Here is a 57,671-nt window from a genome sequence, read left to right as displayed (position 1 = left end):
AGGGGCTTGATCCTGTTCGATTGGTGCTCGTTGGGGTAGGGTTCTCCCTAGCGTTGTCTGGCGTTATGATCGTGATCATTTCGTCCGCGGATCGTGCCAAGGTAGATTTTATTGCAAAATGGATCGCAGGGAATATATGGGGTACAGATTGGCCATTCATTTGGGCTTTACTGCCTTGGTTGATCTTACTAGTTCCCTTTACCCTGTACAAATCACAGCGACTCAACCTGCTCAGCCTAAGTGAAGTCTCTGCCATTGGTGTCGGGCTGAATCTCGAACGTGAACGTATCGTTCTGATTCTCACGGCAGTTGCAGCTTCCGCCTCCGCGGTTTCTGTCACAGGCGGGATCGCCTTCATCGGACTGATGGCTCCACATATTGCCAAATCGCTAGTCGGCCCGCGTAATCAGATGTTTATTCCCGTCGCTGTATTGCTGGGCGGCTGGTTACTTTTGATCGCGGACACCGTTGGCCGCAATCTCGTCGATCCTGACGGCATTCCGGCAGGTATCATGGTGTCGCTAATCGGCGTACCTTATTTCGCTTATTTATTGCTTAAGAAATAAGCAGTTCTATAAACAAAAAAGAGGACCTCGGCATAATTGCCGAGGTTCTCTTTACTGACCGTCTTTGTCCCCAGATTTCCACCGCTACGAGCGGTTCAATCAAGAAATCTGGGGACAACAACGGCAGGAAGTCCAATGATTCACCGCAGTGAATACTGAGCTTTTTGTTCGCAAATTTAGTTCAGCCTATATATCACCTAAATCTTCATATCCTTACCCGTATAATCTACAAACATGAAATGACCTTCTGGTGTAGTACGCTTCTCGATCAGGTCAAGGATCCCCTCGGCACTTTGATTTGGATTTGTCGGTGCCTCTGCCCCGCCCATATCGGTTTGCATCCACCCCGGATGCACGCTGAGCACTTGAATCCCACGTTCTTTTACATAGACATGCAGCTGCTGTGTGAACATATTGAGCGCCGCTTTGGAAATGCCATAAGGATAGTCGTTCGGATAAGCATTCGTGATACTTCCTGCTTCCGACGATATATTGATGATCGAGCATTCGGGTTCCGTAAGTAGCGGCAGGAAATGCTTAACCACTCGTATCGGTCCATACAGATTAATATCCATCGTTGTAAGCATATCTTGGAAATCCAACGCTTCAATCGATGTATCCCGAGCGTTGAGTACCGCCGCATTATTAATAATGGCACCGAGGGTCCGACCTTGTTCTTGTAGACTCGCAGCCAGTGCCGCGATTCCTGCCTCGTCCGTCACGTCCAGCGCAGCGATGGTTAGCTTCTCTCCATAGGTTTCAGCAAGCTTCGATAGCGCTGTTTGTTCCTGATCGGGCCGGCGAACCCCAGCAATAACTCCATAGCCCCGCTTCAGCGCTTCGGCCGCCAGTTCATAACCCAGTCCACGTCCAGCACCTGTAATGATAATATTCATAGTTATTCCTCCCCGTTATCCTTATCGTTCTCTAGCAGCTCCACAATTACTTTTAACTCCTTGAAAGTGTCCATATAAGCATAACGCCCCCCGGTATACTCACCCTTTTGCTGGAGTGGGAAGCCTTTGCCTTCTAGCAGCATTATCTTTTCTTTCATTCCTTCAACTACAAAAGCAATATGATGAGGCCCCTCACCATGTTCATTCAAGTAATCCCGCCACGTACTCGGCTCATGATCCGGTTCAATCAATTCCAGCTGTAAAGAGCCCATATCAAAAAAAGCTAGCTTAGCCCGCGCCTGCGTAGCCACGCCATTATGCCGGGTCTGCGCAATATCTTCTGTATCTGTAACGATAATTTCCGGCTTTTTGAGTCCAAAAAACTCCGCATATGCCGTACTTACCTTCTCCACATCATTCACCAATATTCCAATCTGCGTAACAAAATTACCAAGCAATCCTGACATGCGCATCAACCTCCTATTAGTCTGACAAGTCCACCATACCGATTCTTTGAAAGGGCTGTCAAGCCTGTGTTGAAATCATTCTGAGCAACGATAATTTCAAGTATGTTTGTTTCGCTTAATCACCAATCCGGTTATAGAATGAAAAGTTTACATTAACAAAAAGGGGTGAGGAACGATGGACCATAGAAAAAGATCACGCCTGATGCAGCAGTTTGTTTTTGTCGGGCCGACTTCCTTGTTTTTCTTTATGATTGTGCTGATTCCTTTCTTTTTAGGACTCTATTATTCTTTTACCAGTTGGAACGGAATTTCACGTGATGTGGAGTGGACCGGACTCCGGAATTATCTACATATCTTCACAAAGGACCCTTCCTTTCTTCATTCATTCTGGTTCACGGCGAAGTTCACTTTCTTCGGTCTGGTACTGACCAATCTGCTCGGCTTCGCACTCGCTTATGTGCTGACCCGCAAGCTATTCACGCGCAATGTCCTGAGAACGGTATTTTTTGTACCTCATGTTATCGGTGGACTTTTGCTCGGGTTCATTTGGCAGTTTATTTTTGTCAGAGGGTTCTCCTCGATTGGACAGGCTACGGGCTGGTCCTTCTTTAATCTTCCGTGGCTGGGCACCGGAGGGACAGCCTTCTGGGCGATTGTAATCGTATTTGTCTGGCAAAATGCAGGGTACCTAATGGTCATCTACATTTCTGCAATCAACAACGTTCCCAAAAGCCTGATTGAAGCCTCAAAAGTGGATGGTGCCGGACGCTTTCAGGCTTTACGCCATGTCACCATTCCGCTGGTTATGCCAGCTGTAACCGTTTGTCTGTTCCTTTCTATCTCTTGGTCGTTTAAGCTGTTCGACCTTAACCTGTCGCTGACCAAGGGTGGTCCCTTCAAAGCTACTGAATCTGTAGCGTTGAATATTTACAATGAGGCCTATACTATTAGCCGATTCGGGATGGGCTCCGCGAAAGCGATGATTTTCTTCGTCATTGTGGCCGTAATCTCCCTGCTACAGGTTAGAGCAACCAAGAAAAGAGAGGTGGAGCTGTAATGGAGACTACCGCCAAGAAATTCAATGTGCCATTGCTTCTCGTCGAAGTAATTGTGATCCTCCTGGGCCTTCTATTCCTAGTACCGTTTTACTTTCTTCTAGCTAACTCGGTTAAAAGCTATAGTGAGATTCTTTCGGATTCCGCTGCGCTGCCCTCTGTATTCCAGTGGAGCAACTACGCCGAAGCTTGGAAAGCTATCAATTTTCCTCGTGCCTTTATGAACTCTTTTATTATCACGGTGATTAGTAATATTCTGCTAGCGTTCCTCTGCTCTATGTGCGCTTACAAAATGGTCCGCAATAACAGCTTATATAACCGCATACTTTATATTGCTTTAGTGGCCGCTATGGTTATTCCGTTTCAGGCGATCATGATTCCGCTGGTGCAAGTTGTTAGCGGTCTGGGCGTCATGGATTCAACCGCAGGTTTGATTTTAGCGTATCTTGGATTTGGCGCCCCGATGACTGTGTTTCTATTCCATGGCTTCGTCAAATCGGTACCTCTTGATATTGAGGAGGCTTCGAGAGTAGACGGCAACAGTCCTTATGGTACCTTTTTCCGAATTGTGCTTCCGCTCATGCAGCCGATTATTGTCACTGTCATTATTCTGAATACCCTGTGGATCTGGAACGATTACCTGATGCCTTCGCTTATTCTGCAGGACCCGGTGCTTCGCACCATTCCCATCGCCACTTATAGCTTCTTCGGACAATATACGAAACAGTGGGATTTGGCACTTCCGGGACTTGTGCTCGGGATTACGCCCGTGGTCATCTTTTTCCTAGCGATGCAAAAATATATTATTGAAGGTATTGCCCAAGGCTCCGTAAAGGGCTAACGATACATGTTATTTTCAGCCAGAGAGGATGAATGAATATGAGAACCAAACGTGGAATTCTCCTCGCATGCTCCCTGCTGCTGGCTGCTCTGACAGCCGGCTGCGGACGTGGCAGTGACAATGCGAATGGAGTTAAAACCGTGCATATCTACCAGTTCAAGGTTGAAATATCTGAAGCGCTAGCTTCGCTTAAGACTGAGTTTGAGAAGGAACACCCCGATATTAAGCTGGAGGTGCAAAGCGTGGGTGGCGGGACCGATTATGGTGCCTCCCTACGCGCCAAGTTCTCATCTGGAGATGAACCGGATATCTTCACCATTGGTGGCAACAATGAACGTGATATGTGGATGGAATATCTGGAGGATTTAAGCGGTGAAGCTTGGGCCAAGGATGTAAAGCCCCTTGCAGCAGAACAAATGACTGCAGATGGCAAGCTCTATGGCATGCCCATGAATCTCGAAGGATACGGCTTCATCTATAATAAGGACCTGTTTAAGAAAGCAGGCATCACCGAGAAACCCTTAACTCTAACCGCTCTGCGCGAAGCCTCCGAGAAGTTAAATGCAGCAGGCATCACACCTTTTGCAAATGGATATCAGGAATGGTTCGTGCTCGGCAATCATAATGTGAACGTAGCTTTCGCCCAGCAGCCAGATCCCGAAGCATTTATCGCCGGGCTTACGGACGGCACCAAAACTTTCGCTGGAGACCCGGTTTTCTCCAAATGGATCGACCTGCTGGACCTTACTGTAGAGTACGGCAACAAAAATCCACTCTCCACCGACTATAATACCCAAGTCACGATGGTAGCGAGCGGAGAAGCCGCGATGATGCAGCAGGGTAACTGGACGCAAGGACAGATCGACGGCATCGATCCTAATCTAAATCTGGGTATCCTACCGATGCCCATTGACGATACCCCCGAAGACAACGACAAGCTGTATGTAGGCGTGCCAAGCAATTGGGTGATCAATAAAAACTCTCCCGTCAAGCAGGAAGCCAAGGTTTTCCTGGATTGGCTGGTCACCTCCGAGACCGGGAAAAAGTATATCACTAAGGAATTCCAGTTCATCCCTGCGCTCGACAGCATTAAGGGCACCGAAGAAGATCTTGGAGCGCTGGGCGCCGAGGTGCTGGCTTATACCGATAAGGATCAAGCGCTGACCTGGAACTGGACCCGTCTGCCGAACGGGATGCCGCAGGAATTATCCAGCAGCATCCAAGGCTATCTCGGTGGCAAGCTGAACAAGGAAGGTATGCTGAAGGAATTCCAAGTCAACTGGGATAATCTCAGTGTGCAGTGAGTTACCCGCTCTGTACACGATCGTAAAGAAAAAGCCGCGCAGCGATGCACGGCTTTTTCTTTACGATCGTATTCATTTGACTAGTTCGCACGCAGCATACTAATTTGTCTGGCAAGATACACTGGTGTATAGGGCATGTCATCTCGAAGCCAAGAAATAACCGTGCCAATCAGGGCTGCTGAACCGTACCAAACGGCAATGTCCTTCTGTATGGGCATCTTGGAATGCTCAGCAGCACCCTCCTTTTTCTCCTGGTGTGCAGAGATGATTTCCGCCATCAAGTTGAACAGACGGTCTGTAAAAATAGGGCTTCTTTTCGATGTGAGTATCACTTTATAGAATTTGGCATTTTCCGCAATATGCTTAAGCAGACTCTCTAATATCCTCAAATTCTCTTCTTCAACCGATTCGTGATCGTTGTCATCGTTGTTGACCACTTGTAAAATGTCCTCCACCATCTCATCCGCCATCTTTTCCAACATATCCGGGAGATCCCGATAATGCAGATAAAAAGTAACACGATTGATTTTAGCCCGCTCTGCAATACGGTTTACTGATATTTTCTCAATATCCATTTCCTCAAGCAATTCAATCACAGCATCTCTAAGCAATTGACGTGTACGAAGTACCCGGGGATCTGTACGTTGCGTTGTGTTATTCATCTTACTCTCTCCAATCTTTAACTTTCATATCGTAAACTACAATTTATAAAAAATTGTTGTTTTTTCATGAGAAAACACTACAAATTTAAAATGAATGTAAACTATTTTACATTTTTTCGCAAATCGTTGCTTGATTACATGAAAATTTCATTTATAATCTAATTCATGCATTGTAAACTATACAACACACTGTAAATTTAGTCCATGATCGACGATTTGAGAGGATGGAGTGGAGTGAGTACAAAGACAGAAGTATCAAGCAGTTCCGTAAAAAAGGGACCCATCTTATTCATTATGATTTTGGGCGCTTTTCTTGCGACACTGAATCAGACAGTAATGAGCGTTGCCGTTCCCGAGTTAATGCATGATTTTAATATCTCGGCTGCAACCGCTCAGTGGCTGACAACAGGCTATATGCTGGTTAATGGTGTTCTAATCCCAATTACAGCTTATTTGATGCAACGGTTTACGACACGAGAGCTTTTTCAAGCTTCCATGTTTATATTTTTAGCTGGAACGATCGTCTCAGCCATCGCGACAAACTTCCCTATTCTACTGACCGGGCGTATGATTCAGGCAGCTGGCGCTGGGATTATCATGCCACTGCTCACAAATGTCATCTTGACCCTGTTCCCTCCTGCAAAGAGAGGGGCTGCCATGGGGATGGTAGGCTTAGCCATTATTTTCGCACCTGCGATTGGACCTACTCTGGCCGGATATATTTTGGAGCATTATTCTTGGGAGACTATGTTCTATGGCATGATTCCTTTGACCGTCATTGTAATCATATGTGGATTTATTTATTTGAGAAATGTATCGGAGCGCATCTATCCTAAGCTGGATATTGTTGGTGTAGTTCTTTCTACTATCGGTTTTGGCACCTTGCTGTATGGCTTCAGCCGTGCTGCCAGCGCAGGCTGGTCAAGCGCAGAAGTACTGTTGTCTCTGGGTCTAGGTGTCCTTTCCCTTGGCTTGTTTACTTGGAAACAGCTAGCCTCCCAGAACCCGTTGCTTGATCTTCGAGCTTTCAAATACAGCATGTTTTCCTTAACGACTGTCATCAGTATCGCAGTCACTATCGTGATGTATGCAGATATGATGCTGCTGCCTTTGTATCTTCAAAATGCCCGTGGCTTTACAGCGATGGAATCCGGCTTACTGCTGCTTCCTGGTGCGCTCATTATGGGTTTATTGATGCCGGTAACCGGAAAGCTGTTCGACCGGTTCGGGGCAAAGTGGCTCGCTATTATCGGTCTACTGATTACAATTGCAACGACGCTAAGCTTTGTGAATTTAACGGACTCAACCAGTTACATGTATCTGGTATATATGTCAACTGGCCGCCGGATCGGTATGGCTCTGCTCCTTATGCCAATACAAACTTTAGGGCTAAATCAATTGCCCTCCAAGCTTAGTGCGCACGGTACAGCAATTTCGAACACCATTCGACAAGTGGCTGGCGCCGTAGGGACTTCCCTACTTGTCACTGTAATGACAAGCCGTACTACAACGCATATGAAGGATATGCTGGCCTCGGGCAGCACACAGAACGGAACACAAGAACATATGATTATGGAAGCTTCCATTCAAGGTATCAATGATTCCTATCTAGTTATTGTTGGTATCGGCATTCTTGGGCTGCTGCTCTCTTTCTTCATTAAACGTGTTGGGCAAGCGCCTGATCCGGAGCAAGAACCCGAAGTGAAGCTCAAAAAAATTATTGCTAAAGAAGCTTAATATATAGAAGCAATTAGCACTATTTAAACCAACTTGCAAAAGAGATCAGCGATGTTAATCATTGCTGATCTCTTTTTAGTCTGACAACTACCCTGCTTATAAGCTCTGGCGGTTCACTACCCTGTATCCTGAATTAACCTCCACTCGCTTCTAAAAAATTGCCCATTGCGCAATTTTGCCCTTTGGGCAATAATATAAAAATAGAAAATAGAGCACAGAATGTCCTCTGTACTTAAGAAAGGAGATCGCATAGAACTTGAACCCCAAACAGACGCTGCGCGACAAAAAAAAAGAAGCTACGGCCTATGCCTTAGCCAAATCTGCCTTCGAGCTTGCGCTTGAACTAGGGATGGACGGCTTCATCGTCGACGACGTTGTACAGAAGGCTGGCTACTCCCGGCGGACCTTTGCCAACTACTTCTCGTGCAAAGAAGAGGCGGTAGCAGCATATTTTATCAGCAACTCTTCAAGAGAAGATAAAAGCATGTTATTCGATAACCTGCCACCAGATGCAACACCGCTAGATGCCTTGTACAAATTGTTCAAGCTGCAGTTTACTTCCGAGTTTCTGTATCAATTGCGGCAGTTCGTATCGCTGGCTAATCAGTATCAGTCACTGGAGCCTTATATTCTCAGCGTATTCCGCCGCCTGCAGATTGCCGCACAGGAAGTGCTCGAACAGTTTACTCATGGACGTTATGCCGACGGGTATACACATCTTCTCGCAGGCGCCGTTTACGGAGCGTTCGTGCCGATTCTGGATGGACGTCTGAACGTCATGCTGCCAGGTGAAGCGCAGGATGAACACTCCGATGCCATATCGTTCGATCAATATCTAAATTCCATGTTTACTTATTTACGCAAAGGCTTTTAATTTAGAGATACAAAGGAGAAACCATAATATGTCTACATTTCTATACCGATTGGGCAAATCTGCATATACCAAGCCCTGGTATTTCCTTACCGTCTGGATTCTGATTCTCGGTGTTATAGGCGCCCTGCTTGGTGTCAATGGCATCCAGTCCAGCTCAGAAATGAAAATTGAGGGCACTGAATCGCAAAAAGTACTGGATATGCTGGTCAAGGAACTTCCAGCAGCTGCTGGCGGTCAGGCGAGTGTTGCCTTCACCGCGCCTGATGGAGAACGGCTAGATACGCCGGAGAGATCAGCACGGATTCTGAAGGCTATAAATGATGTCTACAGCATGGACTATATCATCAATCCTGCTGAACTGGCCGCGCAAGCCGCGGCGGCTACGGGTCAAGCTGCAGGAGCAGACCCATCAGCAGCTGCCAGTGGCCAAACTGCCACTGCAGACCCTTCGGCGGCTGCGAGTCAGACAGACGCTGCGGGTCAAGCTACTGCTTCGGTTCAGGCCGTTCCTTACGGGCCACTAATCGTTGATGGTGCTCCGGTTCCCGGCGTCATGCTGTCTGCCGACGGCAGCATCGCCCTGTTCCAATTCCAGTTCACTGTTCAGCAGACATCACTCCCCTCTTCTGTACCAGATAACGTGATTAAGGCTGTAACCGAAGTCGAGCAGGCAGGCTCCGGGATCACAGCCATTCCGAGTGATTCGCTCAAAAGCACACCGTCCATCGGATCTACGGAAGCGATCGGAGTAGCCGTCGCAGCAGTTGTGCTGTTTATTACACTCGGTTCGATTGTTGCAGCCGGACTGCCGCTGATCACCGCGCTTCTTGGCGTCGCGATTAGCGTCGGCGGTGCTTTTGCTCTTTCGAATATTGTGCACATGAATGACATTACACCCATTCTCGCAGTCATGATCGGTCTGGCTGTTGGTATCGACTACTCCTTATTTATCGTGAACCGGCAGCGGCGGTTAATTCTCGATGAGAATTTAAGTGCCAAGGAAGCAGCAAGCCGAGCTGTCGGCACCGCCGGCAGTGCAGTATTCTTCGCCGGACTGACCGTCATCATCGCCCTATGTGGCATGTTGGTCATCGGCATCGGCTTCTTGTCAACCATGGCTCTCGTTGCTGCTGTCAGCGTGCTGATCACTGTTCTGTTGGCGCTTACCCTGCTGCCTGCGCTGCTGGGTCTCGTCGGCGAACGGATCTGCACCGCCAAGGCACGTTCAAAGAACGTAGCTTCCGCGAACAAAGCCCGTCACGGGTTCTCACACCGCTGGGCGAACGCAACGGTAAAATACCGCTGGGCTATCATTGTTCTAGTGGTCTTGGTTCTTGGTACAGCGGCGATTCCAGTAACCAAAATGGAGCTAGGTATTCCGTCTGGCGCTTCGGCAAATCTGGACACTCCAGCACGCCAGAGCTATGACATCATCTCCAAGGGCTTCGGCGAAGGGTTCAACGGTCCGCTACTACTGGTGGCCCAACCAAACAACCCGTCCGACAAGATTTCCATGGAGACGCTTGGTAAGCTGGTTCAAGAGCTGCAAATGCATGATAACGTCACGCTGGTGTCCCCGATGGGTGTCAACGCGACCGGAGATATTGCTATTATCAGTCTAATCCCTAAAACCGGCCCTACAGATACAAAAACGAGAGATCTGGTACAGGATCTGCGCGATCCCGCTTCCAGCCTCGCATCATCAAATGATGTAACACTTGGTGTGACCGGCTTCACTGCGATCAACATCGATATGTCCTCCAAGCTATCCGATGCATTTCCCGTGTATATCGGCATCATCGTAATTCTATCCCTAATTATACTGCTGCTTGTTTTCCGGTCGGTCATCGTTCCGATCAAGGCGACGGTAGGCTTCATTCTCAGTGTGCTCGCTACTTTCGGTCTAACCACGGCCGTATACCAGTGGGGATGGCTGCACTCCCTGTTTGGTTTTGACACAGGAGGCCCACTGCTCAGCTTTATGCCAATTCTGGTCACCGGCATTCTGTACGGACTGGCGATGGATTATCAGGTATTCCTCGTCAGCTCCATGCGTGAGGCTTACGTCCATGGACGTCGTGGCAACGACAGTGTGGTTCACGGCTACGATCTCGCCAGCCGTGTCGTACTTGCCGCAGGCGTAATCATGGTTTCCGTCTTCGCTGGCTTCATCTTCGCACCTGATGCGATGATCAAGCAGATCGGATTCGCACTGGCCTTCGGCATCCTGATCGATGCTTTCATCATCCGCATGACGCTCGTTCCGGCAGTAATGGCCGTCTTCGGCGACAAAGCCTGGTGGCTTCCGAAATGGCTAGACCGTCTGCTTCCGAACCTCGACGTCGAGGGCGATAAGCTAATCGCCATGCTCAATGCCAAGGGAGAAGGTAAGAAATAAGAAGAGGACAGCCTTTGAATTGTCCTCCCCAAATTTTGAAGAGCATGACCCTGCGAACTACCTGCAGGGTCTGCTTTACTTTTTAAGGCATTGCAGTTCTCCTGTGTCAGAGAAATCTTCTCTATATTGATCGACGAACAAATCACCCTGTTGGGTGATTTGGCTTCTGTTAGTTTAAATTTGTAGCTTACGGAGCACACCTCGTTGCGCTTTCCACAGATTTTCGGTGGTTTGGCGAGAAAAACTCCAATGTAGAGGAGCATTTTGCTTAGGTAGAACGTGTTATAGGGAAATCCTCCCTATAAATTAGCTCACAGTCGTTATATGAGCAGATTATACGGAATTTCTCCCTATATATTGGTCAATTTCAATAAAACACACCGAGTTCAGCTGAATTATAGGGAGGATTTCCCTATAATCTCTCCACATAAGCTTTTAATGTAGAATTATAGGGAGGATTTCCCCATAATTCTATAGGTTTGACCCTGAAGCGAGGAACAAAAAGCAACTCCTATAAAGAAGCCAATAAACACGGGCTCCGGCACTGCTTTCGTGCACCCCTTGAACTCATTTCTGGCATAGCCCATATCCGTTGTGTCCTATACAAAACAAGAACAGCGATTCTCCATGGATGGGAGAATCGCTGTTTTCTGTCGTTACGTTTTTTTTGATATTTCTTGTAACCGCCTATAAAGACTTTCTCTCCAAGCTAGCCTACAGCTTCCAGATGCGGTACAAGATAACTGCTGCTTCAGCACGGGTAAGCGTGTCGTTAGGCGCAATTTTATCGTTCTTTCCGTTCACAACTCCGAATTTGACCAACAATAATGCGCTGTCTTTCGCATAGCTGGAGATGCTTGCTTCATCCAAATAAGCATTTAAAGTTCCACTCGCCTTGATTTGCTTACCGGATGCCGCTAGCGCACGCGCAGTCAGCACCATCATATCTTGGCGAGAGACTTCAATGTTTGGTCGGAACGTATCATCTTCAAAGCCTGTGGCAATTCCCAGTTCCTTCGCGATGACCAGTTCATCATAATAATAATCCGTCTTTTGGACATCGCTGAACAATGCTGCACTTTTGCCCGTCCCCTTCAGTTCAAGCGCTCTCACGAGAAGAGCAATGAAATCCGCTCGCTTCATAGAATCTGCAGGTGAGAAGCTATTCACGCTCGTTCCTTGGATGACATCGCGAGCAGCCATAACATCTATGGCTTTTTTTGCCCAAGATACGTTCTGCAGGTCTCCGAAGTTTTTCTTTACAAAGGTTACTGCATAAATGCTGAAGTGGGTCGTTTGAAATACAACCGTTTGGGTTGCAGCATCATATCGACCGTTCGGAACCGGTACTACGTTGCCCTTATCATCGATGTACCAAACAACGATTAAATCCGGATTACTTAGTTCCTCCGCTGTCGGTGTATACGGAATGGATACCGTGACAGGAGCGTTAGGGTTATTCCATGGAATGACTTTATCGCCTGATACTACGCTTAGATCAATAACCGGATGGCTGCCGATCAAATTGCGGGTAGCTGCACTCAGGCTGTCCGCTGAGACTTTACTTATGCGTATGGACACTTGCTCAGCATGGTCTGTTAAGTCGGGCAGCATATTGCTTGGAATTTGGATTGTAGCATTTTCCGTCTTAAGCAATAGTTCAAAGTTTTCTTTCCCCATCAAGCTTTGGGTTGGCAATTGTATATCATACACTTTCGCATCCGTTTGCTTTGGTACTTCGATCACGATTTGTTTCTTGCCGTTTGCCGCTGCTGTAGCTTGTTCAAGCGCCTTTTTCAAGTTGTCGCTGGAGATCGTGCCTATGGCACGCCCGTTATCGGATTTCACCTCCAGTGTAATCGTAACAACACCCTCTTTGTTTGTAATGGCTACAGGCTGTGGAGTTGTTACTACACTACCAGTGTTGCTACTACCAGTTGGTTCATTGGTTGGTGTTGGTGTTGGTGTTGGTGTTGGTGTTGGTGTTGGTGTTGGTGTTGGTGTTGGTGTTGGTGTTGGTGTTGGTGTTGGTGTTGGTGTTGGTGTTGGTGTTGGTGTTGGTGTTGGTGTTGGTGTTGGTGTTGGTGTTGGTGTTGGTGTTGGTGTTGGTGTTGGTGTTGGTGTTGGTGTTGGTTCCGTATCAGTTGACTTCCCCTTGAGGGTAAGTACACCGTAAACAGATGTGTCCATATATCCAGTACCGGTTGTATCGTTCCAAGCCGCAACACTTTGACGTGAGCCGTCTTTAGCATCATTGATCTGTACATCGAAACCAAGCTTTGTATCGTCATCTGGAGTTATCCCATGAAGCGGAATCTTCACTTCAACCGTGTAGTTTGTTCCGGAAATGTGAGTCGCCGACTCGAAACCAGCTGCGATGCTTGTTGGATTAAATGAAGTCTCGTTGTCAAAATTGACTCTGTACTGCCCATCATCCTCTTGATAGAACGTTGTTTTCCCATTGTTTTGGTCCACGAAGATTTCAACCGAATCCTGTTCATGTGCGTTCACACTGCTCTTATCAAGCTGCGTATCGCTAACCTGGATCAGGACATAAAGATTTTGATCATCCCAGAGTGCTTTTGCCACTCCGCTCGCTCCCTGCCAAGCTGTTTGATAACGGTTGATCGGCATTTCAGCGGTCTGGCTCCAGATCTCATCAACCGTTCCATCAATGACAGGTGCAGCGAATTTGGCGGTCGAATGATTGGCTTCAACCTTTTCAGGATCATGCTCTTCAATGAAGGTATCAGGATCGATAACGCCATAGTATGCTGGCTTGGCTTGCAAGTTCTTATCGAACAGTAGTGGATTGGATGAAGCTCTCCAGCTCGTGTTATCATCCATACCCCAGAAGGTAACGCGTTTGATATGCTCATCGTTAGCTCTGAAGATATTTAACAACTGCGCATACAGATAACCCTGCGCATTAGCGAGCTTCTCAGAAAGCTGATAGTTGCTTCCAGCCTGAATATCCAGCTCGGTAACGCTAACTTCGACACCCAAGGAAATAAACTTCTCCAATGACCGCTCCACATTTTCCGGGTTTGTATTGATGCTGTAATGTGCTTGCATGCCGACACCATCAATAAGCAATTTACCAGGGTGAGTGAGCGCATATTTATCATTAATTTCTTTGACCATACTGTAAATGGCCTGCGCTTTATTCTGATTATCTTCGTTATAATCATTGTAATAGAGTTTAATATTCCAATCAGGATTCGCGTCTAGAACTTCTCTTGCCGCCAGGAATGCCTGCTCTACGTAGTCTGCGCCGATAGCACTCTTCCATGGGGCGGATCGCAGTGCAGTTTTCCAATCCGTTGGGTTAGACGGGTTATCACTCATCGCCTCATTGACAACATCCCAGGAGATCACCTTATCGCCAAAATGCTCCATAACGGTTTTGATATGAGTCCTCATATTATCTAGAGCCTCATCCCGTCCCAAGGGGATCGTGTTGTTGTCTGCATCTGATGTTGTATTCATCCATGCTGGTGATTGCTGATGCCATACCAATACATGGCCATGCATCTGCATTCCCTCATGCAACACTTTATCTACAAGCTCATCCGCACCAGTGAACGTGAAGTTGCCCTTTGTAGGCTGCAATGCATCCGGCTTCATGGCATTACCTGCCGTAGCGACATTATGATGCATTTTCAGAAGTTCAAGTCTTACGCCTTCCAAATCCTCCGCAGATATTGCGTTTCCGATCAAAAAATGATCTTCATAAGCATCTTTAATCGGAATCAGATCCTTTTGAATACTAACCGGACCCGATCCTGTTTTTTCAAAGCTGATGTCGTCGATATAAAAGGATGCAGTACTGTTACTTGAGCTTTCCACATAAATGGTCAAATACTCGCTGCTTACATTGTTATAGCGGTATGTGCCTTCGAACTGAACCCAGCCATCGTTTGCGCTGATGGTTTTAGGTGCGAGTTGTACATAATTGGCGCTGCTTCCATTGCCAACCTGGGTAGACAGCTGAAGCTGGGAGCTTGCAGGCTGGATCAGCTTGACCCATAACGAAATTTTATATTCGTAGCCCTTGTCCACATATTTCTCCACACGTAATGAAGGCCCATGCCAGGTACTCGTTCTGCCCTCTACCTTTAAAGCATATGAACCGTTATCCGTATGATTCGCTTCATCGGTAATAGTAAGCGTCTCGCTACCTGCTCTGCCTTCAAAACCACCTGCTTTTTGATCCTCAAAAGTAACCGTGGTAAAAGGTAACGCTGGATCTCTAGGTGGTTCTGGTGTTGGTATTGGTGTCGGCTCTGCTGTCACCTTTTCTGTAACCAACACATCGCCGATATAGAACGGAACTGTTTTCCCTATCGCGTTCGATTGGACGCGAAGTTTCGTATCTTTACTCGTATCTACGATGAATTCTTTCGTCAAAGTGATCCCTTTGCCAGCTTCATAATCCCCACTTGCCAAAAGGGCATAACTGCCTATCGCTTGTATATAAGCTTGTGCACCGCTAGGTACAGTCACATCAGGATCAACGTACACTGTTGCGGTCACCGTGTAGGTTTTACCATTTTTCAGGCCTATGTCGCTAAATGTAAAATCAGCCGCGTCCCAATCATTTGTTCTATCGCTAACATATAAAGCGGCACCATCAGCATTACCAGCAAAAACCTTACCGGTGACAGCTGTTAGATTAGCACTACCTGATTGTGTAGCTAAACCCTTGCCACTCACAAAAGATTCGCGGTAAATTTCTTTATCCGTTTCTGTTACCGCTTTTTTTGCCGTGATGAGGACGTCCCCAATGTAAAACGGAACGGCTTTACCAATCTCGTCCGATAGAATACGTAGCGTCGTATCTTTACTCGTATCCACAGTGAATTCTTTAGTCAAGGTGATCGCTTTACCTGCTTCATAATTTACACTTGCCAAAAGACCATAGCTGTTTATGGTTTGGAGATAAGCTTGTGCGCCGCTAGGTACAGTCACATCAGCGTCAACATAAACGGATGCGGTCACCATGTAGGTTTTACCGTTTTCTAAGCCCATGTCGCTGAATTTGAAATCAACCGCGTCATAGTTATTTGTTCTGTTGCTTACATATAAAGCCGCTCCATCAGCATTGCCAGCAAATGCTTTATCGGTGACAGGCGTAAGACTAGCACTGCCTGATTGTGAAGCTAGACCCTTGCCACTCACAAAATTCTCGTGATATACCATTACTGAGTCTGATGGCACTGTCGCATCGGGTGCTGCAGCTTCCGTAATCGGAGCCAGCCAGCTAGACGGAATAAGCAAAGCAGCTGCAAGTAAGATCGAGATGACTTGTTTGAACATTCTACTCATTTGTTGCATTCCTCCTCCAGTGATTTTAAAATGAGATACCCTCCTGATACTTAGGCGTAGCCAATGTCTTTAACTTTAGAGATTCACCCCCCGTTTGTAACCGCTTACATATATGCTTACACCATTTTACAACTCCGACACAATTGACAACTATACTAATACTAAAGGTGTTACCCCCCATAATCATAGGAAAACACACGAAAGATCGAGGAATTCCCTATGTCTTCCCATGTATTAAGACTTCTTCATAGGTAATCCAATACTATTCATTAAAAAGATTTCACAATATGGACGATTACGAATGATCTTTTTTTAGATATGCGCATACTAAGCTCCATATTTTGAAACTTGCGCCAAGTTGAATCGTAAGTTTGAAGATAGGTCCTGAAGTCTACTGATTTGACGAACTGATATACCATACTTGTGTAGAACACGCAGTTATGTGCACTTATGCAGTAAATCGAAGCTTATGAGACCTAAAAAAAAGACACAGCACAGCGGAGAGGAGCTATCATTAGTGGAGTATTACCGCAAGAATGTAACAGACAGTTTACAGGAAGTGCAGAGTACAACTAACGGGCTTACGTCGGCAGAAGTCGACAAACGACTGGAACGTGATGGTTACAATGAATTAAAAGGAAAGAAAAAAGATCCCCTCTGGAAGCTTTTTCTTGAAAATTTCAAGGACCCTATGGTGGTTGTACTGCTTATTGCGGCCATTGTCCAGATTGTTATGGGTCAAGTTATGGAGTCGCTTATCATTTTCCTCGTGTTGATTCTCAATGCAGTTATAAGTGTCATCCAAACTCGTAAAGCGGAGAGTTCACTTGATGCCCTGCAGCAGATGTCGGCACCCGAGGCTAAAGTGTTGCGGGATGGAGCCTTAAAAACCGTCCCTGCCAGAGAGCTTGTTCGCGGTGACATCGTATTACTGGAGGCTGGAGATTTCGTACCTGCCGACGGCCGTATCATAGAATCGGGAAGCTTGAAGATCAATGAAGGCATGCTGACCGGAGAATCCGAAGCTGTAGAGAAGCATACGGATACCATCGCGAAGGAATCTCCACTCGGAGACCGTCGTAATATGGCGTTTAGCGGTTCTTTGGTTGTATATGGCCGTGGAACTCTTGTAGTAACAGGAACTGCACTGACAACCGAAATCGGCAAAATCGCTGAACTCATTGAGAGCGCCGAAGCCAAGCAGACGCCACTACAGCGTAAGCTCGAAACCTTTAGCAAACAGCTGGGTGTAGCGATTATCGTGCTGTCCGTTTTGATCTTTGCCATCCAAGCCGGACGTGTTTGGCTGTCGAATGATACAGTGGATACCACGGAAGCCATTCTGAATGCCCTAATGTTTGCAGTCGCTGTGGCAGTCGCCGCTATTCCTGAAGCTCTATCCTCGATCGTAACGATTGTCTTATCCGTAGGTACGAATAAAATGGCTAAGCAACATGCGATTATTCGTAAGCTGCCAGCCGTCGAAGCACTTGGATCAACCAGTGTCATCTGTACGGACAAAACCGGTACTCTGACCCAAAATAAAATGACAGTTGTAGATTACTTTTTACCGGAAGGTGATCGTGATCAATTCAATCAAGAGCCCGAAGAATGGTCTGAGGAAGCCCGGCGCCTCCTACACATTGCCGTGCTTTGTAACGACTCTAACATTAATGAAGATGGTAAAGAACTAGGCGATCCAACTGAGGTGGCACTTATTGCCTTCAGTAACAGCATGAATAAAGATTACAAGGAAATACGCGATAATTTCCCTCGTGAAGCCGAACTTCCTTTTGACTCGGATCGCAAGCTAATGACGACCTTACACACTTTTAACGGACAAAAAGCAATGATTACTAAAGGCGGACCAGATGTACTCTTTAGTCTTTGTACGCATGTACTACTAAGTGGACAAGAAGTGCCGATGACACCGGAAGTTCTTGATCGTTTCATTGAAGCCAATGAGGAATTCTCCAGCAGAGCACTACGTGTACTTGCCTATGCCTACAAAACTGTACCAAATACAGTCACTGAAGTGGGGCTTGAGGATGAACAAAATCTGGTGCTCGTAGGCTTGACAGCTATGATTGATCCCCCTCGGGAAGCTGTCTATGGCGCGATCGCAGAATCCAAGAAGGCTGGAATTCGGACCATCATGATTACTGGTGATCATAAGACAACCGCACAAGCGATCGGACGCGATATCGGTCTTATGACCGAAAAAGAAATTGCCGTAACCGGTCAAGAGCTTGATGCCATGTCCGATGAAGAATTGGATAATAAGCTTGAGCAGATTGGTGTGTACGCCCGAGTCTCCCCGGAGAATAAGATCAGAATTGTCCGGGCGTGGCAACGAAAAGGCAAAATCACAGCCATGACCGGTGATGGCGTAAATGACGCGCCTGCCTTGAAGCAAGCAGATATCGGTGTTGCTATGGGTAGTGGAACCGATGTTGCTAAAGATGCGGCTGCCATGATTTTGACGGATGATAATTTTGTATCCATTGTGAATGCTGTGTCTGTAGGCAGAACGGTATTCGACAATATCAAAAAAGCGATCGCCTATTTATTTTCAGGCAACCTGGGTGCGATTATCGCTATTCTGTTTGCCCTGATCTTCGACTGGATTAATCCCTTCACAGCGATTCAGCTTCTATTTATCAATCTGGCGAATGATTCACTGCCCGCCATTGCCCTTGGTATGGAGAAACCTGAACCTAACGTGATGAATAGAAATCCAAGGGAACTGAAGGAAGGTATATTTGCCGGAGGAATGATGCAGGCTATTATTACCCGTGGTCTACTTATAGGTATAGCCGTAATTATATCCCTGTATATCGGACTCCAGCATTCCCCTGATATGGGCGTGGCTATGGCATTTACAACCCTGATCCTGTCTCGTACACTTCAGACCTTTGCCGCTCGCTCGAACAGTCAAACAGCTATTGAAGCTGGGTTTTTCAGCAACAAATACGTCATCGGAGCCGTTTTGGTCTGCTTTGCCTTTTACGGGATTGCGGTTCTGCCAGGAGTTAGAGAAATCTTCTCGATTCCAGCTTCATTCGGAATGTCCGATTGGCTGATTGCAAGCGGGCTCGCACTCGGCGCCGTCATCCTAATGGAATTGACGAAGGTTATTCGTAGAGCGTTTACTCCTAAATCAGCTTCTTAATCACAATTGAACAAAAAATCAAAACAGCGATTCTCCAAGGATGGAGAATCGCTGTTCTTCTGTCATTTACAGATCTGATTCAAACATCTGTAATATGATCGAAATATCACGTAAATTTTAATATTTGACTATGTATTCACAACATTCATCCCCATGAACATTACATTTCACTTCCCGGACGGAAACTCGTTTCCCACGTATTTTGCTAAGTGCTCCTTCGATAATGGCCCCCTCTAGGTCACATACCATTTTCCCTTCCATAATAGGTAACCCTTCGCAGAAACAATCGTGTACTGCAATTGACATTCCCTTGTCATCTTCATGGGTTATTATTGGGATCCCTATCTTCATTTGTTCGAATAACCCGAATAGTTCATTAACTGAGGTAACACCAAACTCTTCCCCAATTTTCCTTCCTATGGTCAACGTTGTGCCCTTACCATTCATGGGTAACGCTTGGTATAATCCAATAAGTCTAATCGTTCTGAAAAGCTCTAAAGGTACAGCATCACCCAAATTTTCTCTCTTTATTTTTTTCATATCTGTAAAAGTAAAATGATCCATGCCCGTAGCCTCCAAATTCTTATGTAATTTATATTTCAAATTTAATTAATATATTGAGTATAAACGTATCCAATAAATGCTTTGTGATCCTACGCACTTCCTATCTCTAATGATTGGAAGAACAAGGGTTAAAAATCATTATTTTATATTCTGACACTTGACTGTTAGCGCTTCATCTACGATAATTACAACCTCACCCAAAAAACTGGGACTGGAAGAAAATTGATTTTGAAAAGAGGCGGTCGTTATTAGCTGGTTAAGTGATCTATATAAATTACAGAAGCGGGAGCTAAAAAAGGACATCGAACCCTCTTTAGTCAATGCCATCTTTCGGATGTATGATAGATTTCCCAGGATTGGACTTAAAGAGCGGATCGGCCAGCAAGATATGTCTCTGGATATCGCTGATGCTTATATTAATGGTAGAAACGCAATGATTGAAGCTGGAGTCGGCATCGGTAAGTCCTTTGCATACCTCATTCCCAGCCTGCTCATTAACCAAGTCTCAAGACAACCGATCATTATTGCAACATCCTCCATACAACTTTCAGAACAGATTCATAAAGATCTGAGATTCATCGGAAGCCGGCTCGGATTTACATTGGTTCGCTCCGTAGTCGGAAAAGGCATGGGGCAATATGCTTGCCGATACAGGGCAACAGACCTGTTACAACCTGATGATTCAAGCTCTCCTCTATCTACGCTTGCCCAGCGTATTGTAAATTATGACATTGATGAGAGAGCAGATATTAAGGGCGGAGTTAGTGATGCAGTATGGTCTAATGTTTGTGTGAATGATTGTAAATTTGAACGATGCCATTATAAAAGTACATGTTCATTTTACGAGATGAGAGCGAAGATTAACGCCGACGCCAGCGACATGGATTTTATTATTGTCAACCAGGACCTGCTCATCCGTGATTTGATCAAGAAAAAAGAAGGAACGAAGGGATTAATCACTGAACGGCCAGCTCTGATCGTAATTGATGAAGCTCATAATCTGGAAGCAAAGGTTAGAGATGCTAGAACGCTCGAGTTTACATACCGGGGAACCTGCCGTATTCTGGATGACACCTTACAGATTCTCTTCAAGCAATCCGCAGATAACGGCCTTTTGCCGCAATTTAAATTTTTAAAAAGATGCGTGGGTCATATTTTCAAACAGGTAGAAGCGGATTTGCTGCAAACAGCCAAGCAGGATAATGACCGGATAAAAGTGTCGGAGATCACAGGGATTCCGTTAAAGCGGGGGGCTCAGGTTTTGAAAGAGTTTAACCTCAGCTTATCCGTCTTAACTTCCAAGCATGAGCGAGAGATCGATAATCTTTTTGAAGCCATGAACGGACTTATAGATCTCTTTGATGTACTCGCCGGAGTCCAGGATAACTACCTGATTTGGGGAAGCAATACCCAGCGTGAGGCCTCTATTAGTATCTGTCCTAAAGGCATAAGCCAGTTCCTAAGATATAGCTTATTTAACGGGAAAACATCTGTTATTTTAACGTCAGCAACCATGTGCCAAACCGGAGAAACACTAGAGGAACAATATGCATACCTGACGCAGTCGCTCGGTTACAAGGGAGATTATATGGAGCGCCAGGCTTCGCCGTTTGATTATGACAACCACACCATGCTGTATATTGCTAAGGACATCCCTTACTACAACCATCAGAACAAGGTAGGTTATCTTGAAGCGGCATACAAGGAAATGCTGAGGCTCTGTAATTTAACGGACGGACGGACATTGGTTCTTTTTTCAGCGAAGGAAGATATGAAGTACATTCATAATAAGTTAAAATCCGAGAAGCTAGCATGGGCGGTGCATGTTCAAAGAGAAGGATCGTCTCAGGACGGGGTGATCGCTGAATTCCGTGGCAGTAAAGGCGTCCTTCTTAGTACCGGTGTATTCTGGGAAGGCGTGAACATCGAAGGTTCTGATTTGTCGCAGTTAATTATTTTCCGTCTGCCCTTCCCTGTTCCTTCCGATCCTGTCTATGAATATAAGGCATCTTTGACGAAGGATCCCTTAAATGACGTTTTTGTACCGGACATGCTGCTTCGGTTAAGACAAGGAACCGGGCGACTGATCCGTAGTGAGACTGACCTTGGTGTACTCAGCATACTTGATTCCCGTCTGTCTGCTGCTGCGAAAAAGGATTACCGGGATAAGGCGCTGGAATCTTTACCATTTAAAAAGGTTACCGAGGATTTTAGAGTGCTGGAGAAGTTTGTAAAAGAAAAAGAGATACAACTTAGCGTTAAGTAGAACAGGCTGTACCGTCCTCTAAGGAACGCGTATTTTTGAATAGCGATACTGTGTATCGTTTGGATGATCCTTTTCAGCATGAAAAAAAACAAACAAGCCTGAAGAGCTTCTGTGCCAGGCTTGTTTATTTTTGCTGTATCAGCTCTCCGAAGCTGATGATCCATTTATCATCCTTCATTCAATCATTCAAATTGTTCGTAGCCTCAAATGTGATAATCATTTACCCAAGGCAAAATAACCATCACGCTAGTACCTACCTGAACTTCTGAGTCTACCTTAATTTGTCCCCCATACATTTCTATTAATTGTTTACAAATTGATAATCCAATTCCTGTCCCTTTTTGCTTGGTTGTAAAGAAAGGGTCAAATATTCGATTTAGTTTATCCAGTGGAATTCCTTCTCCATTGTCTTTAAAAATAAGGATAATTTCGTTAGTCTCATTAGCGGTGCTAACTGTAATGTCTATTCTGCCTCTAAACGCTGTGAATGAATCGATACTATTTTTTAAAATGTTAAGGATTACCTGTTCTAGTTGAGAGGCGTTTCCATACGTCATTACTTTCTCTAGAGAATACTCCACGGAAAGAATAATATCATCACTAAGTATGAGTTGATTCACGATGTTATTAACTCTATGTATAACCTCGATAACGTTATATACTACGCCGGTATTTTTCGAACTATCTCCTTTTCGAGCCAGTACTAGGAAGTCCGTTACTAATCCGTTCAGAGCATCAATCTCTTTAATGGTTATATCCAGATACGCACGCAATTCATCCGTCTTGATCTCCGGTTCATATAGCCTGTTATTTACAAGCTGGGCAAACCCTTTAATCGAAGCAAGCGGATTCCGTATTTCATGTGCCATACCAGCTGCCATTTGTCCCATAACAGCAATTTTTTGTTCATGCAAATTGTCAATCTGTTGATTTTTATTAGATAAATATCCCTTTGCAAAGCCCGTAAAACCGGTCCAGTTGCTTTCCATTAAACGATTATAAAAAAACAATCGAGTCGTAGAATCATCTTCCATCTCTTCAATGATCTTAAACATAATATTCTGAGCGATTAAGTTTAAATCCTTGCTCATTTCAAGTAAGATATCAAAATGATCACCGAATATTTCTGCAGTATAAATCCCTCGCTCCACCCCCTCTTTTTCTAGTAGGCTTAGGTATTGGTCGTAACCAAAGGAATCCAAGAACAGTGCCTCTATCATACTCATTAATATCGTGCTGAATGTTGAATCTAACAATTCCTTATGCGTCTCTATAAACCAGGCGGATTCGATATTTTTCATAGTTATAGAATGATAATGCCTATCTAAAATAATTGGAACAGCTAGGGTTAATGACGAACGTAATGCATTTGCTCTGTATGACATTTTCATCCTCCCTCTTTGTTGTTTTGTATTCAATATATATGTATATTTTCCTGCTTCAAAAGTAACAGTAAGTCACTATATTTCACAAAACCAATAGTTTTACTTAATTAATAATTATAAGCGCTATAAAAAATGCAACACCCCAAGCTATTCCGCCTGTAACGGAATGATTTGGGGTGTTGATTACTTGTATGATAAATCTATATAACCAAGGGGAGCTTGTTAGCCCCTACTTACCTTCAAAAGGCTAACCTTCCTCATACTAGTATAACTATGCAATTGAAACGATAATGTCTTTGTACTATCAAAAAAGCATTTGATCCAGGATCAAATGCTTTTTACGTTGCTCCTTGGTTATTCAAACAGATCATTCACGGAACGAATAGGCTTCACATCCATCGATTCCTTCGATGCGGCTAGATTCAAATACACTCCTACCCAGATGATTGCGCATAAAATGATATAAACCATCTCTTTATCCCCTCCCTTGCGTGGGTTTTATCAGCAATCTATTAATCGTCTCTGTACTCAAAAACATCAATGTTAGTAGGGCAAATACTATGAACCAGAGCATCGATGGAGCAATGAAAAATCCAAGTAGCGCAACCGCAGTAAGGAAACAACTAAACAATGTGATTCTACCCGTACCCAGACGCTCGACCATCCTTTTGCTGAACAGACTGGACACAATGGTCCCTCCCGCAATGATCATGGACACGATACCTGCCGAGCCAAGAGATGAACCAATCTCGGGCCAGATAACGGGCCATGCCGAGCCGAGTAAAGAGTCAGGAAGTCCTAGACTGATAAAAGCCAGATATATAATAATCAAAAACCAGGTAGACAAGCATGCTTTCCCCTCGTGATAAAAATGATTCGTTGCACGCGTAAAGAAATACATTCATACACTTAATAAATATACTTTATAAAGTCTATGTATGAAGTATGCGATATAAGCATTTCTTTGTCAAGCAACCCATTCACTGATCTGGAGCTGTATCATTAGTGTGCAGTGCATATCAGCAATTGGATCAATACTCATATTAAACACCTAAAAAAAGAGGTTGTCCCATAAGTCATTCATCTCATGACTTATGGGACAACCTCTTAATGGAGCTCGACCAAATCCGGCTCCAATGACTTCAATGTCAACCAGCGCAGGCCGGCCTCGAAGTCTTCTTGAAATGTATTTTGCATAACAATCTGTGGATAAATGGGCATAGGATGTCGAAGCTGATAAGCTTCCCAAGCAGATGTCCAGATTTCTAATTCCACCTTATCCTGATATATTACAATTTTGTCCGGAGCCAGAACAGCATTCAGGGTTTGGATAATCCGGCAGGCAGTATCGATGAACGTGTCCTTGCCCATCTCGAGACTCCAGTCAGGCATGTCGGGCAGGAATTTTATTTCCCCTGACATGCCCTGATTACCTTTAAGGATCTTTCCATTCAGATAGATACCCATGCCAGGTGGGTACCTGTTCGGAAAGTAAAGACCAAGCAAGTACTGTTCCTCTTCCTCTCCCTGGTTCATGCAATATCCGCTGATAGCTGCATTAACGTCATTTTCAACCAAGATAGGCAACTCAAATTGTTGCTCAATCTCTTGAATCATCCGTGAGCCAGTCAGCTCATGGTGGCTGCTGACTTTAATTTCGCCGTTGACAACCTGTCCCGGAATGCCTATGCCAATAACCTTGATAGAAGGATACAAGGCTATAGAGTGTTCAATAATATCACAAAAAAATTGTCTTTCGAAGACTGGAATGATATGTTCATCCTTCGCCAGAATCTCGTTCTCCAAATTCACAACGGTGGCTGAAATCAGTACCTGTCCCTCTTTATCCTTCAGATAAATAACCAGCCCGAGGCTGAAGTTGTAATTGTAGCGATAAGTTTGTGCTGGCCTACCGCCGTTTGATGGTACAGTCAAGTCTTCGAACAGCTCACCTAACTCGTGCAGCTCCTTAACTAATGAGTTTACTGTTACGACGCTCAGTTTGGTCAGTGCTGCCAGCTGGGGTTTGGTGGCTGTATTTATACGTTTCATCACTTGACGAACGTTGTTAAGATTAATTTCCTTCATTAAGTTGGCGTTTGCTGTTCTCATAAGCCCCCCTGCTCGATGAACGTATGGATCAATTCATCAGGTATTCCGTTTAAGTATGATTGTACCTTAATGTCGTCTAGTTTTCATCTTCATACCTTAAATACGACAGTGTTAACTATTATATCTCGGGGTCCATATTAACAAAAAAGCAACCTCCTTGTTGGCAAGTTGCTTGTAAAACGACTCTATCGTGAATCTCTAATTATCATCTAAATTAACGATAGCGCCCGATGGAAATTAAATCCTCCATGTCTTCTACTAGCTATCTTTAGCCATTAGAGTTAATTCTTTAATCCAGTCAAAGTGATTCCTTCTACGAAATATTTCTGACCAATCAGATAAAAAATGACGCCCGGCACAAAGGACATGCACGTAGCCGCCATCGTCAGTGACCAGTCCTGCTTGAGTTGGCCTCTAAAAGCGGTCAGTCCCAAGGCTATCGTATACTTATCGCTTGAGTTTATGTAAATCATCTGTTGAAGTAGATCGTTCCATAAACCGATAAAGATAAATAATGCGACGACGATCATTGCAGATTTAATTGCCGGCATAATAATACTGAACAAAATACGGAAATATCCAGCACCATCGATCGTTGCTGCTTGATCAAGCTCTCTCGGAATAGACATGATAAACTGCCTAATCAAAAAGATATTAAAAGCGCCACCGCCACAGAAATAAGGCAAAATCAATGGTAGATAGCTATCATGGATTCCTAAGCCCCTCGTCCACCCAATATATAGCGGAATGAGTGTAACCATTGCAGGTAAAAGCATCGAACCGACACAAAGTGCCCAAATCAATTTTTTGCCCCAAAAGCGCAGCCTTGCAAAGGCATAACCACATAAAGTGGCTGTAAAGGTTCCTGCCAAACAGGCGGGTACAATAATAATCATGGTGTTCCATAAATATTTCCAAAACTTAAATATCTCTAGCGTTTCTCCATAGTTTGAAAACAACCAATTTCCTGGCAGCAGTGAAGGTGGATATTTGTATATCTCGGCATTCGACATGAGCGATGTGCGAAATATCCACCAGATCGGAAAGAGCACGAGTATAGTAAAGAAAATGACAGCGACAAACGAGATCAGGTTCATCCATTGATTATTACGTTTTTTGCTCTTTAATCTTCCGTATGTGGCTACACTCATTTGTCATCGCCTCCTTCATTAAAGATCCATAAGTTGGAGGTTTTGAATAATACACCAGTAAAGCCTGCAAGAATAACAAAAATAACTAACGTTGTCGCACAAGCATACCCTAACTTGTAATTTACAAATGCTTGATCATACATTAGATAAGTCAAAAAACGTGAAGAATTACCCGGTCCGCCATTAGTTAATGCAAGAGCCGGCGTAACGATCTGGAGATTAGCAATTAAACTCATTAACAAATTGTAAAAAATAATGGGTGACATGCATGGCAATGTGATGTGCAAGAATCGTTTCCATCCGTTGGCACCATCCATTTCAGCCGCTTCATGATAGACGCCCGGAACATTTTGAAGTCCAGCTAAGAAAATAACAATTAAGTTTCCTGATAACCAGATCGATATCAAGGATAGAGAAGGAACTACATAGCTGGAATCAGCGATAAAAGAAACTTTGTTTAAACCAACTTCGGAGAGCAGAAAGTTGAAAAAGCCAAAATTAGCCTCGTATAGCCAGGACCATCCTACGTATATTGCAGCTGCCGGCAAAACGTATGGAACATAGAAAATCGCTCTAAAAAAACCTCGTGCCGGAATTTTACGATTCAGAAGCATTGCGATAAAAAGTGAATAAATCATACTTCCAACTACTGATAAAATGGCAAAGTAGATCGTCGCTATAATAGAATCTTTAATATAAGGATCGGTGGTAAATAGATTTATGTAATTCTCGATGCCCACGAATTTGGGTTTCGCCAATCCTGTCCAATTCGTCAAGCTGATTCCTAGCACCCCAACAAGAGGCAGATACGTCAGAAAGATCAGCCCGAGGAAGGCAGGAATCAACAGGATATACGCAACGCGTGCCTCACTTGAATTAATGCGTGAACGGCGCTTCGGAGATTTATTAATAGTTTCCATTTTTCTCTCCCCACCTGATGATCAAAATATGGCCGCCGCGTGTGTGAGCATAGCAGCGGCCATCCTTCCAGACCTTAGTTACTACCTTTATTCGCAGCTTTCAAAGCATCGAGGTTTTTCGTGATAGCATCCTTAGCGGTCGTCTTTCCAGTCCACACATCCCCTAGAATCGATCCAAGCAAGGTGTTAAACTCCGTCGTATGATTCGTATAGAACCACGATGCTGGTTTTACAGCAGAAGATTGAGCATAATCAACTACTGCAGATTTGTATTCTTCATAAGCAGGGAAGTTAGGGTTCTCTACCCATTTACGGGTAAGGGTTTCATCCGTATACCATTTCTCCAGCGTCGGCATCCAGATTCCTGAACTAATGAGTCCCCAGTTATTTTCTTCAGAGTTGTACCACTTCAGCCATTCCATCGCTTCTTTTGGATGCTTAGTCTGGGAGAACACGACATTGGCTCCACCCGTGTTGAGGGTAACCTTATCCTTCATGTAAGGCAATACAGCAACGCCATAGTTCAGGCCTTCTTCCTTGGCCTTATTCAGACTAGTTCCCACGTTCCACGCACCGTTAGTAGCCATGGCGACAGTTCCCGCGATAATGGTTCGTTGAATACCATCATCAGTCTGTCCGACAGACAACGGAGCAACATGATCCTTCAAGTAAAGATCTGCAACCTTCTGAATTCCCTCTATACTGGCGTCTTCTCCAATTCTCACCTCAGTCCCATCACCCGAATAGAACCCCCCGCCATTACCAAGCGCCCAGGTCTCGAGCTGCCATGGTAAGTTCTCAACGGATGCGCCAAACTGAACAATACTCTGCTCATTAAAGCCACTCTCATCAGGATGTTTACCATTTTTATCAATGGTCAGCTTCTTCGCTGTTGTTACAAATTCGTCCCATGTCCACGCTTTATCCAAAACGGCTGGAGGATAGGGTACATTGGCTTTGTCGAACATGTCTTTATTGTAATAGAGGAGTAAGATTTCATTGGCAGCCGCATAGGCTACGGTTTTCCCTTGATATTTGTAGGCTAAGCTATCCAGTGGTTTGCTGTCGCTTCCTTCATACATTGTATTTACATCATTCAGCATGCCTTGGGTAGACCACTGAACGACACCATCTTCCCTGAGCATCCCTGTATCAGGCAATTGCTCTGCCGTTGCCATTGTATTCAGCTTGGTCATGTAGTTTTCCCAAGGGATCGCTTGTACTTCTACTTCAATTCTGTCTTGAGAAGCATTAAACTTATCCGCCACTCCCTGGGTTACATTTCCCTCTTCCGCACTTCCCCACATCGAATAGATAATCTTGACCTTCTCCTCAGGCTTGGAAGTTGCGTTCTCGGATGCTTTAGGTGCATCAGTTGCCTTGGTTGCTGTGTTTTTCTCGTCTTTCGCACACCCAATGACACTTAATGCTAGTGTAGTTGAAAGAATACCTACCCCGAATACTTTACCTACTCTCAATTCCCTCTCCCCCTTCATAATTACTTAGATATGTCTAACCGTTTGCCCCCCTAAGTAATTGAGTTAAACGTTTAGTACCAACTTTTTTAATAATTTCAACCTTTGCTTCGAATCCGAAATTTTGACCAGTTGATACGACATTTAATATCGTGATTTTTTTTAAAAAAGTGGTATAGAGTATTCATGAACTTGGGATGTTTTTATGAAGTAAGCGCTTTATTGATATTGTGTCATGATTTTCCATTAGGGAAAATAGCATTTTTCAACCTGATTTTTAAATATTTCAACTTTAAAGATTCATCTCTTTCATAGCGGCAGAATCAGCGGATCAAAATATTCACTTGCAGCAACGTTAATAAGCAGAGCCGCACTCCTACCCCAACAGGAGAAGCACTGCTCTGCTTATTTAGCATTTTTACACATAAGCTGCTATATGCGATAAGTGAAACTCGTAGTTTCAATCTTAAGATCGACTTCTTAAGAAGAGCCGCCAATTTTAGCCGCTCTCCCATTAGTTCCATCATTCTCATGTTAATTCGTAATTACCCATTTTTGCCGATCAAGAGTAGGATCAAATTCGCTTAGAGACAATGTTGTTCCATCCGCTGATACTTCCAGCGCTTTCTTATGATGAGCAGAAATAATACTTACGGTACCATCATCATTTTTGTGAAAAATCCAACGCTGATTGTTATATCCGAGATAAGGGTATAACTGAATTTTATTTTGCCCTGTGTCTAGATCAAGCGCCTGACCGGCTGTTGTACGAATGGAATAGGAACCTGCATCATCCCCCGTCGGCACGAATACCCACTTCTGATCCGTAGAATCATTCGCATCCTTCAGGGTAACAGCTTCACCATTTGCAAGATTTGCTGTATAGAGAGATTTGTGTAGTTTTGCATTTACTAGACTGGATGTGGTCAAGTTGGCAGGTGTTTCTCCGCTCACGTTAACGTTTTGATATGAAACATATCCACCAAATACATGTAATCCAAAGCAACCTTCTGCAAAAGTGCCATCCTGCAGGTCGATCACTTTCTGCCCGTCCACATAAACTACAATATGCGGGCCCTTCGCTTCGATTTTTACTTTATAGGTTTGACCCGGCTGAATGAACGTCGGAACTTTCGCCAGTATTTGACGCTCTTCAAAACGGCCTTCGATTTTATAAAAGAGACGTACGGACTTCATATTCGGATCCAGATTTAAGTAGTATCCGCTGCGTCCATCTTCGCTGGCGCGGAACAACATAGAGCCTGCTCCCCCGGATTTCCCTAACATCATATCTGCTTCATAAGTAAAGTCTCCAGCCTGCTTCGCTGCGATATAATTCGCGTCACTCAAGTAATTTCCACGAATTCCATTTTCACTAATGACCCAAGAGGCTGCAGAAAGATCTTTAGTCCATCCACCTAAGTTCGTATGAAATTCACCATCAGTTACCTTAACTAATACGCTTGTTGATGTCTTCCCATTTGGAGTAGAGACAGTAATGATAGACTCGCCTTCTTTTTTTCCTACAATGGTTGCCTGTGAGTTATCTGCCATGTTTAGTTCAACTACATCTTTGTTACTGGAATTCCATTTCAGCGGCTGTGCACCATTGCCTGTTCCATTCTCTACCATTGCCAAGAGTTTGTCGCTTTGCCCCTTGCTCAGTTCACGATCATTTGTATCCATCATTATCTTGGTAGCGGAATTGGACTCCTGATTCCATACAGAGCCTAACCGATTCACCTTCAGAGATACGACCTTTACGTTGCCTCCATTGGTGTAAAAGCTCAAAGCTCTGCTGGCTGGATCCGGAAAAATGACATCAGAGAAAACGACTTTACCGTTGTTGCCAAAAACCTCAACAGAAGACTCGTCTACAAGGATACGCATCTTAATACGCTTATTCTCCGTTTGCATTGACGCTTCATGTCTTGTACTAAATAAACTCGAAAAATCCGTCAAACCAGATGCAGACCGATCCACGAAAATCTGACTCTCACTAGGTTTATATCCAACTACCGTTTTCTGACTTCCACCTACACGAACGTTAAAACCAAATTCACTTACCTGACTGTCTGCAGGAATTTCTACTTCAGCTTCAATCTCGTATGCACCAGAAGTAACGCCTTTCAGTAGGTTCTGAGAAGAAGGACTCACCACTTTATTAGCTGTAGAATACAGCTGACTACGCAGCGATTGGAGCTCCTTGATTGGGCTTTGAACGAGCTGAATCCCATCTTTAGTCGTTACTAATGAGACTTCCCTTGGGATTGACAGTACGCCCTTCCAATGGTTCGTTGGAAAAGCAAACGGATAGTCCCAGTTTGTCATCCAAGCCATCATTACACTGCGATGATCTGGCATGTTTGAAAAAGACATTGATGCATAGAATTCTTTTCCAAAATCAGTTCGCAATACTATGCCTGCCGGATTATCATTTACGAATTTACCTTCCGCTGTTAAATGACCCACAAAATATTCAGCATCTGATCCGCCTGTTTTTGAATTCGCTCCTGTACTAATCATCAGAACCCACTTCTTCTGTGATGTTCCGTCTACCGAAAGCTGAAGCAAATCCGGACATTCCCATACACCGCCGCGAACATAGTCCCCGTATCCCCAACTATCTGTCAGGGTCCAATCAAGTAGATTCGTTGAAGTAAAGAAACGAATATGATCTCCACCGGATACAACCATTACCCACCTGTTATTGTCGTTATCACGAATCACTTTCGGATCACGGAAATCCCAACCTCCAGGCTCATCTCCATTATCGCCGGGATTTCCAATAACAATTGGACGTTCCTTGGAATATTCCCAAGTACGACCTTGGTCCTTGCTGTATGCAAGACCGATACGCTGATTCCCATTCGGGCCATCGGGATTATAGGAAGTGTAGTAGGCAATTAGCCCCTTACCTCCTGAATCCCCGAACAAGCCTGATGCATTCGTCAAATCTGCCACAGCCGATCCAGACCAGACATGTCCATGATCATTCCACGGTAGCGCAATCGGAAGCCGCTTCCAGTTCAGCATATCTTTACTGACAGAATGTGCCCATGTGCCTCCGTCCTGATGGAATAGATGATATTCTCCTTCGAAATAGACCAGTCCATTCGGATCACTTGCAGAACCACGAATTGGCGTATAGTGATATTGAGGACGATATTTTTCATTATAATAACTGCTAGCATCCGTCACATAAGTATCCTGGAAGTAAGCCGTTCCTTGTTTAACGACGATTCCTGCATATCCATCGGTGTAGGTTTTATCTGTTAGATCGATTGCAGCCGGGGTGTATCCGTCTAGGAAGACCTGAATTCTGTTTCCACTTGCCTTTATCTCTACGTGATGTTTTGCTCCGGTCTGACTTGGATAGGTATGCTGTGAACTTGCAATGTTTGTTCCGTTAGCTTTCGTCAAGCTTACACGGACCTGATTTCCTTCCTTCGTAAGGGCAGCTTCATATCCCTTTGTTCCATCAGCCGATGAACGAAAGGGGAGCGCTGCAACAGAATCAGGACGAAGAGATATATTACCTTCATATACAAAATCAGCAGCTTGTTTGTTATATATTTGCAGTGACTTACTCTGGTTTGCTACCATTCCTTTTTTGCCGCTGATATTAGGCTGCCATTGTCCTTGATTTGTAACCACAGCACCTAGATTTCCTTTCAGATCACTTACGATTATGTTTTGGAACAAAACAGAACCATCCCATACATTGAGTCCTAGCTTACCTGTACGATACGCGTTATCCTGAACCTCAATAACAGGTTTATATGCATTGTCCCAATATACTTTCAGCGATGACCCCTCTGCTTTCACCTTGAGATGATAGATTTCGCCTACCTTGACTGTAACTTTTCGCTCCTCTTTTAATTTCCCTTCACCACCACTTGCGTCTTGTAAACGAATCATACCTGCATTCGGTACGATTTGGAGCATGTAGGAACCCCAGCCATCTTCATTAGAACGGAACAATAAGGTCGCGTCAGCTTGCATATCCTTAATCATGACGTCAGCTTCATAGATAAAATCCTCTGACACCGTTTCGGAGATTGCCATTACATTTTCTTTTGGATCGGAAGACAGTAAGATTCCTTCAGGAGTATCCACCAAGTTACCTTTTCCTTTTATTTGCCAACCTGTCAAATTCGTATTTGTATTGGTTACGCTTTCAAAAATAGAAAGTCCCTCCTTAGCTCGTTTGCTTACCTCCTGTTCAGCGAGCGCAGCCCATCCAGTCCCGGGATTTGCTACATAAATGCCTGCTGAAGTCATTACAAGTCCTGTTGCCATAAGAAAGCATATTGCGACTTTTCCTTTATTTTTCATCTTCTTTGCCCTCTTTTTCTATCATTAATTTTGAAAAACAAGAAGGAGGCCAATTCGTTACTGCACTGACCTCCTCTATATATTCTTTTACAATTGAGCAGAAATCTTACTTTCCAGTGCTGTGAGTCCAAGAGCCAGAGCACCGCATAATCCCGCCTGTTGGCCTAGTCCTGGTGGAACGATATACTCATCTATGTGTTCCAAAATAGTACTTGAGCTGACATAGCCGTTCAGGTTCTGAAGCACAGCCTGACGGATCAGTGGAAACAATTGTGACTGCTGCATAACACCACCACCCAGAATGATTTTCTGAGGAGAGTTAAGCAATATAGCACCCGTAATCGACTGTGCAATATAAAATGCTTCCATTTCCCATGCAAGATGATCCATAGGAAGTTCATGGCCCTTCTTCCCCCACCTTGCTTCAATAGCAGGACCTGCCGCCATCCCTTCTAGGCAGTCCCCATGATAGGGACATCCCCCTGGGAATACATCGTCAGGATGGCGTCTCGTAAGAACATGACCCCCTTCAGGATGTACAAGACCATGAATGAGTTTACCTTCTGAATACACTCCCACACCAACACCCGTGCCAACTGTATAGTACAAACAGCTGGATAACCCTTGAGCAGCGCCCCATTTGGCTTCACCAAATGCCGCTGCATTGACATCCGTGTCCCATCCAAAAGGAACCGAAAAGTTTCTTTTCAAAGTGCCCAGCATATCGTAATTTCCCCACCCTGGCTTTGGTGTTGTTGTAACGTAACCATACGCCCTGCTATCTGTGTGAATATCAATCGGACCAAACGATCCAATTCCGATAGCTTCTACTTGCTTGCCTTGAAAATATTGAATAACTTTGGGCAACGTCACCTCAGGATGTTCTGTTGGGAAACTAATCTGATCTTCAATTTCCCCATTTACATTCCCAATGCCACATATAAACTTCGTCCCGCCAGCTTCAATCGCTCCTATACGCATATACATGACTCCTCTCGATGACTAATTCTTGTCTTGCTCAGCAGAGGGAGTAAGCTCAGAGATATCCAGAGAAATCAGCAAGTCATTCTCATTTTCTGCAAACACAGCTATACCTTTAGATTCTAGTCCAGGGAATATAAGATCCGTAATCACTGCCTGACCACCATTACTGAACGCCTCAACTGAAGAGCGATCCACAAAAATACGGAGATCATTTGACTCATCAAGCGCTTCGAGCTTGGCTGAATGATGTCCTACGAAATGTTCGTGGAAATCATGCTGACCTGAAGCCATCCGATCTACATAAAGCTCCTCTGTCTCACCGTTAATACCGATTATTGTTTGACTATCCGCACCTACTCTTACTTTGAAGCCTACAGATTTACCTCGAGTAAACTCAGCTATAATCTCATAAGATTCCAAGTGAATCTCCTTAAGAAGAGTATTGATTTCTTGCACCGTTGCCTCTTTCACAGAAAGGACTTGTACACGAGCAGATTCCAACTCTTGTACCGGCTTCTGTACAAGAAAGATCTCCCCTTGTCTTGATTCGAGTTGAAGTTCCCTTGCAATCGTCATCGCGCCGCGGAATTCTTCTGCCGGCGTCTTGTTAGCATACATCCAGTTGCTCATCCAGCCGATAAATAGTCGTCTTCCATCTTCAGCCGGTATATCGGACCAGCTTACACCTGCATAATTATCTCTTCCATAATCAATCCAGCGAACTTTTATCGAATCTTCATCTGGCGTGAACACTTCTCCATCAAAATCCCCTGTGAAATACTGAGTTCTTGACCCTTCGACAAAAGCGGGATCCGCACCGATGCTCACAAGCATCACCCATTTCGTGTTCGAATGATCGCCATCAATAGCAAGTGGGAACAAGTCTGGGCATTCCCATACCCCGTCATGAGAACCGATTCCGTTACCAAATTCGCTGGCATATGTCCAGTTAATTAGATCAGGAGAATGATATAAACACACCGTTTGACCACAAGCTACAATCATCACCCATTGATTCGTATCTTGATTCCAAAATACTTTGGGGTCACGGAAATCAATGAATGTATCATGTTCAAGTACCGGGTTTCCTTCATACTTCGTCCAGGTTCTTCCGTTATCTTTACTGTAGGCCAAGCTTTGACGCTGAATGGCTGGCTTGCCTTCTGGCATATCCAAATGATGCGTAAAAATCGCTACTAAACCTGGTTTACCTTCAAAAAATCCAGTCGTATTATTCCAGTCAACTACAGCACTGCCGGAAAAAATCATACCTAATTCATCTGGAGCGAGAGCGATAGGCAGTTCCTCCCATGTAACAAGATCCTTGCTGACCGCATGGCCCCAGTGCATAGCTCCCATGGTCATTCCACCCGGATGGTGCTGAAAGAACAAATGATATTCACCCTCAAAATAAACCATTCCGTTTGGATCGTTCATCCACTTTTCCTTAGGAGAAAAATGATACACACCTCGGTAATTTTGTTTCGCAATCGTAGACATTATTGTTTTCTCCTTTACTCCCGTTCTAAGATCATCTCTCTTTATATAGATGAAGGTCGTGTATAGCAGTGTAACTGCATGGAACACGGCCTTCATCCCACAATATTAATCATTTGTTATTGGGTTGCTCTATCATATCCGCCTTGTTTAATTTCAAGCCATTCTTGCAAGCCCAGACGATCCAATTCTTTCAGATATTCATCCCACTGCGCTTCGATTTTACCGTTTTGGTACCATTCTGTGCGCATTCTAAGCACGTAGGCAAAAAGATCCGTTTCAATTGTCGTAAGGCGATCAAGCTCTTGAATGGAGTGGAATACACTCGGCATTACGTTTTCTGCTTTCATCTTTGGCGCCATGATATTCTTGATAATATCCATTCTGCTTTTGGCATCATCCGGCATGGTTGTGTATTTCCCATAATAAGAATCAAGAATAGCTAGGGGTCCACCGACACTTGTTTTCTCACGTAGTTCTACAGGAGCTGCACCCTCCAGCGGCAAATGTTTCAGCATTCCTTTTTCTTTATCAAATTCGAAAATATTCTGCTGTTTTTCATCTCCATACGTCCCCCAGTTGTTCTGTACAGATTGAATCGGATCGAAGAGTTGATCAACCCATTTCGCTGTCGTTTCCAAGTTCTTATTGGCGCTTGTGACAACCATCTTACCTCTTCCCAAACCAAGCGCGTTCGTTCTTGTTACGTTAACTTCACCATCGGGTCCAGCAAGTGGAGGCATAACTTCGTAGCTGTCATTATCTCCGGTGATGTTGGCCTTATCCCATGAGAAGTAAAGTCCGTATTTCTGATCCTTTCCTTTTGCAAGGTAAGTACTCCAGTCTTGTGTGTAGGCTTCAATATCAATGAGTCCTTCTTTATACAGCTCGTTAATAAAAGAAACTGCTTCCTTGTAGTCTTCTTGTGCCGCCGTAAATATCACTTTCCCATCATTGCTCACAACCGCATGGTCAGGGTTCTCACCCAATCCAAACGAAGCAAATAGGAATGCCAGATCTTCTGCTCCCGGCTTGTTAATAAAGGACAATGGAATTTCGTCAGCCTTACCGTTGCCATTTGGATCTTTTGTCTTGAATGCAATTAATACTTCCTTTAATTCTTCTGTTGTTTTAGGCATATCAAGGCCAAGCTTCTTAAGCCATTCCACATTGATCCAAGGCATACTATCTACCGCCTGGATTCTTTCTTTACCGCTACCCAGCTCTTCAATCCATGGAAAGGCATAAATATTGCCATCTGGTGCCGTAATCATACTCTTATATTCTGGTGCTTCTTCCAGCACCTTTTTGAAGTTTGGCATATTGTTTTCGATGAGATCATTCAGCGGAACGATGGCACCATCTTTAGCAAGCTTGAGCAGCTCATAGTCACTATAGTCCGCATTAAAAATTGCATCAGGAAGATCACCACTTGCCACAGCCAAGTTTCTTTTTTCAACAAATACGTCTTTCGTGAAATTCTTCCAATTAATATGAACATTCGTCTTTTCTTCAAGACGTTTATTAATCAGTTTTTCATTTGGATCAGTTGGTGCAAGTGGAGAGCTTTGCGTAATAAAGTTCAAAGTTACTTTACCGCTGGCGTCCTGTTCTTTACTAGCTGCACTTCCCCCTCCTCCTCCACCGCATGCACTAAGGAACATAAGTGAAGCAAGTACAGTTACAGAAGCTGCTTTCGTCGAAACTCTTGATTTCTTAATTCTTTTCATAGGGTATGACCTCCAAATTAGATATGAATGAATTAATCTTTATCTATGTGCAGCCTGTTTCCTACTTAAGGGAACCGACCATAACACCTTTTTCAAAGTACTTCTGGAAGAACGGATACATAACAATGAGTGGCAAACTGGAAACAACGATGGCAGCATACTTGATGATTTCAGACAATCGTTTCATTTCCGCCATGGCGAGTTGATCGCTGATCATGCCCGGATCTACCTGATTCTGGATCAAGATGGAACGCAACACGAGCTGCAGTGGATGAAGATTAGGATTATCTAAATAGATCATAGCGTCAAAGTAGGAATTCCACTGGCCAACAAAGGCATAAAGAGCGAGCACAAAAACAATCGGTTTGGAGAGCGGTAATACGACACTGAAGAAAATCCGCATCTCCGAAGCTCCATCTACATTAGCGGCTTCCTTCATTTCATTCGGAACTCCTTTGAAGAAAGTTCTAGAGAGAATAATGTTCCAAACATTGACTGCCCCTGGAATGATCACCGCCCATACCGTATCAAGCAGACCAAGGTTCTTAACGAGCAGATATGTAGGTATGAGTCCACCCCCAAAGAACATGGTGATAATAAACAATGTCATGAAGAACCCTTTTCCTTTGAGCCTGTCATCGGACAGTGCGTACCCTGCACAGATTGAGACGAGAACGGTAATCATAGCAAATGAAACAGAGTATAAAACAGAGTTTCCAAAACCTCGGATCATGGCCGGATTAGAAAGAATTTTTTTATACCCTTCTAATGACCAGTCTGAAAGATTGAATGATAATCCTTTACTGAGCAGCACAGATGGATCCATAAAAGAAGCAATCACTACATAAATCAAAGGAAGTACGATGATAAGTACGGCCAGTGTCAGGAAGATCGCGTTCAGCACGACGATAAAGCGATCTAATCCGGAATGTTTAATAGGCATAGCTTGTTGCTCCTTTCTTAGTAAAGACCTTCACCCTCATTCAGTTTCTTCACGGTGAAGTTAACTGTGAGGAGCAAGACGATGTTGATGATAGAGTTAAACAATCCTACTGCGGCTGAATAGGCATAATCGCCCGACTGCAAACCAATTTTATAAACGTAAGTCGGAATGATTTCTGAGGTTGGTAAGTTCATCGCCGTTTGCATGAGATAGGCTTTTTCGAAGCCAATGGACATAATCCCACCAGCTGCAAGGATAAATACGATAGCCATAATTGGACGAATGGTTGGCAGATCGATATGGCGTATTCTTTGTAGAAGATTAGCGCCATCGAGATTGGCTGCATTATGTAACTCAGGATCGACATTAGCAAGCGCTGCTACATAAATAATGGATGCCCAACCGGCTCCGGTCCAAATATCAGATAAAATGTAAATCGAACGGAAGTACTCGGGACGAGACATGAACATAATTGGTTCACCTGTAAGCCAGGTAAAAAACTGGTTAATCGGTCCCGTTGGGGACAAGAAGATAAACAACATCCCGACCACAACGACAACAGAAATAAAGTTAGGTGCATACAAGAACAATTGAATGTTCTTTTTGACGCCTGCACGGCGAATTTGATTCAACATTAAGGCAAGCAGGATCGGAATTGGAAAACTCAGAATTAATCCGAAGAAACTTAATTTAAGCGTATTCAAAAAGATCACTTCGAAATTGGGAGAAGAAAGGAATTTCTCGAAGTTGTACAAACCTACCCATTCACTCCCCATGATTCCTTTGATTGGGCTGAAATCTTTAAAGGCTATAATCGCACCATACATAGGACCGTATTTAAAAATAAGGGTCAGAATCACAGCTGGTGCGAGCAAAATATAAAGAAAGTAGTGCTTCTTTAAATAATCCATTAAGGAACTCTTATGTCGCGTCACCGTTATTCCGTGTTCGGCTTCTATTGGGTTATGCAATGCCTTTACCTCCGTTCTTATCAATGTTTACATCTTGATGCAGTAAGGGCTTTCAATCTCACTTATGTCCTGCTGCTTTTACAATTTACCAAACACTTAATCGTCCGTCAATACATTTTGTAAAAATATTTATGTGCATATGACAAATTATTCTGTTCATAAATGACGTATACTATTTTACATAATTACAAATACAGCCAAATTAAATAAGGATATATACTTTAATCTCATGATTTTCTCTAAAATATGAAAACAAAGCTATTTTTTTGCACATATTCAACCTAATAAAATGTAAACTAAATTGTGCATTTGTAAATATCATGTTGCTATTTTTAGCAAACTAATATACATTAAAGAGAGTTGGAATAATGGCAAATAGTACACTATTTGTGGCGAATATTAAGAACAAGAATATAGAGGTGAATTACATAGGTGGCCAGAGAAAAAGTAACCATACAAGATATCGCGGATGCTTTAGGAATCTCCAGAAATACAGCTTCTAAAGCCCTAAATGGAACGAACGGTATACCTGATGAAACCAGAAACAAAGTAATTAAGAAAGCAATAGAGTTAAAATATAAACAATTTGCATTTATGGACACCGAGAGTGTTCAATCAAGAAACTCTGGAAACATCGCTTTATTGACAGAAAACTTACCTAACACTTCCCATTTTGGGTCGAAACTGATCAGTGGCATGGAAAAAAGAATCAGTGCAGAGGGATATAATTTATCCATGCACATTATTAGAGACATTGATCAAGAGTCCCTGTCTCTTCCAAATAATTTTGATGTCTCCAATGTAGACGGAATTATTTGTATTGAGTTGTTCAATTCGGAATATAGTAAGTTGATTACAAATCTAGGTATTCCAACTATTTTCATCGACTGCTCTGCAGATGTCTGTTACCCTGAATTCCAAGCAGATGTACTTCTCATGGAGAACGAACACAGCACATACCAACTTACCAAAAAGTTAATTGAGGGCGGTTACAAATCACTGGGGTTCATCGGGGACTATAATCACTGTAGGAGTTTTAATGAAAGATGGGTGGGCTTTAATCGCGCACTAATAGAATCTGGGATTCAGCTTGATCTCACACAATGCATTCTCGATGACGATCAACTATTTTTCTCAAGTCCAGAGTGGGCAGATACTAGACTAAGTCAAATCAATGAGCTCCCTTCTGCTTTCGTGTGTGCTAACGATTATATTGCGGTTACCTTTATGAAGTCACTCAAAAATGTGCTTTCCATTCCTAACGACATCGTCATTTGTGGTTTTGATAACGGTCCTGAATCAAGCATTGTAGAACCCCATCTTACTACGGTTCATATTTATAGTAATGAGATGGGTGTCAAAGCAGCCGAAATGCTACTTTCCCGAATTCATGATCCGAAGCAACCCTATCAGGTTTCTCATATTTATACCAAACTCATCATAAGAGACTCTACACCTAATATCAGTTGATGAATTCATAATTTTGAGATAAAAAAATAACCTATGAAAATGAAGCAAAGAACCCAAGCGATTTAAAATTCAATCGCTTGGGTTCTTTATGTTTGTTAGACTACAAGAATGACCGTCTACTCCCTTTATTGGGACGATAGCTCTTAATGGCATTAATCAAGCCGATGCACGATGTGATGTCAACAAAGAGGGCGTCTCTTATTCATTCCCCATCGTGCTGATGTCGATGACGAACCGGTAACGGACATCTGAAGCAAGGACACGCTCCCAGGCTTCATCAATCCGATCAGCAGAAATGACCTCGATTTCAGATGCAATATTATGTTCAGCGCAGAAATCAAGCATTTCTTGAGTTTCACGAATTCCGCCAATCATCGATCCGGCAAACGAGCGGCGGTGGCCGATCAGCGAGAATACGTTTACTGCCAAAGGATCAGCAGGCGCACCGACATTGACTAATGTACCATCCAGCGCCAAGAGCGAAAGATAGGCATCGATATTAATCTGCGCGCTTACAGTATTTACGATTAGATCGAACGAACCGGCAAGCTGTTTAAATGTCTCCGGATCGCTAGTGGCATAATAATGATCCGCCCCTAATTGCAATCCGTCTTCCTTCTTCTTCAGGGACTGTGATAAAACAGTAACCTCAGCCCCCATGGCATGAGCGATCTTCACAGCCATATGTCCAAGCCCACCAAGACCCACTACAGCTACTTTTTTACCGGGAGCGGCACCCCAATGACGCAGAGGTGAATAGGTGGTGATTCCTGCACACAGAAGCGGTGCAGCAGCATCAAGCGGAATACTGTCAGGGATCCGAACCACAAAATCCTCGGTTACGACGATATGAGTGGAGTAGCCGCCTTGCGTATACTGCCCGTACCGGTCGATAGCTCCATAGGTGCCCGTATTTCCACTCAGGCAATACTGCTCCTCACCTTTATGGCAATTACTGCACTCTCCACAGGAGTCAACCATACAACCTACCCCTACCCGGTCACCCACTGAGTACTTTGTGACTTCAGAACCAATCTGGCTGACAATTCCGGCGATCTCATGCCCCGGAACGAGTGGATAGTTGACGGGTCCCCATTCCCCCCGGGCAGTATGAATGTCCGAGTGGCAAATGCCAGCGTATTTAATCTCAATAAGAACATCGTGCGGCTGCAGTTCTCGGCGTTCGATTGTGGTTAGCTTGAATGGACCTTCCTGACTGAATGTAGCGCGTGCATTAACTTTTATCATAGTGAAACCTCTCTTCTGGTTAATAATAAAATCTAAAACGTCAGCTTTACAAAACATATGTTATTACTTAAAGTTAACTCTAAGTCAAGCACAAAATATATTTAAGATTGGAGATAGATGATGAAGACATACTCCATAAGTGAAGTTGCAGAGTCCTTTAACATGACGCCACATACCCTGCGTTACTATGACAAGGAAGGTCTTTTCCCTTCTATAGAAAGAACCTCCGGCGGTAAACGTATATTCAAACAATCCGATATGGACGCTTTAAAGGTAATTGAATGCCTGAAGTCATCCGGGATGCCAATTAAAGAAATAAAACATTTCATTGAGTGGTGCTCAGAGGGGGATTCCACCTTACAGCAAAGATATGACATGTTTCTGGAGCGGAAAGCTTCCGTAGAAGCGCAGATGGAAGAATTAAAAAAAACGATGGAAGTCATAGAACACAAATGCTTCTACTACAAGACTGCCTTGGATAGTGGTACGGAAGATATCCATAAAAATAATAAAATAAAAAGTTTATCCGCTCATTAGGAATGTACCTTCAAATTACAGTAAAGGCGGGGCAGATTGATCTGCCCCGCCTTTCTTTAATTCATAAACTTTTTAATTGGTACGCCTTTTTGCCAGAAGCTTCTCCGTAAAATTCACATCAAAAAAATGAATGATGGGTCCCAGACCAAGTGCTGACACCAAAGTTCCTAAGCCTACAATGCCTCCTGCCAGGAAACAAATCAGAGCACAAAGAGCATCCGTAAACATCCGGTGCCAAAAATAAGATATTTTAGGGAAGTTCTCTCTCATAATCAGGGACAAGCTGTCGTAGGGAGCTACTCCTACCTTCGATGTCTGATACAGGGACACCCCAAAACTGCATACCACCACGCCAATTGCTACGATAACCACTCGCTGCCATAACAAATGAGGTTCGCCGAACAGAGATAGCCAATTATTATGAAAGAAAGTAGCAATATATCCTAAAAGAATTGCGTTTACGAAAGTCCCGACTCCAATAAACTTTCGTCCTGTTATGAATTCGATTACAAACAATACAAGGTTCAGTAAGATCAAAAAATTCGCATATGTTATACCGACGCTCTCTGCAAGTGCCATTGCCATACCGCTGAAGGGATCATTCCCCATACCGGACAGCTTGAAAATACTAATTCCCATGCCCAGAAATACATTGCCGATAATCATAATAAGCAATCGTTTTTTATCGACGTTATGAATATATCCCCTCATATTGTCCATCCTATTTTCATATTAAAAATGCAACTTACAATAACGACGTCATTATATCATATTTTCTTGATTTGGATTGGAAAGAAATACAAAGATTACACAGAAAGGAGACGATTAAATGAAGGACGACAAGAAAGCTCCGCTTGATGGACGCGGCCCGGGTGTTGATCTCATAACCGAACCCGATTCAAACCTGGCTGGCGATATGGGGGCAACAGGTAAGCTGGAAGAAATCGTGGGTGCTTTACAGGGCGACGAACCAGAGATCACAGCTCCCGGCATTTCTCCTGATAAACAAAAAAATACAGAAACAACGGACTGAACATTATTTGAAGGGAACATTCCAGGAAAGAGGCTTTTTCCAAATACCAAGTAAAGTCGGTAATATCAATATCACTTTCAACTACAATTTTATTCCTATATATCGATAAACTGAAAACCATCTCATTCGTATTAAATATAAGCAAATCGCATCCGGCTTTAGAATCTCTTCGTAACAGTTGAATTCCAATTGTTTCTTTTTGTGCCTGATTAATTTTTAAAATATTCAAGATGTTGTTTCTATTAATAGTTTCACATAACCAATTGAAATCATCATCATCACCTATCGGTAGAAATGTAACAATCCCCTTACTATCGACGTAATCCCAACCTTCATTTACAAAGTGCTGAATTAAATTTGGTACTGATAAAATTGCACGACTACGCTCGCTAAAAAAACCTCCAACCCCGTATATGCGGCTTCGGAAGTTATTCATTGACGCTGCATTTAGCAGTTACTCTAAGTACAGAATCCCAAAATCACAGCTTCTATGAAAATCTGGTTTGTTCGAATGAACTTTGCTCCATGTTCCAAAATGCGGATAGGTCGTATCGTCGCCGCACTTGTAAAAGTTACCTCTTATCCTTTTTCCCGGCACTGCCCGAAAATCCGAAAAATAAGATTGTACCCAAGCCCATGAGATCGAAAAGCTTAATTCCCAATACACTTCTCCTTTATCATTGATTTGATCCGTGGTGCATAGGACGTGGAAAAGTGCCGGATTGATAGTGATTGGGAAGCGATCATACCGATCCGCTCCTATCTGCAAGAGAATTGCGCCATTCGCATTAAATTCGAAATTCATATAGCGCTGGTCCGAATCAGGAGTAGGCTGAAAAAAGAACTCGATGCAGCTATCCTTATACACGGGATCATTCATGTTTCTATATGTTCGTATTGGATTCTTTTCGTAAACCTTAAACTGAAGCTTCAGATCCTCCTGACTGTAATTTAATCTTGCTGTAACGACCGGGTTATACCCTTTAAGCCATTGATACTGCTTGATGATCTGGACTTCTTCTGTATCTGAACCACCCGTCTGATTTGCCAGGCGGGAAATTACTAAGGTTTCTAATTTTCTTTCCATGGTTCATTCCCTTCTGTTCGGAATCCCACTGGGGCTAACACAGCAAAACAACCCCATTAATTAACTTGATTATTTAAACCCGCGATTCCCCGGTTTTCCAATACGCAGTTTCGATCCCCGAGATTTCGCACGGCCGTCTGCCGTTACATGTATTGGCGGATGAAGGAGACCGCCCGCTCTATATCCCTCTCGGGCGCATCCCCCCGTATCCGCTCTCCTGCAAGGCGGCGAAGTAGGCGTCAAAATCTACCTTCCCCTCGCCCAACGGAACCTCCTGGAATATGACTCCGGAGCTTACAAGCTCTGCAATCCGTTGATGATCCAGCGGCTGGTATCCGACGGCACCGTACACATCCCTCGGATCGACCGGCTGATGTCGGATGCTGTCCTTCACATGGATGTGGACGATATAGTCCTTCAGCAGGTGTATATCATACACCGGGTCATCCCCTGTTACCATCACCATGTTGGTCCAGCCTTATTTCGCGCAAGGTAACGTAATTCCTTCATGGATCGCCCGGTCGGCCAGGAGAGCGATATCCATCGCCCGGCATGCATCCTCCATAGTCGGTATAGCGGGCAAGTTGTTCTCCAGCATGGACAGGAAATAGTCCAGTTGGGCACCCGTAGGCTTCACGGAGAAGTCCATATTGATCATCCGGACCGTTCCTTTCCGGTAGTCTTCGACCTCGACCAGATTTCCCAGATGCTGATCCTCTCGCGGTCGATCGTTCTTGTAGATGATGCGGATCCGGCCTGCCGGTCCGATGAATTCCTTACGGTTATCAGTCGGAAGCCCCTTACCCCACCCCGTCTCAAAGTAGCCGATGGAGCCATCCGACAGACGGAGGGTCATGAGTCCGTAATTGTAAGTGTACGGTGGGACTTCTTCATAGAGACGCTGCCCGATCCCGTTGACGCTTACCACTTCCGCCCCTGTAGCCCAACGCATCACATCGATATAATGGACGCCGCAATCCACGATCGGTGAGACATCCCGGAGCAGGGACAATTGGGAAGCCCAATTTTTGGAGGGCTTCAATTGGGATAACCGGATGACCAAGGGGAAGCCGATAGCGCCCTCCCGGATCATCTTCATAACCGCCTGGTACGTGGTGTTATGGCGAAGGATGTGACCGATCAGGACCTTGGTTTTGGCTCCACGGGCAAGCTTCATGAATCCCTGCGTTTCCCGTGCATTACCCGCCATCGGCTTCTCGCATAGGATATGTTTCCCTGCAGCGAGACAATCTTTTGCGATCTCCAGATGGGAGGATGGGTACGTGGCGATAATGACCAGATCCACATCGTCACGCTCGATCAAGGCCCGGTAATCCGTGCTCCAACACTCGGCTCCGTATTGGCCTGCCACTAAGGAGGCCCTCTCCCGGTTCCAATCCGCCACGCCGATCAACCGGACCCGCTCCTGTCGTGATATCGCGTCCAAGTGGAGAGAGCCCATATAACCGCAGCCTATCACGACCGCCCCGTACTTTTTCATGATGCATCCATCCTATCCTTCTCACTCGCGGAGGTTATTTTATGTTAATCCAAGCTCCTTGTTGGGAGAAACCGAAGTCTCCCTACTGCGTCTAGTCTTCTTGGGTATTGATGACTTACCATTCTTCATGCATATCCTTCTACTACATTTGTATTATACCGGATTACAACAGAATAACTTTTATCTAGTTATGATACCTTGTTACCTTTATTATATAAGAATGATGGAGAGTTTTATTTAGCTAAGAAAGTTACTTTTTGCACGATTCCGTTATTCCGTCTAATACTATGTAAGGGAGCTGTCCCGCTAAGCCCCCCCTCTCCAATGCCGGTCCGCAAGCGAGTCCCCTTCCAGGAGTGGACTCCCTCCATCCATTACGCGCAGTTCCAGAGGGTCGCACCTCGCTTGTTCCCGAGAAGGAGGCTGATCCGACCACCAAACTGATCGGGATCACGGTGAATTGCAGTAGGTAGAAGCGCAGAACTTAAAATCTTGTTGTACGTGAGTACCGTACGGGTTCGCCCCCCCCGCCCTCAGCAGTTACAAACTTAATTATCTGAATATGCTTTTTTTATTTTCAATTAGCCCAACTACTTAAATTAACAAAAAAGCAACTCCCCTGTTGGCAAGTCGCCATTAAAACACTCTATAGTGAATCTTTAGTTATTATCTAAGATCCTAGCGCTTAGCCTTATAAAACTCATGATAAAGCTTCATCAGCGCCCGCTTCTCTACCCGCGAAACATAACTCCGCGAAATTCCCAGCTCCTTCGCGATCTCCCTCTGTGTCCTCTCTTCCCCGCCTGTATCCAATCCAAACCGACCAACGACAACTTCTTTTTCCCTGTCATCCAATATATCGAGGTTTCGATATATCTTGCTCTTCTCGATCTTCAAATCCACTTCTTTAATAACATCATCCGCTTCCGAACCGAGGATATCAATGAGTGTAATTTCATTACCTTCTTTGTCAGTCCCAATTGGGTCGTGCAGAGATACATCTTTACGAGTTTTCTTCAAGGATCTTAGGTGCATCAGAATTTCGTTTTCGATACATCGTGCAGCAAAAGTGGCCAGCTTTGTGCCTTTGTTCGGGCGATAGCTCTCAATAGCTTTGATCAAGCCAATGGTGCCGATGGAGATCAGATCCTCCATGTCTTCTCCGGTGTTATCAAATTTCTTGAGGTTATGGACACGATACGATGTAAAAAACATACCAAATACGATCGTTCCCAATTTTCCAGGAACACAAACATCGGTGCAATTGTCTCATTCATACGTTAAGTTCCTATTCGTTTTTTCTCAATTTCATCTGTGCTATATTCTTGGACAATTTGTCCTTCAGCTTAGCAATATCCTGCGTAAGATTCATCATTTATATAAACGCTTCTTTTTATCTTATAGCTTAGTAAAGAACAGCAAAGTGCAATTTGTGTTCACTCAAGTCTGGATGCATTATTTAATATATATTTCCATAATTAACTTGTTAAATGACCAGCACAGTGTTATTTATGTTTGGTGAAAATAAAGTATTAGACTGGAGTCGTTGATTTAACGCGGTTTTTGAAATGAAAAATCGTCAGCTTTTGAAAAATGAGTTTTAGACTGATCCATTATTAGAAGCAGCGGCGGACCAAGACTTGATAAATAAAGTCTTAGACTGCCGCTGTTGTCGTTCAACTAACGTTCCCCGTTAGTTGAACAAGAAAAAAGAAAAAACAAGTCACATCAATTGAAGTTCAAGAAGATCCAAATTATCGCGAACGAGGATCCTTTTGTCCTTATAGTCCCAATGGTCGATCAAGTTAGGCAGCTTCGTCAGATTGTAGTCTTTATTCCATGCCAACAAGTTGTGGATGCCTTCGAGCGTCTCTCGCTTCTTGTTTGGGACGATGTCCGCAATACGCTCTTCATAACGCTCCCAGATCCGTTCCTCCTGAACGGACAACGGCGTCATCAGTACGACGATCTTATCTACAGCATCAAAACTTGGCGCTACCCACGACCTGTATACGCCTTCTTTGATCCATGAATCGAGACCGATGATTTCTCTGAGTCGGCGGTCACGCTCATCCTCCGGTGCCTTTACGCCATACTCGTTCGATTGATGATCCCAGAAAATATTGTCTAGATCGTAATGCGGGATATGGAGTTTATCGTTCAATAACTCCGCTATGTAGGATTTACCGCTTCCTGAGCCGCCGATGATATGAATTCGGATTGCTAACAGCTCAGCTCTTTCTTCCTGATTGTATTCGTGGAAGCACCTATGCTGAGAGTATTTTGTCGTATTATTTAAACTATCCTGCCCGTTAGCTGAACAAAGGCAGCCGATCCACTGATCGATTGCCTTTGTGTCGTTATTGAGCTATCGTGTCCCGTTAGCGTGATGATGACCTAGCCTGAGAATACTTTATCAAACACATCTTGAAGGAATATCGCTTAAACGGTCTAAATGTACCTTAAAAACAGTCTAGATAAGAGAATAAACTGTTTTTTTGATGAAGAGGCATCGGCGTATGCCCATTATGTTCGCAGGAAATTGTTATCCCAACACTAACTCAAAACGAGCAAAAATATCTTCTTCATACCACATCGTGAAATTAGTTCCCCATGTTGTGTTCAATAGTGTAAACGTAAATTTATTGTTGTCTTGATGGTATTTGTTGTTATAACTTAGATTGTTATTTGTTCCGATTCCCAAAAGAGGGGCATCCATAGGTTTAATATTGATTTTTTTATCGCTGCCATCGTAAATTAACTCTTCAATCATGTGTTGCAACTTATTTCCGTGACCTACCACTTCAAAAGGTGAAATAACGGTATCAATTTTACGAATCTTAGTTAAGTACGGCGAATTCAAACGTGGTGTAATGTCAAAAGAATAAATTTCTGGATAACGAATTGCATCTTTATCCTTTAATAATAGTGCAATTTCAACTTTATCTCCAAATTGATATTTAACCTTTACAACTCTTGGAGCACCATACTCCTCCACAGCTCTTTGGCTATACTTTAAAGTTGCAATAATCGAATCATTTTCCATAACTAATTTCACAACATGTGGTGTGAAATTTTCATTCAATTGAATTCGTTTTTGAATTTCCATTCCTGGCTTTAAGAAGTCAATCGCCCACCAATTATGTTGTAATTCACGCAAATAGTTGTAACGTAGGTTATCATAGTCATTTTGCCCAGCAATTGTATAGTTCAGAACCCCGAGTTTGTTGTCCTGATCAAAGTAAAGTGTTCCATCCTTTTCTAAGTGGTTAATTGAACCATCGCTAGCAAACATAACTTGATACCCGTTTACCGAAATCAATTCTTCCAAACCACATTCAATACCTTGGTTTTCAAAGATATGATATGGAACTTCGATAAGTTTTTTAATGTTATTTTGATCTTTAGGCTCCAAACAAGCTATTGCACGATCAACGTTCTTGCGTTGTTCTTTCCATGAAGACTCATAAAATTTGTACGAACGATCAGTCCACTCATTATAAGTGAATTGCATTTCGCCAACAGTTGCATCTTTAACAATTCCATAAGCGTAGGTTAAATCAAGATCCGTAATTTGGTCTAAACTACGCGCTCGTTGGAAGTCTTTCTTTTCATAATTCATATAGTCACTGAAATAGCGTTTGATATCCATTCCCCAAGTATGCTCTGGAACTAACATCGCATAGAAATTAGCATCATCATTTTCTATTTTGTTATCAAACATGTAATTAGTTAAAATCCGATAATCACGAATGATTTTCGGATCAGACATCATTCCATGAATCCATGTGTCCCCAATCTCCTCTGTAATAACTGGCAGTTGGTCACGTACTTCCCAAATTTCATTTGCAAACTGATCCATTGAAGTCAATTCAAGCTCATAGTCTGGATACTCATTCGCCATTTTTGACAAAAAGACGTTAATTTTCTCTTTTGTTCCTGGACCACTATTATCATGAGTATGCATAAACGCCAGCTTGTTATCTATGCAATCAATTCCGATTACGCCACCATAGTCGTCTGAATAAGAGACAATTATCTCACTTTCGCCATTCTTCCATAGAAATGTATCTGGAACTTCTGGAATTGAGCTCGAGCCATTTACACCAATGTGTAGGAATTTAATTCCTTGACGATATAACTCATCAACAATCCCGATAGTATGTCCTGGGACGTCAGTCATCTTTGCGCTTGTTGTTTTGTATCCATAACGAGCATCTAACTTCTTTGAGATTGAAGTCATGTAATGTAAAGTTTGAGGTGTCATAGTTTCAGATTCAAACGTACACGGGATTGCGTGCCAGCGAATGTAACCTTTCTTTATGGCGTCGTCTAGCTTTTTACAAGCTTCTTCATCCATGTTTTTGAAGTAATATTCAATAATAAAGCTACCTGTTGTCCAAACAAAGTCTTTGCCCTCTTTTCTTAAGTCTTCAGCTAAAGTGATTGCGTTTTGAATGTAATCATGGCAATACTTGTGCAAGACATTTTCTGCTAAATCGGTAAAACCAATATCAAAATGAGTTTTGTTTACCACATAGATTTTTTTCATTTCTATAATCACGCCTTTCTTAGTCATAATACGTCGTGGAAATAATTGCTTTCAGGCTTTTACTCCACTTTTGTTTCTACAAGGTTCGGCCATTCCAATTCGGACTCTGAATCATGATCTCTCATAAAAAACCTCTTAATAATTAACTATTGGTATTTCACTTAACATCTCCGCATATTGTGGGGTATTCGAAGTAATAATAGATCATTCCATACGTCTAGTATTTATTTTATAAAGACATATCTTTATAAAATCCTGACATTTTAATGTGTCTACCACCTGTTTCATACGATAAAATCTGATAAAACCAAATCAATCGCGAAAAAGTCATTAATACTCTAATTTAATTGTTTAATTAAACTGCCCTTTAGTTGAATAGCGACGGATTCTAAAGCTGATCCGTCGCCATTACAAACAAAAAGTATCGTCGATAAAGTTCTCTCCGACGTTCGCCGCGGAGACGTGCGTAGACTTGAGTGGTCGATGCCTTCTCATGACCTAGCATTCCTTGAATGAAATCTAATGGAGCACCATTATCAAGGAGTTGGCATGCATAAGTATGTCGAAAGCGATGCGGGTACACGTTCACTTCAAGTTCTCCCCGATCTGCAAGCTGTTTTATTACCAGATCATGATGTTACAAATATCCGGATTAAATGCCTGGATATCACCCAACATACAGATAACTTGTTGCTTATTTAAATAATTTTTATAATCGGAGTTCCTTTGGAAATATTTTAAAGTTTCAATAACATTTTGATTAACAGATACGACCTGTATTGAATTCGCAATATGAGCAAAGTATTCATCCATCAACAACGCAGTTTGACCCAATACTTTGGAGGAGTGTGTTCTCATATCCTCTTCCATGGGCGTGGAAGATTTAACATAGGAAAAGTAACCTAATGTGCTTAAAGAGACGACCAGCAGAATGGATCTCAACCATTCCATAATCATCCTTCCCATTTAGAATAACTCCGGAAAAGGAAGAATGACTGAGAAAGGTTCGGCTGATTATCGAAATTTTGAACAACAAAATAAAAAAACCTCCTTACTCTTCCAAGGAGGTTAATAATCTACGTATACTTCACAACAGCTAAATAACTTAAAATCACCGCTTCGCCTTATAAAACTCATGATAAAGCTTCATGAGTGCCCTCTTCTCTATCCGCGACACATAACTCCGTGAGATACCAAGCTCCTTCGCATCTCCCTCTGCGTCCTCTCTTCTCCACCTGTATCAAGTCCAAATCGCCCAACGACAACTTCTTTTTCCCGATCATCCAAAATATCAAGATTACGATAAATCTTGCTCTTCTCAATCTTCAGATCGACCTCTTTAATGACATCATCCGCTTCGGAGCCGAGGATATCAATCAAAGTGATTTCATTCCCTTCCTTATCTGTCCCAATCGGGTCGTGCAGAGATACATCTTTGCGGGTCTTCTTCAAAGATCTTTGGTGCATCAAAATTTCGTTTTCAATACAACGAGCCGCAAATGTGGCCAGTTTTGTCCCTTTGTTCGGGCGATAGCTCTCGATGGCTTTGATCAGGCCAATAGTTCCGATGGAGATCAGATCCTCCATGTCTTCCCCAGTATTATCGAATTTTTTGAGGTTATGGACACGATACGATGTAAACTGGAATGAAATAAACTTACTACTACTATAAACAGACTGCATTATTTTTACAGGTTTGTATCTTACAATTTTAAAAGGGAAGAGTAAAGGGATGGTGGTATCTGACCATAATCGACCTGTTATTCGTAACGCTATTGCGTTATTTAGGATATAAAATCCAAGCATTTCTTGTGCGTACAAATAAAATCCAAAAATCCTTGTAACGGTATTATTAGATGTGTTATTGGTAAAATGATGGGTTCAATAGACACTTGGTACCCCCATCAAAAAAAGAACCACATAGAACAAAGTCATCTGGTGTCTCCGTACTATTACTTGGCGATAAAGTCGTTAATTCTTAGAGAATATAACTTTACGAACTGCGACTCAAGTTCCCCTAAGAATTTCTCGACCGAGTTCATTAAAACCTTTTGAGGAATCTCTTGGTTACAATCAAATTTCTGCCACTGAGAGAAAATTCTCCATTTTCCCTCAGCTATGTGTGCAAACTCTAATATCGGACCTTCATTAAAAGACATTGTTTCATAAGAAAAGCTCGTTTTTTCATTAGATTTCACCTTAACCCACCACTTTTTAAGTTCAATGCCAAACTCTAATAGCAAAAGATATTTTTCTGAAAAGAAAATTTTATTGTTAATGATGATTTCTATCTCACCTTCAATATCGGCAAGTAGTTTAAAGTTTTTTGCTAAAACTAATTCTCTCTCAATTTCCTTATCATTACCTAATGAAAAATGAAAGATTATTGTTACTTTATCGGATAAGAAGTCCATATCTTACCATCAGCTCCTACAATAACTTGAATTTTAGTTTCCCCTTTAGTTCCAATACTTTTTCCCAAATCCATAATAACTTTATAATAGTTTGGTTGATTATTAGGTAAGAATTGTGCATTAGAGTATTTAAGCCCTTCTTTTACTATATTGTTCACATCTCTCAATTAATTCGTCCATTAGTTTTACAAGGTACAATCTATTTTCCCATATAGGGTAACGCCATTCTCGATCCCAATGTGTATGGGGGATGATATATCTTGTTTTTGTTTTGTTCATCGTTTCTATCCCTTCCTTTGTGAAATTTGTCCTAAGTTACTTGCATTGTAGCCATGCTGATCTCAAACCAGCAATCTCAAAAACTAAACTATTTGATGTTTTTTGCCTTTTGTAGAACTTTAACTTTGTGCTGTAACTCATATTTTTAATAATTTCTCTAAAAAAACTCTCTTTTGTAGAAATCTCCACAGGTTAAAATGTAAACAGCCCCGTTTCCATCAGGAAAAGGGGCTGTTTGGTAATTTCTCACATTTTCAAACTAGGGGTTCAGTAAGCTAGCGATTCTTAGTTGCTTTTTGTAAAAGCAAATACTTCAACACCAATGTTCTCTCCTATCAAGTTTGGCATTGCACTTGTTAACCAAGTCTCTATTTCAGTACCTTGTTTCTGATAGGATATAGTAACTTTATTTTTTTGTGGCGCGATCATAACTACGGATACCTTCGCATTAACGCCTGTTCCTTCCGTAAATTGAACTACCAGATACTTACCCGTTAAATCATTACCTTTGTCTCCACCGATCGTAATATCACGAGTATAGCCAGCTCCACCTGCAGTCTCATTACCCATTGCAAGTGTATATCCGCTTTCTACACCAGGTGTATACTTAGGAATCTCCATCTTTAATACTTCACTCACAACATTTCCGTTTTTAACCACAATATAAATATCTTTGTCAGTTACGGTTTTTAAGCCTTCTATACTAATTAGCACTAGTCCTTTTTTACATGGAGCACCGGCCTTACTAGTATCAATTACTGGTATTTTAGCTCCACTTTCAACTACTTTATAATAATATTGTCCGTCTTTACTTGTTGTAAATGAAACGGAAGCCGTAGTCTCACTTAAACGAGTCACTTGCCCTGCCGTTAATATAGGTTTAGGATCATTATTATCCTGTACCTCTACTACTTGCAAAATATCTCCTGCATATCCTTCTGCTGTACCAACTGCAATAATGGTTCCTTCTTGTGCATATAAGGAAGTATCCAATTGTGCAAAAGTAAGTGGCAGCTCTCTCATGTCGTTTAGATACTGTGCCTTAACTTTAACCGCCAATTCTGGTGCTACACCAGCAAGAGTAGTAACATTACCTAGCTTATCAATTGATGTTATACCATCTACTTTTACCTTTACGCTAACTGATCCTTTTAGATCTACAAGCTGACCTTTTACTGTAAATGTACCTGGATTTTTATAGAATGATGGATTTACTGAATCCCAGTTCACTTTAGCAATCTGAGAATCACCATTATCAAAAGTAACTGTAACCTCTGCTGGTAAATTTGGAGCATGATCAACAGTTGTTGATACATTATCTTCTATACCTTCTATGGAAGTAATCTCATAGTCCTTATTCATATAAATGAAATAGTCTTTACTCCCTGCTGAAGAGATTTCTGATAATATCAGAGCATTCTTACCATTAACTAATTGATCCGGTGAAATAGATGCAATACCATCTACAAATGGAATTTCTTCACCGTTCAGCTGCAATTTAATCTCTGCACCATCTAGTACGATATGAGGTTTTTGGATTGTAATAGGCTTCTCAGCGTCAGTTATAGCAGCATTATAAGTATAGTAATTAGGATTGAAATTCCCAGTTAATACCGCATTGCCTAGTCCGAGATCAGCCGCATAATCTACATATTTAGGATTGGATATGATCTCAATATCGTCCAGGTAAACATTTGCATTGATTCCTCCAAAGCCAACTCCACCTGATTTATACTGACCATCATTAGCAGAAAGCATTTCTTGTCCATCCAAAATAAAGCCAACTTTCCCATCAAAGGTTTGAATCTGCAATTTATGCCACTCATTCGGATTAAATCCTTCTGGCACCCCTACTTTACCTAATGATGTATCTGAGCTGGCACTATGTTTCGATATTTCAAAATAAGGTGTCCCCGCTGTAAAGCCAGCAGTTCCATTTTTATTCCTTCTGTAAACTACTTGATAGGATAATGGTGCTTTACCAGGTGTTAAACCTTTATTGGATGCCATTACATAAATCGTAAAGTTATCATACACACCACCAAGAACATCCGTTGTCCCCCATCCTTCAAATTTCCATTTCATATTGACCAGATAATTATTCCAAGGAGCATTCAATTCATAGAAATCATTTCCATCTCTAATCTCATCCTTTAAAACTTGATTTCCACTATTTCCATTATTATATACAACACTTGTTACTGATGGTTTACCACCTACTTTCTCAAAAGCAGGAACTTCTCCATTTTCAAAATCCAGCATAAGTTGTTGCTTATTAACATCTGAACCATCATATGCTGGAGGTGCTGGAATATTGGATGGCGAGATTGGCAATGTTGCTTCGTTTCCTCCAAATACATAAAGCTCATCGTAGAAAGCTTGTCCTGTTCCATTATCAGAACCAAGCGATATATAATCAAATCCGGAAGCAGGTAAGGTTTTAACTAATTGGTTATCAATATATAGCTTTACATCCGTATCGGATGTATAGTCAAACTTCAACTCGTGCCAACCAAATGTTCTAGGGATGTTAGTCGTTTCCTTTTGACTACCCATTTGGATGATATATTTATCTGCAGTTTCATCGCCCAAACCCATACCGATAATATTGCCACCATCATCTACTCGTGCAATGGATGAAACCCGAGCCGAATTTTGATGTCCTGAATCGTAAGCTGCCAAATTATTATTTTGTCTGTCAAACATCTTAACCGTAACGACTTTGTTCAGCATTTCAGGGAAATTCTTGTACACTTGAGTTTTATCTAACAATTCTAGACTTGATTTACCATTTATTGGTCTTTCAGACATGAATTCAGTTGAAATTTTCGCCTGACCATTTTGAGTTGACCAAGCCGTATCATCTAGTCCATTTTCAAAGTTCTCTTTGAAATAAATAAATTCTGGCTCTGTGATAACATCTCTGTCTGTTAAATATTCCTGAGGATAATTCGATGTTACTCCAATTTTGTCATACTCCATCTTAGAGTCGTCAAATTCCTTAATATAATTTGCAATTTTCCCATAATTAACATTCGTATTATCAAACTTTATGACATCACCATACTGAAGAATTGTATTCACTTCAATATTAAAGTTCATTGGATTAGTTGCTTTAACATTGCTTAATTCCATACCTGAGGCTCCCATATCCAGGTTTATGTCGTTAGGACCAAGATCAGCCATTGTAGGGTTTGGACCTGTGTTATCAATAAGAGCCTGGGTTAAGTAGTTAGGTTTGTAATTTGAACCCTTATACAAATAACATGCAAAGAAAGCTCCATCATCTCCACCATCTTGTTGAGCATCATGCAAATATACATATTCAATTTTATTATGGTGAGTGTACATATCCGTCATAATATTGAAATCTTTATCACCATTTGGAGCAGATACATTAGGGTTACGGCTATGTCCGGCAGTTAGAAAAATCCCTCTTCTTGGTGAATTATAGACCTCTACATGAGATACCGTATTATAGCTTGACTGCTGAATCGTGATCCCTGAGGCCTGACCAATGAGCTCACCAATATCATGAACAATCGTGTTCATTATCGTATTATCTCTGCTATAGCCATCTCCGTTTTTATCTCCAGCCATACCAGGGTAACCGCCATCCACACTTATTCCTCCATGACCTGTATATTCAATAAGGCTATCCTCAATTACTGTGTTTTGATTAGCCAAATAGAGATTAATTCCAAACATGCCTGAATTTTTGATATGCGCTTTGGAAATCTTAATATTTTTAGTGTTCGTAAGTGTAATCACACCGTATTGGAACTCTATTCTTTCAGCTTGCTCAGCATAGGATGGTTGTGTGCTTCCTTTAGCCTCCGGAGGATAGAAACCTAAACCTGCTCCTGCATCTCCCCAGTTCCAACCATATGCATACCAGTCCGTCGTATTGGTAT

Annotated in this window: 40 protein-coding genes and 3 pseudogenes (2 of these 43 cut by a window edge); 12 read left to right on the top strand and 31 right to left on the bottom strand. The window is 43.0% G+C overall.

The genetic code is table 11. From position 1 onward, the window contains the following. A protein-coding gene (locus MKX41_RS00410; protein ID WP_042185906.1) for a FecCD family ABC transporter permease crosses the window boundary here: on the top strand, nt 1–566 show its 3' portion. Its footprint begins 442 nt before the window's first position; only the last 566 of its 1,008 coding nucleotides appear in the window; its start codon lies beyond the left edge, outside the window; its stop codon occupies nt 564–566. A gap of 197 nt (nt 567–763) precedes the next feature. Here the strand turns inward: MKX41_RS00410 and MKX41_RS00405 are convergent, their stop codons facing one another. Beyond that, nucleotides 764–1,462, bottom strand: a complete 699-nt coding sequence (locus MKX41_RS00405; protein WP_149647853.1) for an SDR family oxidoreductase — start codon at nt 1,460–1,462, stop codon at nt 764–766. Nucleotides 1,463–1,464: 2 nt separating this feature from the next. Then, nucleotides 1,465–1,929 carry a VOC family protein gene (locus MKX41_RS00400; RefSeq protein WP_042185902.1) on the bottom strand — a complete coding sequence of 155 codons (465 nt, stop codon included), beginning with the start codon at nt 1,927–1,929 and terminating at the stop codon, nt 1,465–1,467. Between the two features lie 175 nt (nt 1,930–2,104). Between MKX41_RS00400 and MKX41_RS00395 the strand changes: the two genes are divergently transcribed. From MKX41_RS00395 to MKX41_RS00385, 3 genes are read left to right on the top strand one after another with little or no spacing between them, the layout of a single operon-like run. Further along, a complete protein-coding gene (locus MKX41_RS00395; protein WP_076284346.1) occupies nt 2,105–2,986 on the top strand; it encodes a carbohydrate ABC transporter permease in 882 nt (293 codons plus the stop codon). Next, on the top strand, nt 2,986–3,825 hold the full coding sequence (locus tag MKX41_RS00390; RefSeq protein ID WP_076298168.1) for a carbohydrate ABC transporter permease: 840 nt from the start codon (nt 2,986–2,988) through the stop codon (nt 3,823–3,825). Before MKX41_RS00395 ends, MKX41_RS00390 begins: the two co-directional genes overlap by 1 nt. Before the next feature lie 32 nt (nt 3,826–3,857). Continuing rightward, entirely contained in the window at nt 3,858–5,129 is a 1,272-nt protein-coding gene (locus MKX41_RS00385) for an ABC transporter substrate-binding protein (RefSeq protein ID WP_445671300.1), read from the top strand. Between the two features lie 80 nt (nt 5,130–5,209). Here the strand turns inward: MKX41_RS00385 and MKX41_RS00380 are convergent, their stop codons facing one another. Continuing rightward, nucleotides 5,210–5,791, bottom strand: a complete 582-nt coding sequence (locus tag MKX41_RS00380; RefSeq protein ID WP_042185894.1) for a TetR/AcrR family transcriptional regulator — start codon at nt 5,789–5,791, stop codon at nt 5,210–5,212. 294 nt (nt 5,792–6,085) lie between these two features. Here MKX41_RS00380 and MKX41_RS00375 point away from each other — a divergent pair, with 294 nt between their 5' ends. From MKX41_RS00375 to MKX41_RS00365, 3 genes are all read left to right on the top strand, one after another. Beyond that, nucleotides 6,086–7,528, top strand: a complete 1,443-nt coding sequence (locus MKX41_RS00375; RefSeq protein ID WP_231573474.1) for a DHA2 family efflux MFS transporter permease subunit — start codon at nt 6,086–6,088, stop codon at nt 7,526–7,528. A gap of 256 nt (nt 7,529–7,784) precedes the next feature. Next, the gene (locus MKX41_RS00370; protein WP_042185890.1) at nt 7,785–8,402 is read left to right on the top strand and encodes a TetR/AcrR family transcriptional regulator; all 618 of its coding nucleotides are present in this window, start codon (nt 7,785–7,787) and stop codon (nt 8,400–8,402) included. Between the two features lie 28 nt (nt 8,403–8,430). After that, nucleotides 8,431–10,800 (top strand): MMPL family transporter, encoded by a 2,370-nt coding sequence (locus MKX41_RS00365; protein ID WP_340968061.1) that lies wholly within the window; start codon nt 8,431–8,433, stop codon nt 10,798–10,800. Between the two features lie 714 nt (nt 10,801–11,514). Here the strand turns inward: MKX41_RS00365 and MKX41_RS00360 are convergent. Next, the gene (locus MKX41_RS00360; RefSeq protein WP_340968060.1) at nt 11,515–16,128 is read right to left on the bottom strand and encodes an endo-1,4-beta-xylanase; all 4,614 of its coding nucleotides are present in this window, start codon (nt 16,126–16,128) and stop codon (nt 11,515–11,517) included. A gap of 517 nt (nt 16,129–16,645) precedes the next feature. Between MKX41_RS00360 and MKX41_RS00355 the strand changes: the two genes are divergently transcribed. Continuing rightward, nucleotides 16,646–19,300 (top strand): cation-translocating P-type ATPase, encoded by a 2,655-nt coding sequence (locus tag MKX41_RS00355; protein ID WP_339269592.1) that lies wholly within the window; start codon nt 16,646–16,648, stop codon nt 19,298–19,300. 117 nt (nt 19,301–19,417) lie between these two features. Here MKX41_RS00355 and MKX41_RS00350 read toward each other — a convergent pair whose 3' ends face one another. After that, nucleotides 19,418–19,864, bottom strand: coding sequence for a V4R domain-containing protein (locus MKX41_RS00350; RefSeq protein ID WP_042185883.1), 447 nt, complete (start codon nt 19,862–19,864; stop codon nt 19,418–19,420). Nucleotides 19,865–20,252: 388 nt separating this feature from the next. Here MKX41_RS00350 and MKX41_RS00345 point away from each other — a divergent pair, with 388 nt between their 5' ends. Next, entirely contained in the window at nt 20,253–22,130 is a 1,878-nt protein-coding gene (locus MKX41_RS00345) for an ATP-dependent DNA helicase (RefSeq protein WP_340968058.1), read from the top strand. A 203-nt stretch (nt 22,131–22,333) separates the two neighbouring features. On the opposite strand, the gene MKX41_RS00340 is transcribed toward MKX41_RS00345, so the two are convergent. The 12 genes and pseudogenes from MKX41_RS00340 to MKX41_RS00285 form a co-directional block, all read right to left on the bottom strand. Further along, nucleotides 22,334–23,515 (bottom strand): sensor histidine kinase, encoded by a 1,182-nt coding sequence (locus MKX41_RS00340; RefSeq protein ID WP_340968056.1) that lies wholly within the window; start codon nt 23,513–23,515, stop codon nt 22,334–22,336. Nucleotides 23,516–24,062: 547 nt separating this feature from the next. Beyond that, a pseudogene (locus MKX41_RS00335) lies at nt 24,063–24,362 on the bottom strand (MFS transporter); the annotation flags it as partial. Nucleotides 24,363–24,622: 260 nt separating this feature from the next. After that, entirely contained in the window at nt 24,623–25,603 is a 981-nt protein-coding gene (locus MKX41_RS00330; RefSeq protein WP_371915728.1) for an ROK family protein, read from the bottom strand. A gap of 305 nt (nt 25,604–25,908) precedes the next feature. Beyond that, nucleotides 25,909–26,778 (bottom strand): carbohydrate ABC transporter permease, encoded by an 870-nt coding sequence (locus MKX41_RS00325; RefSeq protein WP_149647840.1) that lies wholly within the window; start codon nt 26,776–26,778, stop codon nt 25,909–25,911. Beyond that, nucleotides 26,775–27,698, bottom strand: coding sequence for a carbohydrate ABC transporter permease (locus MKX41_RS00320; RefSeq protein ID WP_076284357.1), 924 nt, complete (start codon nt 27,696–27,698; stop codon nt 26,775–26,777). Before MKX41_RS00320 ends, MKX41_RS00325 begins: the two co-directional genes overlap by 4 nt. 74 nt (nt 27,699–27,772) lie before the next feature. After that, on the bottom strand, nt 27,773–29,176 hold the full coding sequence (locus MKX41_RS00315) for an ABC transporter substrate-binding protein (protein ID WP_340968054.1): 1,404 nt from the start codon (nt 29,174–29,176) through the stop codon (nt 27,773–27,775). Nucleotides 29,177–29,707: 531 nt separating this feature from the next. Then, entirely contained in the window at nt 29,708–33,511 is a 3,804-nt protein-coding gene (locus MKX41_RS00310) for a GH32 C-terminal domain-containing protein (RefSeq protein WP_340968053.1), read from the bottom strand. Between the two features lie 87 nt (nt 33,512–33,598). Then, complete coding sequence (locus tag MKX41_RS00305; RefSeq protein WP_340968052.1) at nt 33,599–34,492, bottom strand: ROK family protein; 894 nt, start codon at nt 34,490–34,492, stop codon at nt 33,599–33,601. A gap of 21 nt (nt 34,493–34,513) precedes the next feature. Continuing rightward, the gene (locus MKX41_RS00300; RefSeq protein WP_339245970.1) at nt 34,514–35,995 is read right to left on the bottom strand and encodes a glycoside hydrolase family 32 protein; all 1,482 of its coding nucleotides are present in this window, start codon (nt 35,993–35,995) and stop codon (nt 34,514–34,516) included. A gap of 116 nt (nt 35,996–36,111) precedes the next feature. Beyond that, nucleotides 36,112–37,722, bottom strand: a complete 1,611-nt coding sequence (locus MKX41_RS00295; RefSeq protein ID WP_042185869.1) for an ABC transporter substrate-binding protein — start codon at nt 37,720–37,722, stop codon at nt 36,112–36,114. A 61-nt stretch (nt 37,723–37,783) separates the two neighbouring features. Beyond that, nucleotides 37,784–38,665, bottom strand: a complete 882-nt coding sequence (locus MKX41_RS00290; RefSeq protein WP_042125286.1) for a carbohydrate ABC transporter permease — start codon at nt 38,663–38,665, stop codon at nt 37,784–37,786. A 17-nt stretch (nt 38,666–38,682) separates the two neighbouring features. Then, on the bottom strand, nt 38,683–39,576 hold the full coding sequence (locus tag MKX41_RS00285) for an ABC transporter permease (RefSeq protein WP_081382700.1): 894 nt from the start codon (nt 39,574–39,576) through the stop codon (nt 38,683–38,685). Nucleotides 39,577–40,068: 492 nt separating this feature from the next. Here MKX41_RS00285 and MKX41_RS00280 point away from each other — a divergent pair, with 492 nt between their 5' ends. After that, nucleotides 40,069–41,106, top strand: a complete 1,038-nt coding sequence (locus tag MKX41_RS00280) for a LacI family DNA-binding transcriptional regulator (RefSeq protein ID WP_076298182.1) — start codon at nt 40,069–40,071, stop codon at nt 41,104–41,106. A gap of 198 nt (nt 41,107–41,304) precedes the next feature. On the opposite strand, the gene MKX41_RS00275 is transcribed toward MKX41_RS00280, so the two are convergent. Further along, nucleotides 41,305–42,354: an NAD(P)-dependent alcohol dehydrogenase gene (locus MKX41_RS00275; RefSeq protein WP_340968051.1), complete on the bottom strand. Its 1,050-nt coding sequence runs from the start codon at nt 42,352–42,354 to the stop codon at nt 41,305–41,307. A gap of 120 nt (nt 42,355–42,474) precedes the next feature. On the opposite strand from MKX41_RS00275, the gene MKX41_RS00270 reads away from it, so the two are divergent. After that, the gene (locus tag MKX41_RS00270) at nt 42,475–42,891 is read left to right on the top strand and encodes a MerR family transcriptional regulator (protein WP_149647909.1); all 417 of its coding nucleotides are present in this window, start codon (nt 42,475–42,477) and stop codon (nt 42,889–42,891) included. Nucleotides 42,892–42,963: 72 nt separating this feature from the next. Here MKX41_RS00270 and MKX41_RS00265 read toward each other — a convergent pair whose 3' ends face one another. Continuing rightward, entirely contained in the window at nt 42,964–43,602 is a 639-nt protein-coding gene (locus MKX41_RS00265; RefSeq protein WP_340968050.1) for a YczE/YyaS/YitT family protein, read from the bottom strand. Nucleotides 43,603–43,720: 118 nt separating this feature from the next. On the opposite strand from MKX41_RS00265, the gene MKX41_RS00260 reads away from it, so the two are divergent. Continuing rightward, complete coding sequence (locus MKX41_RS00260; RefSeq protein WP_340968048.1) at nt 43,721–43,924, top strand: hypothetical protein; 204 nt, start codon at nt 43,721–43,723, stop codon at nt 43,922–43,924. 454 nt (nt 43,925–44,378) lie between these two features. Here the strand turns inward: MKX41_RS00260 and MKX41_RS00255 are convergent, their stop codons facing one another. From MKX41_RS00255 to MKX41_RS00200, 12 genes and pseudogenes are all read right to left on the bottom strand, one after another. Continuing rightward, a complete protein-coding gene (locus MKX41_RS00255; RefSeq protein WP_340968046.1) occupies nt 44,379–45,011 on the bottom strand; it encodes a carbohydrate-binding family 9-like protein in 633 nt (210 codons plus the stop codon). A gap of 143 nt (nt 45,012–45,154) precedes the next feature. Further along, nucleotides 45,155–45,480, bottom strand: a pseudogene (locus MKX41_RS00250) (sugar phosphate isomerase/epimerase family protein); the annotation flags it as partial. Between the two features lie 9 nt (nt 45,481–45,489). Next, nucleotides 45,490–46,473 carry a Gfo/Idh/MocA family protein gene (locus tag MKX41_RS00245; protein WP_340974778.1) on the bottom strand — a complete coding sequence of 328 codons (984 nt, stop codon included), beginning with the start codon at nt 46,471–46,473 and terminating at the stop codon, nt 45,490–45,492. Nucleotides 46,474–47,190: 717 nt separating this feature from the next. Next, complete coding sequence (gene sigK, locus MKX41_RS00240; RefSeq protein WP_340968044.1) at nt 47,191–47,727, bottom strand: RNA polymerase sporulation sigma factor SigK; 537 nt, start codon at nt 47,725–47,727, stop codon at nt 47,191–47,193. A 508-nt stretch (nt 47,728–48,235) separates the two neighbouring features. Beyond that, nucleotides 48,236–48,676 (bottom strand): hypothetical protein, encoded by a 441-nt coding sequence (locus MKX41_RS00235; protein WP_340968041.1) that lies wholly within the window; start codon nt 48,674–48,676, stop codon nt 48,236–48,238. 381 nt (nt 48,677–49,057) lie between these two features. After that, nucleotides 49,058–51,064 carry a DUF5054 domain-containing protein gene (locus tag MKX41_RS00230; protein ID WP_179085753.1) on the bottom strand — a complete coding sequence of 669 codons (2,007 nt, stop codon included), beginning with the start codon at nt 51,062–51,064 and terminating at the stop codon, nt 49,058–49,060. Between the two features lie 388 nt (nt 51,065–51,452). Then, on the bottom strand, nt 51,453–51,653 hold the full coding sequence (locus MKX41_RS00225) for a site-specific integrase (protein ID WP_340968039.1): 201 nt from the start codon (nt 51,651–51,653) through the stop codon (nt 51,453–51,455). 32 nt (nt 51,654–51,685) lie between these two features. Beyond that, nucleotides 51,686–52,015: a hypothetical protein gene (locus MKX41_RS00220; protein WP_340968038.1), complete on the bottom strand. Its 330-nt coding sequence runs from the start codon at nt 52,013–52,015 to the stop codon at nt 51,686–51,688. 160 nt (nt 52,016–52,175) lie between these two features. Continuing rightward, nucleotides 52,176–52,687: pseudogene (sigK, locus tag MKX41_RS00215) on the bottom strand (RNA polymerase sporulation sigma factor SigK); the annotation flags it as partial. A 329-nt stretch (nt 52,688–53,016) separates the two neighbouring features. After that, a complete protein-coding gene (locus MKX41_RS00210; protein ID WP_340968036.1) occupies nt 53,017–53,478 on the bottom strand; it encodes a DUF7878 domain-containing protein in 462 nt (153 codons plus the stop codon). Further along, nucleotides 53,454–53,645, bottom strand: coding sequence for a hypothetical protein (locus tag MKX41_RS32260; protein WP_445671299.1), 192 nt, complete (start codon nt 53,643–53,645; stop codon nt 53,454–53,456). The genes MKX41_RS00210 and MKX41_RS32260 overlap by 25 nt, the downstream gene beginning before the upstream one ends. A gap of 397 nt (nt 53,646–54,042) precedes the next feature. After that, a protein-coding gene (locus MKX41_RS00200) for an Ig-like domain-containing protein (protein ID WP_340968034.1) crosses the window boundary here: on the bottom strand, nt 54,043–57,671 show its 3' portion. 1,066 nt of this gene lie beyond the right edge of the window; the window shows 3,629 of its 4,695 coding nt (coding positions 1,067–4,695); its start codon lies off the right edge, out of view; the stop codon is at nt 54,043–54,045.

Origin of the sequence: Paenibacillus sp. FSL R5-0475, from assembly GCF_038004585.1 — a bacterium.
GTDB lineage: Bacteria > Bacillota > Bacilli > Paenibacillales > Paenibacillaceae > Paenibacillus_AQ.
Note: the sequence above shows the minus strand (reverse complement) of the source record. Positions and strands in the feature narration are given on the sequence as shown.

What these genes read in the sequence shown, in the direction of transcription:
- MKX41_RS00320 (WP_076284357.1), bottom strand. Translation starts at nt 27,698, where the DNA reads ATGGAAACTATTAATAAATCTCCGAAGCGCCGTTCACGCATTAATTCA.
- MKX41_RS00255 (WP_340968046.1), bottom strand. Translation starts at nt 45,011, where the DNA reads ATGGAAAGAAAATTAGAAACCTTAGTAATTTCCCGCCTGGCAAATCAG.
- MKX41_RS00380 (WP_042185894.1), bottom strand. Translation starts at nt 5,791, where the DNA reads ATGAATAACACAACGCAACGTACAGATCCCCGGGTACTTCGTACACGT.
- MKX41_RS00230 (WP_179085753.1), bottom strand. Translation starts at nt 51,064, where the DNA reads ATGAAAAAAATCTATGTGGTAAACAAAACTCATTTTGATATTGGTTTT.
- MKX41_RS00350 (WP_042185883.1), bottom strand. Translation starts at nt 19,864, where the DNA reads ATGGATCATTTTACTTTTACAGATATGAAAAAAATAAAGAGAGAAAAT.
- MKX41_RS00395 (WP_076284346.1), top strand. Translation starts at nt 2,105, where the DNA reads ATGGACCATAGAAAAAGATCACGCCTGATGCAGCAGTTTGTTTTTGTC.
- MKX41_RS00365 (WP_340968061.1), top strand. Translation starts at nt 8,431, where the DNA reads ATGTCTACATTTCTATACCGATTGGGCAAATCTGCATATACCAAGCCC.
- MKX41_RS00330 (WP_371915728.1), bottom strand. Translation starts at nt 25,603, where the DNA reads ATGAAGGAAATTAATCTTAACAACGTTCGTCAAGTGATGAAACGTATA.
- MKX41_RS00285 (WP_081382700.1), bottom strand. Translation starts at nt 39,576, where the DNA reads ATGGATTATTTAAAGAAGCACTACTTTCTTTATATTTTGCTCGCACCA.
- MKX41_RS00385 (WP_445671300.1), top strand. Translation starts at nt 3,858, where the DNA reads ATGAATATGAGAACCAAACGTGGAATTCTCCTCGCATGCTCCCTGCTG.
- MKX41_RS00400 (WP_042185902.1), bottom strand. Translation starts at nt 1,929, where the DNA reads ATGTCAGGATTGCTTGGTAATTTTGTTACGCAGATTGGAATATTGGTG.
- MKX41_RS00405 (WP_149647853.1), bottom strand. Translation starts at nt 1,462, where the DNA reads ATGAATATTATCATTACAGGTGCTGGACGTGGACTGGGTTATGAACTG.
- MKX41_RS00260 (WP_340968048.1), top strand. Translation starts at nt 43,721, where the DNA reads ATGAAGGACGACAAGAAAGCTCCGCTTGATGGACGCGGCCCGGGTGTT.
- MKX41_RS00300 (WP_339245970.1), bottom strand. Translation starts at nt 35,995, where the DNA reads ATGTCTACGATTGCGAAACAAAATTACCGAGGTGTGTATCATTTTTCT.
- MKX41_RS00245 (WP_340974778.1), bottom strand. Translation starts at nt 46,473, where the DNA reads ATGGGCTCTCTCCACTTGGACGCGATATCACGACAGGAGCGGGTCCGG.
- MKX41_RS00390 (WP_076298168.1), top strand. Translation starts at nt 2,986, where the DNA reads ATGGAGACTACCGCCAAGAAATTCAATGTGCCATTGCTTCTCGTCGAA.
- MKX41_RS00270 (WP_149647909.1), top strand. Translation starts at nt 42,475, where the DNA reads ATGAAGACATACTCCATAAGTGAAGTTGCAGAGTCCTTTAACATGACG.
- MKX41_RS00345 (WP_340968058.1), top strand. Translation starts at nt 20,253, where the DNA reads ATGTCTCTGGATATCGCTGATGCTTATATTAATGGTAGAAACGCAATG.
- MKX41_RS00295 (WP_042185869.1), bottom strand. Translation starts at nt 37,722, where the DNA reads ATGAAAAGAATTAAGAAATCAAGAGTTTCGACGAAAGCAGCTTCTGTA.
- MKX41_RS00360 (WP_340968060.1), bottom strand. Translation starts at nt 16,128, where the DNA reads ATGAGTAGAATGTTCAAACAAGTCATCTCGATCTTACTTGCAGCTGCT.
- MKX41_RS00275 (WP_340968051.1), bottom strand. Translation starts at nt 42,354, where the DNA reads ATGATAAAAGTTAATGCACGCGCTACATTCAGTCAGGAAGGTCCATTC.
- MKX41_RS00220 (WP_340968038.1), bottom strand. Translation starts at nt 52,015, where the DNA reads ATGGAATGGTTGAGATCCATTCTGCTGGTCGTCTCTTTAAGCACATTA.
- MKX41_RS00325 (WP_149647840.1), bottom strand. Translation starts at nt 26,778, where the DNA reads ATGAGTGTAGCCACATACGGAAGATTAAAGAGCAAAAAACGTAATAAT.
- MKX41_RS00305 (WP_340968052.1), bottom strand. Translation starts at nt 34,492, where the DNA reads ATGCGTATAGGAGCGATTGAAGCTGGCGGGACGAAGTTTATATGTGGC.
- MKX41_RS00340 (WP_340968056.1), bottom strand. Translation starts at nt 23,515, where the DNA reads ATGTCATACAGAGCAAATGCATTACGTTCGTCATTAACCCTAGCTGTT.
- MKX41_RS00265 (WP_340968050.1), bottom strand. Translation starts at nt 43,602, where the DNA reads ATGAGGGGATATATTCATAACGTCGATAAAAAACGATTGCTTATTATG.
- MKX41_RS00310 (WP_340968053.1), bottom strand. Translation starts at nt 33,511, where the DNA reads ATGAAAAATAAAGGAAAAGTCGCAATATGCTTTCTTATGGCAACAGGA.
- sigK (WP_340968044.1), bottom strand. Translation starts at nt 47,727, where the DNA reads ATGTTTTTTACATCGTATCGTGTCCATAACCTCAAGAAATTTGATAAC.
- MKX41_RS00290 (WP_042125286.1), bottom strand. Translation starts at nt 38,665, where the DNA reads ATGCCTATTAAACATTCCGGATTAGATCGCTTTATCGTCGTGCTGAAC.
- MKX41_RS00210 (WP_340968036.1), bottom strand. Translation starts at nt 53,478, where the DNA reads ATGGACTTCTTATCCGATAAAGTAACAATAATCTTTCATTTTTCATTA.
- MKX41_RS00375 (WP_231573474.1), top strand. Translation starts at nt 6,086, where the DNA reads ATGATTTTGGGCGCTTTTCTTGCGACACTGAATCAGACAGTAATGAGC.